Consider the following 57,671-nt stretch of genomic DNA (forward strand, 5'->3'; position numbering starts at 1 on the left):
GTCAGAGTAAATTCTATGTAAGTCTTTGCCATTTGAAATTCCAGTGATACGCAGAATTTATTTTGGCAAATAATAAATTTGAGAAAATATGAAATATCCTTTAACTTTCGTGGTGAATTATGGTATACTAAGTAGGAGTATTATTTTCGCAAGAAAGGAATGCAATATCTATGCGTAGCGATAGAAACAAAAGATCAAAATCAAGACAAACAAAGCAGCAGGTCACTGAGCAGGCAGTTATGCACTCTGAGAGCAATACTGCTGTTCCCACTACTAATAAAAAGAAAAAAAAGCACAGGCTCAACTGGAAACGGTTTATCCTGTTCTTATTCTGTATCTTCCTGCTGGTCTGTATTGCAGTAGGTATTTACGTCGGCCGCGCAATTTCAGCAGCACCGGATATTGATACCAGTGAAATTTATTCTATTCTGTCCGAGAGCACAGTTATCTATGACGATGAAGGCAACGAAATTGATACTGTATTTTCAGAACAGAACAGAACCAATGTAGAATACAAAGATCTTCCGCAGGATTTAATTGACGCAGTTGTCGCTCTGGAGGACAAAACTTTCTGGGATCATCACGGATTTAACTTTATTCGTATATTGGGTGCCATTAAGGAATCTATTTTCGGCGGCGGACAGGTCAGCGGAACCAGTACCATCACCCAGCAACTTGCCAGAAATCTATTTCTGAAAGATAAGCAGTTCGACCACGACATGACTCGTAAGATTCAAGAAGCTTATTACACCATAATACTGGAAAAAGAGCTCTCCAAAGAAGAAATTATCACCGCCTATCTGAATACCATTTATCTGGGATACGGCAGTTACGGCGTTCAGGCGGCTTCTCAGGCATATTTTTCCAAAGATGTACAGGACTTGACTTTAGCGCAGTGTGCAGCCCTTGCTTCCCTTCCACAGTCCCCTGCTGATTCTCAGTTGGTGCTCTTTGTGGGAAGTCAAGATGTTTCTGCCAAGGACAAAAACATCCTAAAGAGCAATTCCAGAGGTACTTATATCGCCAATGACGCCAGCAAAGATCGGCGTGACATCTGCCTTTCCCTCATGCTGGAGCAAGGCTACATCACACAGAAAGAATACGATAAGGCTTCTTCTACTAAATTAAAGAAAATGCTGAATCCTACTTATAACAGTATTTTAGAAAAGTCTGCATACTTTGAGGACTATGTCATTGACCAGGTCATAGAAGCCCTGATGGAAGAAAAGGAATGGGACTACGATACAGCCTGGAACAAAGTATATAACGGCGGTCTGAGGATATATTCCACTTTGGACGCACAAGCACAGCAGGTCATCGAAACTGAGTTTGACAACGATGCAAACTTCCCTGCCTCTTATACTTACAATACACCAAATATGGACTCCTATGACAGTTACTTTGACGCAGAAGGCAACTTTACTCTGCAAAAAGGCGAGTTCTTAAAACGAAAGGACGGCGGTCTGGTCATCAAGACCGGCAAGCGTCTCAATGTATACGAAACTACCGTAAACGGAGAAACCGATTATAGTATTGAGTTTAAAAACATGTACAAATACGAAAATGGAACCCTTTATACCATCAGCGGCGGTTTTATCAATATTCCGCAGAAATATAAAATTATGAACAAAAAGGGTAACATTCAGATTCCGGCAGAATTCTTTGAGGATGAGGACTACGCAAACTTCTTCATCTTTAACGACGACGGAACCATAACCATTCCGTCTACTTCCTATACGCTGAACCAGAAAGTTGTTCAGCCTCAGGCCGCCATGACCATTGTGGAAAATTCCACCGGTTATATCAAGGCCATGGTTGGCGGCAGAAAAACTGCCGGCAGAAGGCTGCACAATAGAGCTATCAGCCCGGAACAGCCTGGATCTTCCATCAAGCCGCTGGCAGTATACTCTGCTGCTATTGCGCAGAGTGCTGAGGAAGCAAAAAACGGAAAAAAACATAATTTTACCAATTTCAAAATTGATAAACAAGGCGATAAGCTCTGGGGCTACTATCTAACACCGGCTTCCATTGTCATTGATGAGAAAACTACCATCAATGGCAAGGTTTGGCCTCAAAATGCTGGCGGTGCCGGCTATTCCGGGCCTATGACCATGCGTACTGCCCTCCAACAGTCCATCAATACCTGTGCTGTTAAGATCTTCCTTCAGGTTGGTGCAGATTATTCCGCAAACCTGGTAGAAAAATTCGGCATCACGACTTTAGAGCGAGAAGGCAGTGTTAACGACATGAATCCTGCCGGTCTTGCCCTCGGTGGTCTGACTAATGGTGTTACTACACTGGATATGGCAAGCGCCTATACGGTATTCCCTAACAACGGAACCCGTCGCGAAACAACCGCATTTACCAAAATTGTAGACAGTCAAGATGAAACTCTGGTTGACCGCACAAAAACAAAGAGCCACCGTGTTTTAGACTCCGGTGTTGCATGGATTATGACAGATATGCTGAAATCCGTTGTATCACAGGGCATCGGCTATCCCGCAGCAATTTCCGGCGTACAGGTTGGCGGAAAAACCGGTACAACTGACCATCAGGTTGATATCTGGTTTGATGGATTTACTCCATCCTACTCCGCTTCCCTTTGGATTGGTGTGGATCAGAACTGCAACGGTACAGAAATGAGTGGACCTGCAGCAAGACTCTGGGGTAAAATCATGAATCAGATTGACGGCGCAAAACAGGGCTCCTACAAGAGCATGCCAAGCAATGTCATCTCCTCCGGCGGAGAATATTACATCGCAGGTACGCAAGGCGGCGTCGGCAGTATCAAGGATTTAGAAAAGAAAGTTGCTATCTGTAAGGAAACCGGTTATCTGGCTACACCTGATTGTCCGGACACCGAAAAGAAAGGCTATTTCGACTTTGGCAATGACGATGATATTCCAAGATTCTACTGCCATAAACACAATGCTAACCCTGAAAAATATCCAATCAATCCGGATGAAAACTATATTCCGTTCGTAAAACCAGAAGAGCCAGAGGACGATGATCCGGATAAACCAAAACCGGATGATTCTGATAATGAGAATGATGATGGTGATGGTGATGGCGAAGAAGACGACGCAGCATAAAATCATGTATGATAAAAGCGGCTAATTGACCTAACTGGCCATAGCCGCTTTTGTTATAAGTTTTTTTATATGGTTTGCGAAAGCCTCGCTATATTTACCTATACTTCTCCCTCCAAAATGTGTCTACAGTACTTCCTTAAATTCTTTTACCCGTTCCGTCAGATTTTCTGCACCAAAGACTGCTGAACCTGCCACAAAGATATCGCAGCTGGCAGCTTTAACCATTTCCACATTGTCGAGAGTGATACCTCCATCTACTTCAATAGTATAGTGATAACCGGCTTCCCTGCGCAAGGTATCCAACTGGCGGATTTTATCCAAAGCTACCGGAATAAATTTCTGTCCTCCAAAACCCGGATTTACAGACATCACCAGAATTAAATCTACATCCTCCAGCACACATTCCAGTGTAGAAATCGGCGTTGCTGGATTAATTGCAACTCCTGCCTTTACGCCGTAAGCTTTGATGTTCTGCAGGCTCCTATGCAGGTGGGGGCAAGCTTCTTGATGAACCACTATGTATTCAGTCCTATCAGTTACAAAATCGCTTACATACTGGTCAGGATTTTCAATCATCAAATGAACATCATAAGGGGCTGTGTCCAGCTTGTTCAGCGCTTTCATGACAGCTGCACCAAAGCTGATGTTGGGCACGAAATGACCGTCCATCACATCTATGTGGACGTAATCAGCGCCCGCCCTGCTGATTTCCTCTACCTGTTTGCCCAATTCGGCAAAATCTGCCGATAAAATTGAAGGTGCAAGTTTTCCCATCGTTTTCTCTCCGTTCTGCTGCAGGTGCAGCTACAAATTTAATACTTCTTTTTTTTCTTTATTTCTTCCATATTTGCAAGGTAGGAATCATACCGAATCCTGCTGACTTTTCCCTCTTCCAATGCCGCTCTAACCGCACAGTTCGGCTCTTTGATATGCCTGCAGTTATCAAATCGGCAGGCATAACTAAGTGCTGCAAACTCTGGATAATATGAAGCCAAATTCTCTTCTGAAGCCTCTAAAATATCAAAGGAGGTAAAGCCCGGCGTGTCAAAGACCAGGCCGCCATTATCAGTCTCAAAGATTTCCACATGTCTAGTGGTGTGCTTTCCCCTCTGCGTCTTCTGACTGACCGTGCCGGTTTCCATGTTCGCGTGAGGAATGAGAAGATTGATAATGGTCGATTTTCCCACACCGGAAGGTCCCGCAAAAGCTGCTCGCTTTCCAGAGAGCTGTGCGGATAATTTCTCAATTCCTTCGCCGGTTTTTCCGCTGACAAAGACCATAGGATATATACTGCCGTAAATATCCCGTATTTCCTCCAGCGCTGTTTCCTTTGCCAAATCACACTTGTTGACGCAAAGAATCACCTCCGTATCCCAATATTCCGCCATAATCAGAAACTTGTCAATGACATGAAAGTTCGGCTTAGGTTTGGTCGCCGCAAAGACCACTATAAAACAGTCCACGTTGGCAATAGGAGGCCTGATAAATTGATTCTTTCTGGGCAGAATCTCATTGATGATTCCATCACCGTCTGGAAGAACCTCCATTTCCACATTATCTCCAACTGCCAAAGTAATCCCTTCTTTTTTGAAAATCCCCCGCCCTTTTGTCTGATATACACCATCAGCGGTTTTTACATAGTAAAAACCGCCGATTCCTTTCATGATAATCCCTTTCATCCTATTCTTCTTCTCCGCCGTCATCATCACTGTTATCTCCAGGTTCGTCGCCTTCATTTCCCTCATCAACAGGCGGCTCAGGCGGCGTTACAACCGGTTCACCCTTGCTGACTGTTATAATAACGGTGGAACCCAATTTCACCTTGGTTCCTTCTCCCGGCGTAGAGCCGATGACGATATTCTTAGCATAAACAGTACTTTCTTCATACTTAGGCTGACCCATATGCAGCCCTGCAGCTTCCAACGTCTCTCTCGCTTCATCCAGAGTAAGACCAGTCAGAGGTGGTACCGCTATCTTGTCAGTACCCTTGCTGATGGTAATATCAATCTTTGAGCCTTTCTTTAATTCCGCACCAGAACCCGGCTCCTGATCGATAATTTCACCAACATTTGCATCGCTTTCCATCTCATGAACCACACCAAGTTCATAGCCCGCACTTTCCAGTATATTTTCCACTAAATCCCTGTTGGTATTATAGTTCATACCGATAACGCTCGGCACCTGTCCATTGGATTTGCCGTTGCTGAGAATGACAGTGATGGTATCGCCCTTGCTGACCTTTTCGCCTTTTCTCGGATCCTGTGCCGCAATCTTACCTTCATCAATATCATCACTGCTAATAGTCTGTTCGTCGACTTCCATCTTCAGACCCATTTCTTCCAGAATTACCTTAGCTTCATCAGGAGTCTTTCCTTCTAAATCCGGTGCTTTTAATCCACCACCGAAGAAACCATTTGCAAAGAGTATTACTGCTGCAAGGGCAATCGCTCCAACTACTACAGCTGCAATAATAATTGGTTTCTTAGACTTCTTTGAAGACCTATCATCTTCCTTTATTGGAGTAGCTTTTATCTTCTTTTCTTTCTTTTTATGAGGCTTCATATCCTCAAAGATTTCATCCTCCAACTCCTGGTTATGCTTCTGCCGGTTTTTCTCCTGAAAATCTTCTACATCAGAAGCAACAAAGACAGAATCACCTACCATCTTTGTCACAAAATCGATGTTTCCCAATTCTTCAATCATTTCCTCCGTACTCTTATATCGGTTGGACTGGAATTTGTCAGTTGCCTTCATCACCAGTTTTTCCAATGCCGGCGGAATGCCTGATACCAGATGGGACGGCGGCGTAATCTCGTCGTTAATGTGCATGAGCGCTACCTGTACCGGATTTTCTCCGTCAAAAGGTACCTGACCTGTGAGCATTTCATAAAGAACGATACCCAGCGAATAAATATCGGACCGTTCATCCACATAAGCGCCTCTTGCCTGCTCCGGTGAAAAATAGTGTACTGAGCCGATGACTCTATTCGTCTCGTTTGCCATAATAGTGGAATTGCTCACCGCTTTGGCAATACCAAAATCAGCCAGCTTTGCAGTGCCGTCTCGGGTAATCATGATATTATGTGGCTTAACATCTCTGTGAATGATATTGTTCCTATGAGCAAGCCCTAGCGCAGAAGCTACCTGTCTGGTAATCTCAATGGCACGCTTGTAGTTCATCGGGGCTTCTTCTTTGATAATATCGCTCAGCGGTCTGCCGTCGATAAGCTCCATGACTATAAAGTTTATATCGCCTTCCTTACCGACATCATATACGCTTACAATATTCGGATGCTGAAGCCCTGCTGCCGCCTGAGACTCACGTTTAAAACTCTCTACAAACTGTATATCCTTGGTAAACTCCGGTCTCAAAATTTTAATTGCTACATATCTGTTTAAGAGTCGACATCTGGCTTTATAAACAACCGCCATGCCGCCCTCTCCGATTTTCTCAATTAGTTCATATCTTCCTGCAAGTAATTTACTCATCTGATATCATCCTCCGTCACTTTCAAGACTACCATCGTAATATTGTCGCTGCCACCATTTCTGTTGGCGGCTTCTACCAGTTCGTTACAGATGTGGGTCATGGATTCTTCCTCGGTTAACCGGCTAATTAATTCGCTCTTTTCAACTTCTCCGTAAAGTCCGTCTGTGCAAATCAGTATCATGTCCCCCGCTTCAATGGAAACCTGAAAAAAATCAGGCTCAATGGTATAATCTGCGCCTACGGCTCTTGTTATCATATTTTTGTTCTCGTGGTTTGCTGCCTCTTCTTCTGAAATAATCCCAGCTTTCAAAAGTGTATTCACATAGGTATGATCCTCAGTAATCTGGTTCAGTTCTCCGTCTCTGAGAACATATGCCCTGCTGTCGCCTACATTAGCTATGTAAAGCTGATTATCCGCTACATAAGCGATGACCACTGTAGTTGCCATACCTTTATTTTTCTCAAAACGCTGTGACATCTCAAGTATCTTAAAGTTTACATCCTTCAGACATTCCTCAAAATATGCGCCAATTTCTTCCGCTGTAGAAAGTGCCTCCATCGAATGAGTTTCGACATATTTTGCAATGCCGTTTACACAGGTCCTGCTGGCAATCTCTCCGGAATTATTCCCCCCAACTCCGTCAGCGACAATAAACACCCTGTCCTTTTTCATGACAAAACAAGCGTCTTCGTTGTTGCTGCGCCTCTGGCCTTTATCTGTCTTAAAGCCTACCTCCATATATAATCTCCTTTCAGCATTTTTGCTTTCTCATTTTACAGATATAAAATCCGTCCGTTTCATCTGTGTCCGGCAGATACTGTCGTTCAAACAGCAGTGTAAACCCTGACCTTTCTTTGAGAAAGCGTTCTACAACTTCTGTATTCTCTATTCGATTCACCGTACAGGTACTGTAAACCAAAATCCCTCCCTCTTTTACATAACAACTGGCAGTTAAAAGAATCCGAAGCTGCTTTTCAGAAAGTTCTCTGCCTTCGTCTGCAAGCTCTTTATATTTGATCTCAGGTTTTCTCCGAATCACTCCAAGACCCGAACATGGACCATCTACCAGAACGCAATCCGAAGAATCCCTCAAATCTTCCCGCAGTACGCATCCGTCACTTTCTTCGGTGATAATGTTGGAAAGCCCAAGCCTCTGCGCCTGCTGCGATATTAATGTGAGTTTGTGTCCGTATATATCAAAGGCTTTTACTACCCCTTTATTTCCCATCATTTCAGCCATCGCCAGACTCTTGCCGCCCGGCGCTGCACAAATATCAAGCACTGTCTGTCCCGGCAAAGGATTCACCGCCTCTGCTGCAAGAACCGATGCCTCGTCCTGTACAGAGAAAAGCCCCTGTTCATAAGCCTTCGTCTCCAAAAGTCCGCTACCGCTTGCAAAGAGCACCCTCTCGCTCAAGGTGGCTTCCTCTATAACAAAGCCTTCTTCAGTCAACTGCTCTGCCAGAGACTGTCTGTCTGTTCTCGTCATGTTCACCCGAATGGAAAGTTTTGGTCGGTCGTTTCCTGCTTTCAAAATCTGCTCTGCCTTCTGCATCCCATACTGAGATAGCAGGAGTTCCACAATCCACTGCGCATAAGAATATCTGACGGAAAGGTAGGAAATTAGGTCCTCTTTCGAATCAGGCAGTTTAATATCTGCGCCCTTTTTCTGATAACCTCTAAGCACACCATTTATAAAACCGTCTCTGCCCGGTGCCAGCTTCTTAGCAAGCTTTACTGTCTCCCCGATAGCTGCATAAGGCGGCACTGATTCCATAAAAATCAGCTGATAAAGCCCCATGCGAAGCAGCGTCAGAACCTGTTTTTTTATGCCGGAAAGTCCCTTGGGAATCAGATGCGCAAGAAGATAGTCAAGGTATATCCGATTCTCCAACACGCCGTATACCAGTTCCCGTACAAAGGCAGGATTATCTGGATTTTGCAGCCCAATCTGTCTGTTCAACTCCAGATTGGAATACGCCTGATTCTTTTCAATTTCAAAAAGCACTGAATAGGTTGTTCTCCGATTGCAGTCCATATCAATCACGCCTTCCCCTGATTGCTAAGATTCTGAGAAGATTGGCAACTGCTACAGCAAGAGCTGCCACATAGGTGAGCGCTGCTGCACTAAGCACTTTCTTTGCGCCTGCTTTTTCTTCCATGGTGACAATTCCCAGTTCCTCCATCTGCACAATCGCTCTATGGCTGGCATCAAGCTCCACCGGAAGCGTAATCAGATGAAATATAACTATCGCAACAAATGCCAGTACACCGATATTAAAAATAGTATTTCCCATGGCATACATCTCATAGCTTTGTCCTGCTAAAAGTCCCAGCCCTACAATAATTAAAATCCATGTAAAGCTGGATGCAAGGTTAACTACAGGCACGATAGCATTTCTGATTTTCAGCGGCGCATAACTTCTGGCATGTTGAATAGCATGACCTGCCTCGTGACAGGCTACACTGATTGCCGCAACCGAAGAAACACCATACACATCCTGAGACAAGCTCAGTGTTCTGTTTCTTGGATCGTAATTATCTGTTAGATTGCCAGGAATCTGGCGAATCTCCACATCTCTAAGTCCATTGCTGTCCAGCACTCTTCTTGCTGCCTCTGCACCAGTCATATTTCTGTGATTGCGCACAGAAGAATATTTCCTAAAAGAACTTTTTACTTTTGCTTGTGCAAACAACGCCAGCAACATAGCTGGCAGCAGAAAAATGAGACTGGATCCTCCATAATAAAAATGAAACATTTCTTTTTCCCCCTTTTATTTATTCGAATAAGCTGTCTATCTCTATTTTGTTGCCCCGGAGATAATCCTTCACAGAAACCCGATTCTTTCCAGGCATTTGAATTTCTGTAATGCGAAGCACCTGCCCATCTCCGCAAGCCGTATCAACGCCGTTATCTGAAACGCAGATAATGGTACCCGGCGCCTTTGATGTTTTTTCTGCCACAGGCTCCGCGCTCCAAATCTTCATCACCACGCCGCCATAATTGCAAAATGCTCCTGGCCACGGATCAAAAGCGCGAATTTGCTGCTGAATTTCTATAGGACTCTTGTGAAAGTCAATTTTTCCATCCTGTTTAGAAATCATGCCGGCATAGCTTGAGAGACTGTCATCCTGCTTTTCCGGGGAAATATTCCCCGCTTCAATGCGCGGCAAAGTCTCCACTAAAAGCTTTGCGCCGAGTTCTGCCAAATCGTCATGAAGTTGCTGACAATTTCTATCTCCGATAACAAGACTTGCTTTGCTGAGCATATCTCCGGTGTCAAGCCCCACGTCCATCTGCATAATGGTTACACCGGTTTCCTCCTCACCCTGCAAAATCGCATGCTGTATAGGCGACGCGCCGCGCAGCTTCGGCAAAAGAGACGCATGAACGTTGACACAGCCGTATTTAGGCAAATCCAGAATCTCTTTTTGAATAATCTGTCCGTATGCCACTACGACGATGATGTCCGGCGCATAGTCTTTAAGGGTTTGTAAAACTTCTGTATCCTGCTTGATTTTTTCAGGCTGCAATACCTTAATTCCATGTTCTACTGCCAGTTCCTTCACCGGCGTAAACTGGATCTTCTTTCCTCTGTTTTTGGCTTTATCAGGCTGAGTTACCACGCAGCCCACCTGATGACCTGCCTCCAAAATTTTCGCAAGCACCGGAACCGAAAAATCCGGTGTGCCCATGAAAACTACTTTCATTAACCTTCTACCTCTTCATCATATTCCGGTTCTCTGACGTTTACCGCTTTATCCGTATAAAGAATACCGTCCAGATGGTCGTTTTCGTGACACATCACGCGAGCGTCCCAGCCTTCAAAGTCATAAATCTTCTCTTCTCCATTAAAATCCAGCGCCTTGATTTTGATTCTTTCAGGTCTGTCCACAGTACCGATCAGTCCCGGCACGCTGAGGCAGCCTTCGTCGCCGGAAACAGAACCTTCCTGCTCCAAAATTTCAGGATTAATCATATAGTAAATCTTGCCGCCTTGCTCAGGTTCCGCTACAAACATTCTGCGCATAATGCCAACCTGCGGTGCTGCAAGTCCGCAGCCCGACTGCTGGTGCATGGTTTCCACCATATCCTCCAAAGTCTGCCGAATGCGGTCTGTCACTTCAGAAACCTCGCGGCAGTGCTTCCTAAGAATTTCATCTCCATCTAACACAACATTTCTAATTGCCATCTCTCATTCTCCTTTTATGCTTTATCTTAAATGGTGCTGTACGGATTGACGTCAATAGTCATCGCACAACTATCCCTATTTTTCTTTAAATTTTCTCCGAAACAGTCAATGCAGTAAATATACTTGTTTCTAAGTCCTTTCGGACATTTAATCAGTATAAAATAGCGAAAACTGTCCTTCCCCTTAAAATGATAGGACGGCTTGGGTTCAAAGATGCTGCTCTCCTCTTCAATCTTACAGCGAATCAGATAGTTCCTGCAGCTTTCTGCCGTCTCAAGGGCATATTCTTCCTTCTCACTTGTAAATTCGACCAGAATTAAATCTGAGAAAGGCGGGTAGTCCATCATCTGCCTGATAGAAGCCTCCATCTGAAAGAAGCCCTCATAATCATGGTTTGCTGCTGTAGTCAGCGCAAAATTGTCCGGCGTATAGGACTGCACGATTACATGCCCTTCCTCTTCACCTCTGCCAGCTCTTCCAGAAACCTGAGTCACTAGCTGAAAAGTTCTCTCCGTCGACCTGTAATCGGGAATATGAAGACTGACGTCGGCAGCAACGACACCGACAAGTCCAACATTTTTAAAGTCCAGACCTTTCGCGACCAGCTGCGTGCCGATAAGAATCTCCGTCTTTCCCTTTGAGAAGTTCCCGATAATCCGGTTAATTTCTCTGCTATTTTTAGCGGTATCAAGGTCCAGCCGCTCCACCTTTCTGTCTGGAAACAGCTCCCTTGTGAATTCTTCCACCTTTTCAGTACCTGAACCAAAATACTTGATATATTTGCTGCCGCATTTTGGACAGCTTGCCGGTACAGAAAATTTTTTTCCGCAGTAATGGCAAACCCCTGCGTTTTCTTTCTTATGATAAGTTAAGGAAATACCACACTCCGGACACTCCATTACCTCACCACACTCCCTGCAGGAAATAAAGGTGGAATAGCCTCTGCGGTTGAGAAACAATATAATCTGCTGTCCTTTTGCAAGGGTTTCCTCCATCTTTCGATAAAGCCTGTCGCTGAAAACAGTTCGATTGCCTTCTCTCAATTCTTCCCGCATATCTACAAGTTCTACCGTAGGAAGAGGTGCGCTGTTATAGCGCTGCTTTAGGGTGATAAGCCGGTAAATCCCTTCCTTCGCCCGCTGGTAAGAAACCACCGACGGCGTTGCGCTGCCCAGAATCAATACCCCCTGATAGTACATGAGTCGTTTCAGAGCAATATCCACTGTATCGTATTTCGGCGTCATATCCGACTTATAGGTCGCTTCGTGCTCCTCGTCCATGATGATAACGCCGATGTTTTCAAGGGGAGCAAAGACGCCCAATCTGGCGCCGATGACGATGTTCGCCTTTCCCGCCCTGATTCTCTGCCATTCATCAAAACGCTCTCGTTTTGTCAGCTTGCTGTGTAAAACTGCGATGGATTTCTTTCCAAACCTGGCAATAAAACGGTCGATAATCTGCTTCGTCAGCGCGATTTCAGGCACGAGCATAATAGCTGTTTTACCCGCAGAAAGAACCTCTGCGATGACCTGCATATAAACTTCCGTCTTGCCACTTCCGGTGACCCCGTGAATGAGAAAACTTTCCTGTCTTTCTCCTCTGACCGCACAGCTGATGGTATCCACCGCTATCTGCTGCTCCTCTGTCAGCCTTCTGATGTCCTGTCTCTCGCCCTCTGCGTCCTTGTAGGGTTCCTTTTCTTTGCCTTCTTTTGCAGGATTTCCGTTTGGCACAAAACATTTAACAGCGTCCAAATATTTGATTCCGTATCGCCGCTTCATCCAAATACAAGTTTTCACCATCTCAGGATTCAGGGAGATATCCGGATTTTTTCCAGTAATCGCTTTGATTTTGGAAACCTCGCAATCGGGGGTAACTCCCTCTTCAAAGACATAAGCGTTCTTTGGCTTATTACCTCTGTTAAAGGACACCTCTACGATGTCCCCAACTGTAATATCATCGGGCGCTGCATATGTATAGTATGTGTCCGTATGCCTGCTGTTATGATTAATAACTACGTTTATATATTTCATCTTATAGTAAGAAAATATTATCTTTTTTGCACTCGGAAATCATATCCTCCGGCCATACAGAAACCTGCACCTCACCAATGTGAGCTTTACGCAGGAAGTACATGCACAGCCTGCTCTGTCCGATGCCGCCGCCAATGGAATACGGCAGCTCATCGCTTAAAATGGCTTGATGGAAAGACTGGCTTCTTCTGTCATCAGCGCCTGCCAGCTTCAACTGGCGATCCATAGCATCGGCATCTACGCGGATGCCCATAGAGGATATCTCAAAGGCTCTGTCCAGCACATCGTTCCATAAGATAATATCCCCATTCAGTTCCCAGTCGTCATAGTCCGGAGATCTTCCGTCGTGCTTTTCGCCTGAGGTCAAGGTTCCACCGATTTTTTCAATAAAGACTGCGCCGTGAGTTTTGCAGATTAAATCTTCTCTTTCCTTTGGTGTCTTATTTGGATACATATCTGCAAGTTCCTGGCTGGTAATAAAATAAATCTCATTAGGAATCTCTGTCTGTAAATCTCTGTAAAGACGATTTACATAATCCCCCAGATTCTTCATTGCGTTGTAAATGGTTGTCACTGTCTCGTGGAGATACTCCGTGTTTCTCTGCTCTTTGGTGATTACCTTTTCCCAGTCCCACTGATCTACGTAGACAGAGTGGAGGTTGTCAAGCTCTTCGTCTCTTCTGATTGCATTCATATCTGTATAAATGCCGTGTCCCGGCTTAATTCCATATTTTCCAAGAGCCATTCGCTTCCATTTTGCGAGAGACTGCACTACTTCAACTTCTTTTTCTTCAAGGTCAAGCAGGCTGAATGAAACTCTACGCTCCACACCGTTCAAGTTGTCGTTCAGTCCGGTCTCCGGAAAAACAAAGAGAGGTGCGGATACTCTTCGCAGGTTTAACCCGTAAGCCAGTTCCTGCTGAAAGTAATCCTTAATTTTTTTGATTGCACGCTGGGTTTCCAGCGGACTGATTACCGGTGAGTAGTCCTTCGGTGTGATTAATTGTGCCATTTTTGTTTCCTCCATATTATATCTCAAAAATATTGAATTATCGTTTTGAATACTCGCAGCCACAGTAGTTCTGTCTGTAAAGACCGTATTCCTTAGATAGCTGAATGCTGCGATGAAATCCCGCCTTTTTCTTAAAGTCGATGTCCAAAAATTCTATGCCATACTGCACTGCAAATTTCTTTCCGATTTCTGAAATGAGCGGATAATTTTTATGAGGACTTACAGTCAGGGTTGTGGCAAAAATGCCATATCCCTTGGCTGCCGCTGTCTGTGCCGTCTTTTCAAGACGCATATCGAAGCAAATCGTGCAGCGCGCCCCGCCTTCCGGTTCATTACTGAAGCCGGATACCCGCGTATAATACGCGTCCGGCTCATATATTCCCTCCATAAAGTGAATCTTCTGCGTACCGCCGAGATTCTGGTTATATTTCTCAATAAAAGCGATTTGGTTCATCTTCCGCTTCTCATATTCCTCTCCGTCAGTGATACACGGATTATAGAAAAAAACGGTGATATCATAATCAGGTGCCAGCCGCTCTATGACCGATGTGCTGCAAGGTCCGCAGCAGCTGTGAAGAAGCAGCGGCGGTTTCATGGCGGTTTCACCTGCGCCCGTAAGACCGCACATGCAGTCAGAGCAGTCAGAAATGCCTCTTTGCAAGCTCCAGGGAGCTGTTTCTTTCTTTGTCATAGTTACTGCTTGCTCCTTCCTGATTTTTCTCTGGTATTTTATGAACTATTGACTCTTTATTATATCCGATTTTACACAGTTTTACAATAAATTCGCCGGAAAAAGTTGACTTTTTCTTTTCCAGCCCTTAAGATTGAAGCAGTACAAAAAGAAACGAGGACTCTGCTATGCAGCCATCAATTAATATGGTTAGTAAATACCTAAAATCATACTTTGGAGAAAAGACCGTCAAGCTCTCCATCGACGGCGGTTTCACCTGTCCAAACAGAGACGGCACAAAAGGAAACGGCGGCTGCATCTTCTGCTCTGCCGACGGCAGCGGCGACTTTGCCTCCACGATTGAAGAGCAAATTGCCCTCCTTTCAAACAAGTGGCCGAACGCCAAATATTTGGCATATTTTCAAAATCATACTAACACCTACGCTCCGGTTGATGTTTTGCGAGATAAATTTTATGAAGCGCTGAACCATCCGCTGATTTCCGGTATCGTCATCGCCACAAGGCCTGACTGTATCGATACGGAAGTACTGGATTTGCTTTCTGAAATCAACGAAAATCACTTTCTCTGGGTAGAACTGGGACTGCAGACCATTCACGAAAAAACAGCCGTTCTCATCAACCGCTGCTATGATTTATCGATCTACGATGAAACAATCAGCAAGCTAAACGCTCGCGGTATCAAAACGGTCGTACACCTGATTTTGGGACTTCCCGGCGAAAGTCAACACGATATGGAACGTTCTGTGCGCTACATATGTCAAAGCGGCATCTGGGGAATCAAACTGCACATGCTAAACGTAGTAAAAGGCTCTGCCATGGCACTTTCTCATCCAGATTACTGTTCCTTTGACTCTATCGAAGAATATGTCAACCTGGTGTGCGATTTAATTGAAATCATTCCGCCGGAAATTACCATTCACAGGCTCAGCGCCGATGCGCCCCGCAAAATTCTCATCAGTCCATCGTGGAGCTATCAAAAGCGTACAATTTTAAACAGTATTCACGCGGAACTTGCAAGACGCGGCAGCACTCAGGGCTGCAAGCTATAGATTTCAACGATTTACGATGTGAAAAAGGGGATATCTCAAAATCAATTTTGAGATATCCCCTTTTGTTTACTTGTAAGTTCTATATGCCTGATTTGACCATTTTGTATAATACTTTGTTCCGTCAAAAGTGCGAACGCCACGAATTTTATAGTAGTAGCGAGTGCCTTTCTTCAGGCTTTTCGTATTTTTATAACTGTTTTTTACACCATCTGTTGTCTTAAAGAACGGTATACTGCTGTATTCTCCCGATTTTGTGCTTCTATAAATCTCGAAATAATCCACTTTATAGCCTGCAGACTTTTTCCAATTAATTTGGATATAACCCGCTCCCAAAACAGAGGACGCCTTAATCGTCGTTGCCTGTACACCGGCAATCTTCGAAGAATAATCCGGTTTGTATACGCAGCTCACCTCGCTGGACCACGGAGTATAGTAGCCGATGCCGTCGACATTACGAACACCTCGCACTTTATAGTAATACGTAGCATTTTCTGTCATGTTGGATTTATCCTCATAAGTGAAGATATCCCCCGACGCCGTGACACCGTGAGGCGCGCTTCCATATTCTTCGTTTTCACCTCTTCTGAAGACCTGATAGTAATCCATGGCATATGCGCCGGATTTAGTCCAGCTAAGCTGAATCGTGCCTGGCACCGATACAGCCGCTGCGTTCAAAGCTGTTGCCTGCACCCCCTCTATAATCTTCTCATTTGAAAGTTCTGGCGCTCGATAAGTTCTGTACGCCTGATTTGACCATTTGGAATAATAGGTTTTTCCGTCTATGACACGAACTCCTCGCACTCTATAATAATATCTGGTGCCGTCTTTTAGATTTTTGGTATTTTTGTAAGTCGTTTTCGTGCCATTAGTCGTTACAAAGTATGGCGTTGTACTATAGCTTCCTGAAGTAGTACTTCTGTAAACCTCATAGTAGTCCATCTTATATCCAGCTGACTTCGTCCAGCTGACCTGTATATTGCCTTCTCCCAGAACAGAAGACGCTTTAATTGTAGTGTTTTCTACACCTTCAATCAGTTTTTCGTTAGGATCCGGCACAGCACTGGAATCCTTAACGACTGTAATATTATAAGTTTTGCTCACCGCACCAGAAGGAGCTGTAACTTTTACTGTAATCTTGTTAATACCTTCGTTTAATGTAGTATTTCCGCTGACGGAAACGGTAGCAGCACTGTCATTCTTTTTAGTGCTGATGGTCAGCTTATCAACAGCACCGATGGTCTGCTTCACCGTATAATCAGTAGTAAAGCGATTAAAATCTGAAATAAAACTCAGCTTCTTCCCATCCAGAGATACCGAAATGTCATCTAAATAACAGTTGTTACTGCCACTTCCCGGTTTTGCTGCCGGCGAAGACGGCATACTTTTAAAAACCGGAATTTCAAAAGAAAATGCTTCTGTCAGAACCTTATAATCATAGTAATTCCCATGAATAATTGCAGACTGCGTTGCCGCTGCAAAAATCGAAGTCGCATACTGATATGTTCCAATGCCAGAAAGCCCATTCAGCACATTATATCTTTCGTAATACGAGGTATATTGATTTCGCTCAAAAAAGGTACCTGCAATATACAACGCACCGCCTGTCACTGCTTTCTTCAGTGTATTCCACGGACGAAGATACGTAGTTCCGCTTCCATCCGAACCGCCTGCTGCATAAACTAATCCCTTCAGCGCTGCAGTACCGTCGGCACTGTCAGTTGCTCCAATATTATAAGCGTTATACAACCCGGAATACTTCTTGCCGCCATAGGTAAAGGAATGTCCGTTTATCATAAAATCGCTGCTGCCCAGTTCTAATCTTGTTTTTGATGCTAAATATACAGGACTGATACTGTATTTCTTTCCGTTATAAGTTTGTTCTGCTGCCTCAATATAATATTTCGCTGCTGTAGATGGAAGTGCAGTGGTAGACAAAATCTTCTTTACCAGATCTTCCGTCTGATAAGAGGCATCATAAAGGTTAGGCTCAAACATGAAAATAGAACTCTCATCCAGCCAGTTTCTCGGATCCATGTAAAATGCAACAGCCTGTCTGGAGGCTGCAACCCAGCTGGCTCCATCTTTTCCGATATAGGTATGGGTGTCAAAATTATATGTACCATTCTGTACTGCCTTGTAACCTGCAGGAAAATTGTTAGAGACCAGATTGGCATTTACATTGGAGCATTGCTTATCCAGTGCATCCGCCCAAGTATAATTCAACTGTTTGGCCTTAAATGTCCAGTTCGGATGAAGCCGATGCAATGCTCTAAGCTTTGTCTTGTAGCTTTCAGGAAAGCCTTCTGAAGTAAGCTGTGCTTCAAACTCCGCATCAGTACTACTGGCAGCAAAAACCTGCATTTGGGGTGCTATAGCCAGCACTGAGACCACAAAAAATATAATTAAAATTATCCTTATCAAATATAATTTAAAATTCATAGGTATTTCTCCTATCTTCTTCTCATGTCTTATTTTGATATTTTTCTATTTCTCTGGACCGATTCGCCCATCATTGTAATGCTTGCGGCAAAGGGATACATACATGTCGTTGCCCCCGATCATAACCTGTTTGCCTTGCTTGACAAATTTGCCGTCAACAATTCTGGCAACCATAGTTGCTTTGCGTCCACACCAGCAGATAGTCTTGATTTCTTCAATCTTGTCTGCATAAATCAGCATATAATAAGATCCCTCAAAGAGCTCGTTTCTAAAGTCGTTCTTAAGTCCGTATGCAAGCACTGGAACTTCAAAACTATCCACAATTTCTACAAGTTCCTGTACATGGTGTTTCTTTAAAAACTGGCACTCATCAATGCAAACACAATCAATCCTGTGTTTTTCATTTTCACGCATGAAAAGTTCTAAAATATTTGTATCCTCACCTACAATCATTGCGTCCCGCTGCACGCCAATTCTGGAGGTAATAACGCCAGTTCCGTATCTGTCATCAATAGCAGGCACCAAAGTCAACACATGTTTGCCTCGTTCCTCGTAATTATATGCCACCTTAATCAGTTCGATAGATTTGCCTGCGTTCATTGTACTGTATCTGTAATATAGCTGTGCCATGTTGTCCTCCCTTTTAACAATTACCATGTATTATTTTAAAGGAAAACACGAATAAAATCAATATTAAGTCGATGGTAAATCACGGCAGAAACATGAAAATTACATCACACGAAAATTTAGATAATAAAAAACAACCCTTCGGACATTACGTCAGCGAAAGGCTGTTGGATGAATGGTGCCCAGACTCGGAATCGAACCAAGGACACGGGGATTTTCAGTCCCCTGCTCTACCTACTGAGCTATCTGGGCATACCACATATTCAATTATTTAACTGGTGGGCCATCAGGGACTTGAACCCGGGACCTGCCGGTTATGAGCCGGATGCTCTGACCAACTGAGCTAATGGCCCACATATTGGATAATGGTCGGGGTGGCAGGATTTGAACCCGCGGCCCACTGGTCCCAAACCAGTTGCGCTACCAAACTGCGCTACACCCCGTTAAGCTTAAGATTGTGTCATTATTGGCAGGGGCAGTAGGAATCGAACCCACGGCACGTGGTTTTGGAGACCACTGCTCTACCAGCTGAGCTATACCCCTGCAAAATGGCGGAGAAGATGGGATTCGAACCCATGCGGCCCTAATCGAACCCTAACGGTTTAGCAAACCGTCCTCTTCAGCCTCTTGAGTACTTCTCCAGGCTAAATAAATCTCACAATCATATACTATTCAATTAAGATGATGGCGGAGAGGGTGGGATTCGAACCCACGGTCCCTTTCGGAATCACTGGTTTTCAAGACCAGCTCCTTAAACCACTCGGACACCTCTCCTCGCTGTGGATTCAACCAACATCTGTATTTAATTTAGATGGTGACCCATCGGAGATTCGAACTCCGGACACCTTGATTAAAAGTCAAGTGCTCTGCCGACTGAGCTAATGGGTCATATTCTTGGCTGGGGTAGCAGGACTCGAACCTACGAATGACGGAGTCAAAGTCCGTTGCCTTACCACTTGGCGATACCCCAAAATCATCAAATAAATGGTGAGCCCACAGGGATTCGAACCCCGGACACACGGCTTAGAAGGCCGTTGCTCTATCCAGCTGAGCTATGAGCCCACACTAAATTTGAAAAAATGGAGCGGATGATGAGAATCGAACTCACGCCATCAGCTTGGAAGGCTGAGGTTCTACCATTGAACTACATCCGCATGATGGAGCGGAAGACGAGATTCGAACTCGCGACCCTCGCCTTGGCAAGGCGATGCTCTACCCCTGAGCCACTTCCGCATGCTTGAAAAAAAAATTGGTCGAGGGAGATGGATTCGAACCATCGAAAGCTCAGCTAACGGATTTACAGTCCGCCCCCTTTGGCCACTCGGGAATCCCTCGACAAAAGTTTCCAAACTTAGTCATGTTATTTGATGAATTGGAGTCAGTCTCCAACCTAATCTGTATTGGAGCTGGTGGAGGGAATCGAACCCCCAACCTGCTGATTACAAATCAGCTGCTCTACCGTTGAGCCACACCAGCGCATTATTATGTTGAAAAATTGGCGACCTGGAACGGGCTCGAACCGTCGACCTCCAGCGTGACAGGCTGGCATTCTAACCAACTGAACTACCAGGCCGCATTGCTTGTGCTTTTGCACCTCATTCGCGAATCTGCGAACTCACTGCGCAGCCGGTATTCCATCTCACCGCCATTGCGCTATCTCGGTCACTGTAGGAAAATGGTGGGCGTTATAGGGCTCGAACCTATGACCCTCTGCTTGTAAGGCAGATGCTCTCCCAGCTGAGCTAAACGCCCGCAGTGTCCGTTGCTTGTTTGCTTGGCACGTTTACATAGTATACTATATCTTGTGTTACTTGTCAAGCACTTTTTTGATTTTTTCTAAGCTTAGTGGAATCACCAGATTCATAAGCCGAAAATTATATTATCACATTTCTTTTTACCTGTCAACATGATTTTCGTAAGTTTTAAAATTAATTTTCTCTTCTTACTTTCTCATATCGAACGCTCTCAGAAAGCTTCTCAGCCCTCCCACCGGAAAGACCTGTGATAACTTCAGAAACCGCCGCAGTGTCCTCCGGATTAGTAACCAGTTCAAAGGTAACCGCGTCAGCATAGACTATATTAGCAAATTTTACCGGATATGTAAAGGGGGAATTTTGTATTTTATTAAATACAGCATAATCCACCCTGTATTCCGTCACCTGCATTTCCTGCACATCGCAGATTCCTGCCGCAGCAAGCCCCTGCTTTGCGCTGCTGGTGTAAGCACGCACCAGTCCACCGGTGCCCAGCTTAATACCGCCGAAATATCTGGTAACGACCACCACTACGTTGGTAATTCCCTCCTGCACCAGCATTTGCACCATAGGCGCTCCGCTGGTTCCCTGAGGTTCTCCGTCATCACTTGCCCACTGCACCTGAAAATGGTCGCCGAGAACCATTGCAGGCACATTGTGGGTCGCGTCCTTATGTTTCTTTCTGATTTCTCCAACAAAAGCATCCGCTTCTTCCTTTGTTTCGACAGGCTTTACATAGGTGATAAATCTGGACTTTTCAATCACCTGCTCTGCCTGGCCCATTCCAAGAACCGTACTATATAACTTCATATTCACTTAACCTCTGATAATCTTCCTGACTGATTTCCACCTCAAACAAGGTTCCTTTTTCTACGTACTCCATGGATTTCACCTGCGCCTTTTCGCAGAGATAGGAGGAAATATCTCCCCTCGTGTACGGAATCAGCAAGCTGACTTTAACATCGGAAAAGATTCTCTCTTTGATCAACTCGATGAGAAGTTCAATATTGCTGCCTGTTTTCGCAGATACGAAGACCTGCGAGTCAGAATTTGCCATAGTCGTAAGCTCTGGCACCAAATCAATCTTGTTGTAGACCATAATCTTGTCCTTTGCGGCAGCACCGATTTCAGCAAGAACCTTGTCCGTCACATCAATATGAAAACTGTGCTCTTCGTAGGCGCTATCCACCACGTGAAGCAAAAGATCCGCATAAAGAACTTCCTCCAAAGTTGCCTTAAACGCTTCTATCAGACTATGGGGCAGCTTGCTGACAAACCCAACTGTATCTACCAGAATGAACTGATGACTGCTGTCTACTTTGACACTGCGGCTTTGGGCATCCAAAGTCGCAAAAAGCATATTTTTTTCAGTGACGCTCTTTTCTTCTTTGTCAGTGATAGAAAGCAGTCTGTTCATCAGTGCAGATTTTCCGGAGTTCGTGTATCCTACGAGCGCAACCACCGGCACGCCGTTTTTCTCTCGCCTCGCCCGCTGTACCGTGCGTGTTTTGCGAAGCTCTGAAAGCTCATCTTTGATATCCTCCATGCGCCGCTCAATATGTCTTCTGTCAGTCTCCAGCTTTTTCTCGCCGGGGCCTCTGGTACCGATTCCGCCGCCCTGTCTGGAAAGAGATTTGCCAAAGCCGGTCAGTCTCGGCATTCTATATTTCAGCTGCGCCAGTTCTACCTGCAGCTTGCCTTCCTTAGAATCTGCGCGGGCTGCGAAAATATCCAAAATCAAAATCGTTCTGTCGATGACACGCACGCCGATGGCGTCTTCCAGATTGCGCAGCTGCATTCCAGTCAGTTCATCATTAAAAATCACCACGTCTGCCTCCATGTTAGCAGCCAGCTTTGCAACCTCTTCTACCTTGCCCTTTCCTATCATGGTTGCAGTATTGGGTCTTTCCAGTACCTGAATGACTTTGCCGAGAACTTCTGCGCCTGCCGCTTCTGAAAGTCCGGCAAGTTCCTCCATGGAATAAGAAATATCTTCCTTTCGCTGCAATCCCACTAAAATTGCGCGATATGTTTCTTCTGTAATAATTTCATTATTTTCATTAAATCTAAGCATGTTCTTAGTATAACACAAAATGCACTGAAAAGTCATCATGTTGCGTCTAAAATATCTTCTTTTGGCACATTTACATAACTGTCAGGCACATCGCCCACGATAACAGCCTCAGAAATCAACACTTTATTAGTTACTTTTACGCTTTCCTTTGAAAAGGGCTGCAAAATCTGCACGCTGCTTTCCAGCACAATATAAATCTTGTATTTAGTCTGATTGATTCCCTGACTTTCAAACTCCGTTTCAAAATCGTATTTCGTCACCGCAAGAGGTAAAAGTTTCACCTCAACTCCAAAGCCGGTCTGTGACAAAACCTTGCTGCCCAGCAGTGTTCCGTAAGAAATCTCCACGATTTTCCGGTCCATAGCCTCGTACTTCTTTTGCAGGCTTTCTGCAAAAGAAGACACCATCTTATTAATCAAACTGGTGTTAGCCTGCACCATCTGCATTTTTCCATCATCGCCGGTTTTGATGAGGAAAAGCTTATCCGCATAATCTTCGTCAGAAAAATTTTCCCTGATTGTTTCGTTAATCAGCTCCGTCACCATGCCCCTAGCTTTCAAATGGCTGATTGCGTCAATATTTGGACCAATCTGCCGTTTTAACCCTTCTGCCAGTATTAAACACCCTAGTGCAAAAATCAGCAGCCCTATGGCCGTTTTTTTCCAAAACCAGCCTGCCGCGGATGACCGTCTTCCCATAAAAAAACCTCCCGCTTCTGTCATAATATGACCGCTTGGAGGTTTTGGTTACTCTAAACTATACAATTATAAGTTTAAACTTCGAAATCTTTAATACCATCGCGAAGGAACTCATTGGTGATTTTTATTCTCGTACCTTTCATCCCCAGAGATCTGGACTCGATAACACCGGCACTTTCCAACTTTCTCAGCGCATTTACAATCACAGAACGGGTGATTCCGGACTTGTCTGCAATCTTGCTGGCAACAAGCAGACCCTCTGAACCTTTCAATTCTGCAAAGATTTTTCCTACTGCATCCATTTCAGAATACGAAAGTGTTGACAGTGCCATTTCTACGGCTTCGCGCATTCTAACGTCTTCTTCCTCTTCCTGGGCGATAGCACGGGAAACCTCAAGGCCTACAACTGTTGCACCATATTCACAGATGGCGATATCTTCATCATCATATGCCTTTTCCGGTCTTGCAAGGAGCAGTGTTGCAATACGCTGACCGCTGAACACAATTGGCACGATGGTGTGATATTTGCTTGCCATAGTGTACTCATCACCATAATACTCCTTAATGCTGTCATAGGTCAAATTAGTTCGGGTTTCTTCCACCTTTAAAAATCTGTCATTATATACCTGCGGCAGAACGACTTTCTCAATTTCTTCATCGTATGTCAAAGGAGCCTCCTCGCCATCTTCGTATTTGGCAGCCAAAAGTTTTCCTTTTCTGTTTAAAATATAGATGTTGGACCCCAGCAATTCGCTCATGACGCCGCAAAGCTCATCAAAAGATATATAGCCCGCTGTACTGTCCGCAAGTACGTTATTCAACTTTCTTACTCTTTTTAACAAATTTTCACTCATAATTTACCTCAATTTCTTCTAAACAATTACTCAACTAATATTAGCTCTAAAATACCGGAATTATAGAATATACCGGTCAACATCATCCTTGTGAATGGTATCCATAAACTTATTCTGCACATACTCCCTGTCAATGACAATCTTTTCTTTATCCATATCCGGAATGTTAAAAGATATGTCCTCCAACAGTTTTTCCAGAATCGTATGCAGTCTTCTTGCTCCGATATTTTCAGTCTGCTCATTCATAAGATACGCCATTCCGGCGATTTCGTCAATAGCTTTTTCAGAAAATTCCACATTTATTCCTTCAGTTTCTAATAAAGCCTTATGCTGTTTCAGAATTGCATTCTCTGGAACTGTAAGAATCTGGATAAAGGATTCCTTTGTTAAGTTCTGCAGTTCTACCCTAATTGGAAAACGCCCCTGCAACTCTGGAATTAAATCAGTGGGTTTTGCAGTATGGAATGCACCAGCGCCGATGAACAGAATATGGTCGGTTTTTACAGGGCCATACTTAGTATTTACCACGCTGCCCTCTACAATAGGCAAAATATCACGCTGCACCCCTTCTCTGGACACGTCAGCACCGCTGCGATAGCTGGAGCCAGATGCAATCTTATCAATTTCATCGATAAAGATAATGCCGTTCTGCTCTGCATTTTCCAAGGCTTCATCGGTCACTTGATCCATATCCAAAAGATTCTGTGCCTCCTGTTCTCTTAAGATCTTTCTTGCCTCTTTGACTCTGACTCTCTTGGTCTTTGTCTTCTGAGGCATCATGTCACCGAAAATATTGCCGATAGCAATGCTCATGCCTTCATTACTCATGTCAAGCTGGTTGCCTTTTGGGGTATCCAGCACTTCAATCTCGATAAACTGTTCTTCCAGAAGTCCGTCACGAAGCTGCTGTCTCACTTGTTCCCTTGCCATTTCCACATCGGTAGGCTCGGATTTCACTTCTGCTTCCTTCGCCTTGCTTTCTTCATAAAGCTGCTTCTGACTTGCATAGCCACCGCTATTCATGATAAAGTCAAACGGGTTTCTTGCCTTTGGTTGTCCGCTTTTTTTCTTACTGCCAGGAATCATCGCTTCGATAATTTTTTCTTCTGCAATTCCCTCTGCCACCTCGTATTTTTCTTTCAATCTGGACTGCTTGGTGATGCGAATAGATGCTTCCACCAAATCACGAACCATGGAATCCACATCTCTTCCTACATATCCAACCTCTGTAAATTTAGTCGCTTCGACCTTTACGAAAGGGGCTTCCATCAATTTGGCAAGACGTCTTGCAATTTCAGTCTTACCGCAACCAGTAGGTCCCATCATCAAGATATTCTTCGGCGTAATTTCTTCGCGCAGCTCGTCAGAAAGCAAACTTCTTCTGTATCTATTTCTGAGGGCGATAGCTACAGACTTTTTCGCCTCATCTTGACCGATAATATATTTGTCCAATTCACCGACAATCTCTTTCGGTGTCATGCTTTGAATTTTCCCTGCCATGTTAAAATCCCCCCTTACAGCTTTTCCACAGAAATATTATCATTGGTGTACACGCAAATAGAAGAGGCAATTTTCAGCGATTCTCTTACAATTTCCTCTGCGCTCATTTCCGTATGGTTAAACAGCGCATTAGCCGCGGAATAAGCAAAATTGCCGCCGGACCCTATTGCAATGAAATCCTGATCCGGTACGATAACTTCTCCATTGCCTGAAACTACCAGCAAATCATCTTTGTCTGCTACAATCATCAAAGCTTCTAAGCTGCGCATACCGTTATCACTTCGCCACATCTGGGCTAAATCCACTGCAGCACGTTTCAGGTTACCGCCGTGTTCTTCCAGTTTTTTCTCAAATTTTTCTGTCAGCGCAAAGGCATCGGAAACTGAGCCTGCAAATCCGGTCAAAACTGTATTCTTAAAAATTTTCTTTACTTTTTTTGCTCCATTTTTCATGATGGCAGTTTCACCCATAGTTACCTGTCCGTCACCGCCAATTGCGACATCGTCTGGTCCTCTTCTCACTGCGCAAATCGTTGTTGCATGGAACTGTACCATTTCTCTACCTCCACTTTTCCTTCTATTCTTTATAATCACACTCACTGTTAGAACATGCAAATTTTCCTGTTTTTGATTTTTTCTCTACCAAAAGTGCGCCGCATTTTGGACAAGATTTATCCACCGGTTTGTCCCAGTAAGACTGGCTGCATTCCGGGTAACCGCTGCAGCCGTAGAACAGCTTGCCGCGCTTGCTTTTTCTTGCCACAATATCCTTACCACAATTTGGACATTTTACACCAATTGTTTTTACAATCGGCTTGGTATTTTTACATTCTGGATACCCACTGCACGCGGCAAATTCTCCAAATCTTCCCATCTTCAGCACCATAGGTTTGCCGCAGAGTTCACAATTCTCTCCCGTAGGCTGATCTTCTATGACAACCTTTTCGATGGCTTCGTCAGCGACTTTCAACTCTTTTTCAAAAGGTCCGTAGAAATCGCGAATGACTTTCTTCCACTCTGTCTTTGACATTTCCACATCGTCCAGATGGTCTTCCATTCCCGCCGTAAAGTTGACGTCGACGATTTCTTTGAAATATTCTTCCATCAAACCGGTTACCAAAAATCCTAGTTCCGTCGGAATCAGTGACTTCTTCTCTCTCGATACATATTTTCGTTCAGATAAAGTCGCCACGATAGGCGCATAGGTACTTGGGCGTCCGATATTCTTCTCTTCCAGTTCTTTAACAAGGCTTGCTTCTGTATATCTTGACGGCGGCTGGGTAAAGTTCTGTTCGCCCAAAACGCCGGTATTCGTCAAAGTTTCTCCCTTTTCCAGTTCAGGAAGGATTCTGTCCTTATCATCGTCTAAACTGTTCTTATATATTCGCTGATAACCGTCAAAGAGCAGCTTGGAACCGGTAGTCTTAAAGGTATAATCACCATTTTGAATTTCCACCTGCAGATTATCGAATCTGGCAGCGGTCATCTGACTAGCCATAAAACGACACCAAATCAAACGATACAGCTTGAACTGATCATTTGTTAAGGAGTCTTTGATATCTTCCGGAACCAGACTGATGTTACTTGGTCTGATTGCCTCATGGGCGTCCTGAATATCCTTTTTCTTATTGGTATATACATTGCGCCCCAAGTATTCACTTCCATAATGCTCTGTGATAAAGGAAGCCGCAGCACCTCTTGCCTCTTCAGAAATTCGCACCGAATCTGTACGCAGATACGTAATCAAACCTACGCTGCCAACACCTTTTACATCTACACCTTCATAAAGCTGCTGTGCAACCATCATAGTCTTTCTTGTATTAAAGTTCAACTTGGTAGACGCTTCCTGCTGCATGCTGCTGGTAGTAAAGGGCGCATAAGGCTTTTTAGTCCGCTCTTTCTGCGTCAGTGCAGTTACGGTATAATTACCTCTTTTCAGTTCAGCGATGATACGGTCATTTTCCGCTTTATTTTCGATGGTGATTTTCTTCTTTTGATATTCAGACAGCTTGGCAGTAAAGAGCTTGCCTTTTTTAAATTCAGCTGTAATAGTCCAGTACTCTTTCGGCTCAAACTTCTGGATTTCCTTTTCTCTATCGCAGAGAATTTTCAGTGCTGCTGACTGCACGCGACCTGCTGACAATCCTTTCCTGATTTTTCTCCACAGAAGCGGACTAATCTGATAACCTACCAGACGATCCAGTACTCTTCTCGCTTGCTGCGCATCCACAAGACTGAGATCAATCTTTCTCGGATGTTTGATTGCTTCTTTAATGGTAGTTTTCGTTATCTCATTGAATACAACTCTACAAACCGCATCAGAATCCATTCCCAGTAAATTGGCAAGATGCCAGGAAATTGCTTCTCCTTCGCGGTCCGGGTCAGTTGCCAGATAAATTTTGGAAGCCTTTTTGGCTTCTTTTCGCATCTCTTTGATAATATCCCCTTTGCCTCTGATAGCAATATACTGCGGCTCGAAATCGTTCTCGATGTCTATCCCCAGTTTGCTCTTTGGCAAATCTCTCACATGACCTACCGACGCAATCACTTTGTAATTGGAACCAAGATATTTTCCTATGGTCTTCGCCTTAGATGGTGACTCTACAATTACCAGTGTCTTCCTTGCAGCCGTCTTTGTCGTTGTCTTTTTCTTTGTAGCTGCCATTTCTCCTCCTGCTATTTTGATTTTAACACTACAATGTTACATTGTAGTAGGGATATCAGAATTTTGCAACAAAAACTTTTCCAAGAGAGGAAAAAATTAGACCCTTCATCTCTAGAATAGTGATTATACCACTAATTTCAGAAAGTTTCATGTTGGTTTTGTGATAAATTTGGTCAATTGTGACTTCTCCATCATTTTTTATTACTTCAAAGACTTTTTTCTCCGCATCACCAAGATTCGCCTCAATTGTTTCGTTTATATTGGGCTTAAGCCCCATATCAATAAAAAGATCATCAATAAAAATCAATGGCATTGCGCCATCACGAATCAGTTGATTGGTGCCAAAACTGAAATGGCTGGTAATATTGCCCGGTACCGCATACACACCGCGCCCTTTCTCCACAGCATCTACCGCTGTAATCAGTGCACCGCTTTGATTTCCCGCTTCCACAACCACTACATGCTCACAAAGGCTGCTGATTATGCGGTTACGCACAGGAAAATCATAGGGCTTTGGCTGATAGCCGTGCTCATGGATAGACAGCAGCAGACCCTTTTCTGCAATTTCCTGCTGCAGCTTTCTGTTTTCGGAAGGATAATAGTACTCCGTGCCCCCGCCAACTACAGCAATCGTGTTTCCACCTGCCTCCAAAGCCCCTTTGTGAGCAGCAGTATCAATGCCTCTCGCCAGCCCACTAACTAAAATAACTCCGTTTTCTGCACATTTAGCACCGATGGACTTTGCTACTGTCCTTCCGTACTGAGTGCAGTTTCTGCTGCCCACTACCGCAATGGCTCTTTCTTCCAGTAATTGCAGATTTCCTGCATAGTACAAAGTCTTCATTGCCGGTTCATGATTTTTCAGTTCTTTCGGAAAGAAACTGTCCGTATTCGTTATTTTTCCCTTTACCATTTTCTCTCCCTATATTGCAGCGCTTCTGCTAAATGACTAACATGAATATCCTCACTTTGTTCCAAATCAGCAATGGTTCTTGCCACCCGCTTTACCCGCATTAAAGTTCGAGGATTCAGCGTCAGACTGCTGTATGCCTGTGCAATCATTGCCTGTTCCGCACTTCCCAGAGGACAATATTTTTCTACCATTTTATTTGTCATCTGCTGATTCAGATAAATTCCAGTGCCGCTGTATCTCTCCCTCTGCATTTTTCTTGCTTTTTCAATCTGACTCCTCATCATTTCGGAGCTAAGAACACTTTCTTCTGTCTCACGGTTCAGCTGGTTGTAAGGTACTGGCTGCAGCAGCAGGTGCATATCAATTCGTTCCAGTATTGGACCGGAAAGTTTGCTCCGATACTGATTTATCTCTGCCGGCGTACAGGTGCAGGGGTGGACAGGATCATCGGCATATCCACATTTGCAAGGGTTTGACGCTGCAACCAACATAAACTCTGCTGGATAAGTATACGTAATACCTCTTCTCGTCAATGCTATACATTTCTTCTCCAGAGGCGTACGCAGCGCATCTATGGCATGTCTGTTAAACTCTCCAGCCTCATCTAAAAACAATACTCCGTTATTTGCCAGAGTAATTTCTCCCGGTTTCGGCACATCATGGCCGCCTCCCAACATTCCCGCCACGGTCGTTCCATGAGAAGGTCTCCTAAAAGGTCTTTGCAAAACGCAGGGCATCCCCTCATGAAGAAGCCCTGCAATAGAATAAATCATCGTAGTGTCTAGTATTTCGTCCGGTGTCATCTTCGGCATAATGGTAGGAATCCGCTCTGCCAGCATAGTTTTTCCCGTAGAGGGACTTCCCGTCATTAGAATGCCGTGGCCGCCGGATACCGCCACCGTCAGCGCTCTCTTTGCAGCTTCCTGCCCTTTTACTTCAAAGAAATCCACTTCATAGGGGCTTTCTGCGATGCTTTCCGGCAAATGACCCCACCTACCTGTTAAATCTTTCTTTAGATTAAAAAAATTTACTACATCTTCCAGATTTTCTGCACCATAAATTTGAATTCCCTGTACCAGCATAGCTTCTTCTTCATTGACCTTCGGCACTATAATGTTTTCGAAGCCCGCTTTCTTGGCTGCCATTGCCATAGGCAGAATGCCGCTGATTTTCTGCAGACTACCATCCAGCGAAAGTTCTCCTACGAAACAAAACTTTTCTAAATTACGCGTAAAAACTTGCCCCGACGCCGCCAAAATACCCATTGCCATTGCCAAATCAAAATGGCTGCCCCGTTTTCTGATTCCCGCCGGAGACAAATTGATGGTAATGCGTCCATTAGGGTTTTCCATATCGGAATTGACAATGGCGGAACGAATCCGCTCTCTCGCCTCTTTCACCGATACATCCGGCTGCCCTACAATATACAAATTGGGCAGTCCTCTGCTGATATCCGTTTCTATGATGACCGGCACTGCCGCCACTCCGTTTATTACTGCTGAATTGATTTTTGATAACATTTTATTCCCCTTTCACTTTCCGTGCTAAAAAGCATAGTCAATTTGATTGCAGAAAACCTCTATCACCTGAAAATCTGCGGTCTGCTGCTGTTTCGGATGGCTCTTTAAGTAAAACTCTGCAGTCCTTCGCATCCTGCGTTGTTTCTCCGCGCCCACAGCTTCTGCAGGCATTCCAAAACGCGCCGACCTTCTTGTCTTGACCTCCACAAAGGAAATCTCCCCGTCCTTCTCCGCAATGAGGTCAATTTCCCCCATTCTACAGCGGAAGTTCCGCTCCAAAATTCTGTATCCCTGTAATTCCAGCAGATTTGCAGCAAAATCTTCTCCGATTTTTCCGAGCTCAGTTGTCTTCATGTTTATTTGTTCACTTCCTTCTCTTTCCACTTGCCATTCCTCCTCTTGATTTTTAATTATTTTTACATAATTGGTAATTACTTCTAATATTGATAATTTACTACATATAACTTCTTTTGTCAAGGATTAATATCGCAAGCAGGGACTTTCTGCCTGCCCTTCGCGCGTTCCCCCTTGCGCTCTGCTGTGCATATTTGGAAAGATTATGTCAAAAATATGCATAATCGTGTGCATATTTTTAGGAAAAATGCCTTTTATATGCACATTTACTCCTGTAGAACGAAAAAAGCCGCTGAAAGAACAGTAAAATTGTCCTTCAGCAGCTTTGAATGTGCATATTTTGAAGATTTTTTTAAAAAATATGCATGGCTCTGTGCATATTTTGAGGCTTTTCCGCAAAAATATGTATTTTAAGATTCCAATGCCCGGAGTCGATGCCTGGATGGCAAGCCAGGCTGCAGCGATGTGGTTTATTTCTTTACCGGAAAGTAAATCTCTGTTTCCCATTCCTCTGGCGGCAGCTTATCAAAAGCTGTCCTTCGATAAATTTCAAAAGGCGCGCCAGCAAGGGCATAGCCTGAAGCCTTCAGCCAGCCGAACACCCTGCCGTAGGCGTCAGGCAGCGCAGCATAAGGTCCTTTGTGCATCGTCGAGGCACAGAGCATAGCAGGCATCACTTTGTCCGCTTTTTCCTCCTCTGCCACAAGTACCGCAAGCTCCGTATCATTGCATGCCGGATCAAAGGTTTCATCATGATAAATTGCCATGGTCAGTCCTGACGCTGTAATTCCCTCTGCAATGACCCGCCCGAAAAGCCGGGCGTAATGATCGCCGAAGGCCGAAACCGGCATCGTCTCCCGCACTGAAATCAGCGCCATCCGCTCTGACTCTTTTAATATTACTTCATATTGATTTTGATAACTCATCAAATCACCTGTCCTTTCAAACTCTGCCAGATGGCTGTCCATTTCATGAATGGTGACAGAAAGCCGCTCCACTTCACGAACCAGACGCAGCCTCTGACCCTTTAGCTGTCTGTGCAGTTCCTTTTCAGAAGAAATCTGCAGTAACTCCTGAATTTTCGCAAGGGAAAAACCGTACCGTTTCAGACGATCGATCAAAAGCATTCTGCCGATCTGCTCCTCGCTGTAATAACGATATCCTGTGTCTCCATCTACTTCCTGCGCCGAAAGCAGACCGATTTTGTCGTAATAGTGCAGGGTTTTTACTGTGACGCCGCAGGCTTTTGACATCTGTCCAATGGTAAGCACGTCTATCCCTCCTAGAAAAAAATTGTCTCGAGACAGCCACCAGCAAGGCGACCTACCTATACTATACCCCATGCCCTAAGAGGAGAGTCAAGGAATTTTTGAAGCCAAAGTTTCTCTGAAGCAACCAGCAAAATATTTGTTATGAAATACAACAAACATACGCAGGACTTGTTGACAGCGTACAAGTTTAAGAGTAAAATATGAGGTAGATTTTTGAAGAATTCTAAACAAAGAGAGGGATAGAAATATGAAATACGATTTTCCAGTAACCAAGAACCCGAACCCGGGCAAAAAGCCAGAATCTAAGGGACTCAGATTCGGCACAGTTTTCACGGATCACATGTTCATCATGGATTACAATCCTGCTGATGGCTGGAACAACGGCCGCATCGTGCCTTACGGTCCGATTGAACTGGACCCTGCTGCTGTCGTGCTCCACTACGGACAGGAAATGTTTGAAGGACTGAAAGCCTATAAAACACCGGAAGGCAGAGTACAGCTGTTCCGTCCTTATATGAACGCAAAGAGAACCAACAATACCAACGACAGACTCTGCATTCCGCAGATTGACGAAGATCTCTTCGTGGAAGCCATTAAGGCTTTAGTAAAAGTCGATCAGGACTGGATTCCGCAGGGTGAAGGCACTGCCCTTTATATCAGACCGTTCATCTTCGCGGACGAACCATTCCTGGGCGTCAGACGTTCCGAAACTTACAAATTCATGATCATCTTAAGCCCTGTAGGTCCTTACTTTGAAAATGGACTTGCGCCGACTAAGATGTACGTAGAGGATGTTTATGTCAGAGCAGTCAAAGGCGGTACCGGCGAAGCCAAGTGCGGCGGAAACTACGGCGCCAGCCTGAAAGCACAGGAAATCGCCCACGAAAAAGGCTATGAACAGATACTCTGGCTGGACGGTATTGAAAAGAAATACATCGAGGAAATTGGCGCTGCCAACGCCTTCTTTGTCATCGGCGACGAAGTGGTAACCAGCGAGCTCAACGGCTCCATCCTGCCGGGCATCACTAGAAACTCCATCATCGCCCTCTGCAAGAAGAAAGGTATCAAGGTTTCTGAACGAAAGATTTCCATCGACGAGTTGGAAGAAGCCTACAGAGCAGGTCAGCTGAAAGAAATGTTCGCTTCCGGTACAGCAGCTATCGTATCCCCAGTTGGAGAACTCCTTTACAAGGGCGAAAAAATGGTCATCAACAACAACGAAATCGGCCCTGTTGCTCAGGAAATGTACGACACCATCTACGGCATCCAGACCGGCAAGCTGGAAGACTTCATGAACTGGACGGTAGCAGTTGAATAATATGAAAGATTATTTACAGCTTTTAAACAGACAGCTAAATGCCCTCTCTGTTTTTCGGAGTATTCTCGATACCCCAGTGGTTTCGGCACTCCAAGAACTAATATATGCCATCAGCGAAGGCTCTGTGGACACGCAAATTTCTGCCTGCGGAGCCTTTTCAAAGGCCCTTTACGAAGAAGGCGGCATCCTGTCTGATTTTGTGCGCCGTTACGTAAGAAACGACGAAAATGTTTATCTACAGGCAAAGCTTTCTGGCCTAGATATATGCCCTGCTATGACAGAAAGTATGCAGGCTGATTTAAAGACTTTGCAAAAGTTGGCTGACCTGCCAGCCTCAAAGGTTGCGAAAGTCATTGACTACGACGGATTTCTGCCTCTTTGGGTCACAGAGCCGATAGATTTAGAATCGGAATATGCTGCAATGCTGACAAGTCTTTCCACAAAGGGCTACGGCATTTTCGCAAACTATCGCTCCTTTAAAGTCAAAGACGGCAGGCTGGTTCCTGTAAAACACGCTGATTCTCAGACTATCGACCAGCTTTACGGCTACAGCAGAGAGCGGAATCAAGTGCTGGAAAATACCAAAGCCCTGGCAGAGGGCTGCGGTGCCAGCAACGTACTCCTTTACGGAGACGCCGGCACTGGAAAATCCTCCACGATTAAAGCCTGCGCCAACGCATGTGCTGCTATGGGCGTTCGTCTCATCGAATTTGACAAAACCCAGCTGTCTGAAATCCCTGCCCTTATGGAGCAGCTAGTAGCTAGCCCGCTGAAGTTCATTTTCTATATCGACGACCTTAGCTTTGTGGAGGGCGACGATGCCTTTTCCTGTCTCAAAGGCATCCTGGAAGGCGGCGTGACAGGCAGCTCTGCCAATATCGCTATTTATGCGACCAGCAACCGCAGACATCTGGTGAAGGAATCCATCGAGGCAAGACAAGGCTCCGGACTTCATTTAAACGATACCCTGCAGGAAACCATGAGCCTTTCCGCTCGCTTTGGACTGACCATTACTTTCTCCAAGCCGGAAAAAGACCTGTATCTGGAAATCGTCGCAAGTCTTGCTAATGAATACGAACTAGAGATGGAAGAAGCCGAACTCTTTAAGAGAGCCGAAGCTTTCGCCATTCGTTCAAACGGCAGAAGCCCAAGAACCGCAAAGCAGTTTGTACAGCTTGCAAAGATTGGGCTGAAATAATGAAAGACAACGAAATAAAGTCGCCAAATGGCGGCTTTATTTCTTGCAGTATGAAATTTCACTTTTGACGATTATCTTTTATTGCGGTGTTTTCTGATTAAATACACAATCAGAGATACTACCGCGCCTACGCCGCATAAAAAAACGACCAGCGTAAATATTTGTTGAATTAAAGTGATTTGAGTCATGTTCATAAGCTATCCTTTCGATCTTATCAATGATTCATTAAATATGATTTTTTGATAAAATTTGAATATCGCCCCCTGTCAAACCGCCAATCGTATTGGTTATAATATACACAATATCTACTACAACCAAATCAGAATATCCATTGACCGTCTCAAAGTATTGCACCAGTTCTATAAGAACCGACACAATTATTGAAAAAATGCCTGCACTTCTCCACTTATCAAACACCTTCATTTGGGCTGCTAATCCCAAAATAGGTACCGGGGCGAAATTAATCAATCCGGCTCTACTGAAAAATGCAGACAGAATTGGCTTTAAACTGAAATTCAAGTTTACGACGGTATCGTTGATACCAGGAAAATCAATTGGCAAAACTGTAAAACATATCATAACTATAAAGTAAAGCCAAAAGATAAATTTTGAAAAATATGCTCTACCAGAAAATCTGTTTCTTTTTATTGCGACATATATTATAAAATGTGCGAAAAAAAATCAGCAATGCATACTTCAATACAAACACCGCATCAAAAGTTTACACAATGCCTTTCCCCTCCAGATTTTCTAGTGCGAGGAATTCAAGCCATTTTAGCAACATTGTATTTTACCTAATTCGCCATCAAGTGAGGGCTTGCTGCAGAGCTATAAGCTCTTGCTACAGGCTATCGTCCGAGGGCGGTCTTTCACTTTTTTCAAGTTCCTTCAGTAGCTGCTCCAATACTTTCTCCTGCTTATCGTAGCTGTAACCTAGAAAGAAGGCAATTGGCCCAACTGCTGCTGACAAAATAATTATCGGATTCAGAGTTATAAAGCATGCTACGAATATGCATCCTATCGAAACCGCAGGTAATATAAATTTCATCTGTTTCATTTTGACTTTTCCTCCTGCCTGCAAAGACTTTCTTTTACAGTAATACCATCAAGTCCGGGCATTTCAATGTCAAGGAGCAGAATATCAGGATTCCATGACCTGATTTTCTCAGCTTCTGTTATAGAGACAACTTCAGCCGCAGTATCCCGTTTCTCAAAAAAGCTACAGCACAGTTTCTCTAACTGAATTGCATAATCTCTATCATTGTCACATATTAAAACTAACAATTCCTTTGCCCCTTTATATTCTGTATCTTTTTTATTTATACTTTAACATATAATATACTATTCGTCAATCAAACTTTGTTTTCCTATCATGACTAATCCATGAAAGAAAAGGAGAGTTGACAAATATCTATGATTTCTTTATTTTTGTCAATGTTTTATAGGATTTTTATCCGAATTTCTATGAAAACTAGCTGCGTTATTGCCAATATTGACAAAAATCAAAAAAAGTGTCAATCCTGTCAAGGTTTTACGATGAAACATTGACAGGATTGACAGATTCTCGTTTTTCTGTCAACATTGGCAATATTTAAGCCATCTTAGACAAGAATTCAGACTGTTCATTGACAAAATATCGCAACTTGACTTGAATTTGTCAATGTGACACAGAAGAATAATCCTCATGCCTTTGTCGTGATTTTCCGATTGCAATATAAAAGGACTCCACCATATTAGATGAAGTCCTTTTTAAAGTAAATATTTTATTGTCCTTCAAAAGCGCCCTTTACAATAGGTTCGCCTTTCTTTACCATAACCTGTCCCATAGCGATAACCGTGTCGATTTCCAAATCCTTTGTCATCAGACACAGATCAGCATCCATGCCTTCTTCGATGCGGCCTTTCTGCGGCAGGCAAAGCACCTTCGCAGGATTGGAAGTGATTGCCTTGATGGCAATTTCAAGAGGAATTCCTTCCTTTTCCACACATTCTCTGACTTCTTTCAGCAAGCAGCTGGACTGTCCCATACCCATTCCCTGAAATACGCCGTCAGCGCTGAACATAGGCAGACTGCCTTGTCCGTCAGAAGAAATGGTAAAGAGATCACTGCTGACACCTTCGTCCAGCAAACGCTTAATCCCTTTGCTGACGCGCACTTCATCGCAGATAGTTTCCCAGTAATCGATATCTTCATTTCCGGTAAAGTCCACTGCACCGCCCAGTTTTGCATATTCTACAGCTTCTTCAAAGAGCGCCGCGTTGCGGTTTACATGGGTCGGCAGAAATTGCGTCGCAGGAATCTCTGTTTCAGCGATAACCTGATTGATTAAGTCCATACACCGAGGGCTGTCTCCAAGGTGAATGTTGATAATGCCCGCTTTTCCGGACAAAATACCGCCCACGCGAGTGTCAGCACACAGCCGCTTAAACTCGTCTGCTGTCGGCTGAGAAGAACGATGATCAGAAATGGCAATTTCCCCTGTTCCGATGATTTCTTCAATCATCATGATATCATCGATGATGCCGCCGGTCAGGGTGCGAACAGGAACCTGATAACTGCCGGTATAAGCATAGGCTGAGATTCCCTGCTCCCGCAACCCTTTAATCTTTGCAACCAGCGACTTGATATCCCTGCCGATGCCATCAGTGCCCAGGCAGCCCACTACCGTAGTAATACCGTATCTGGTCAGCCCTGACAAAGTCGCCTCCGGCGTTCTGTTGGCAAAGCCGCCTTCACCGCCGCCGCCAAGAACATGAACGTGAGAATCGATAAAGCCCGGCAGCAGCAAAAGTCCTGTGCCGTCTATGACTTCCACCTCTAATTCGGTAGGCAATTCAATATTATCTGCAATTTTGCAGATTTTTCCTCCCGCGAGGAATACGTCTTTTACACCCAGATACTCTGGTGTATATAAGTTTACGCCTTTAATTAATTTCATCATAGTACCTTACTTTTAGAATCCCATTACGCTTGCAATAATCATTGTTGCTACTGCCATCAGGAACAGTATACCTAAGAACTTCCACATGAACTTAATCCATTTGGACCAGTCCAATCTTGCGATTGCAAGGGCGCCCATCAGACAACCAGAAGTTGGTACAATCAAGTTAGTCAGTGCATCCCCTAGCTGGAATGCCAAAACGGAAGTCTGACGCGTTACATCCAGCAGGTCCGCAAGCGGCGCCATAATCGGCATAGTCAAAGCCGCCTGACCGGAGCCGGATACCACAAAGAAGTTGAACACAGACTGGAATATATACATCAATACAGCGGCAACTGTACCAGACAGGCCGACAAAAGCGTCCGAAATCCCATGTAAAATGGTATTCAGTACAGTCGGCGCAGTTGGATCTGAACCGCCCAGTACCAACATAATACCCTGTGCCATACCTACAATAATTGCTGCACCTACCAGGTCAGACGCACCCTGTTTAAACGCTGCCGCAATATCGTTTACTTTCATACCGTTCAGTTTGAATACAACGCCAATCACACCTGCAACCAGACCCATAATAAAGAATTGGGATGCAATTTCCGGAATGTAATAGCCGTTTTTCATAACGCCCCATACAACCCAAACCATGCCTGCTACCAGCGTCAGCAGTACCAGAATATGACCGATATTGAACTTTTCTACCGAACCGTTTTCCTGATTGGCTTTAAAATCATCTCTAAAATATGCGTCAGATTCATAAGCGACAGATAAAGTTGGATTCTTTTTAATTTTAGACGCGTAGATCATTGTCATCACAGCGCCTGCACCGGTAAATGCCACCCAGAGAACGATTCTGAATGTTGCGCCGGAGAATACCGGTACCCCTGCAATCCCCTGTGCGATGGCAACAGAGAATGGATTCATCCAGGATGTACCAAAGCCGATCTGGGTCGCAACATAAGTAATCAGCACACCTGTTACGCCGTCGTAACCCATTGCGATGACCATCGGAATCAGAATCATTGCAAACGGAAGTGCTTCTTCACCCATACCGAATACTGCGCCGCCCAAAGAAAACAGGACAAAGAGTACCGGAATCAAAAGTTTTTCTTTTCCGTTGGTTTTCTTGATCATGTTCATGATACCGGATTCAACAGCGCCGGTTTTCAGCACGATACCAAATGCGCCACCGATAACCAGGATAAATGCAATAATGCCTACGGCAGAGCCCCCTTTATCACCACTAACCAGCCCTTCAAACAGATAGTTGAACAGACCTACGCCGCCGCCAGCTTCAAATAAGCTAATTCCATCCTTCAGCGGATTTCCATTTTCATCAAGTGCATACTGGAAACTACCGTCCTTGATAACGGTACGCGTGCTTTCACTGCCATCTACCATGTAGGTGATGTCCTCGGTCTGGTACATCCCCTGTGGAATCAGATAAGTCATCAGTGCCGCCAGACATACGACAAAGAAAATGATAACGTAAGTGTCGGGAACGCGGAATCCTTTGTTTAAGGAGTTGAGCGTTTCACCTTTTTGTTTTTTTGACATTGGTGTTGCCTCCTAATTCAATTTTTCTTAACTCCTATTATATAAGCAAATTTGATGCCAAAAGAAAATCCCCGATTTTTCGAGGATTTTTTGTAGATTTTATGAAAGTTGCGGACAATTTTGGTCGTTGTATGGAATGTTTTGGCTTATTTTGGATGATTTCGTACTAAAAAATCCCACCCTTTCTCTGTCAAATAAACACCATATCGTCCGGTGGCAGACTGCACCAGGTCCATTGATTGAAACTGCTGCAGTTCCTGCCTGATTCGATATTCACTGACGGACTTTCCTTGCGCCTTCAAGTGCTTAAAAATCCCTGTCCGACCCGGAATTCCGTTATTTTCGCTGATTTCCCGAATCGCAACCAAAATGCATCGCTGTGTGCTAGTGCAGATACAGTCGGAAAATGCTTCTGCCTGCGCAGCCGGTGGAGACGACTCTTCATCCGGCGGCAAATCTTTCGGCAAAATCGTGTCGCCATCGCATACCGCAAAGGCATATTTCATCGTATTGAGCAGTTCACGGATATTGCCCTGCCAATCACGTTCCAGTAAAAGCGCTGTCACTTCCGGAGAAATGGTCTTAGCTCCATCAAAGCGGGTCTTTAGCCAGTCTTCCAACAACAGCGGAATATCTTCTTTTCGATCCGCAAGAGCAGGAAGATGCAGATACCCCTCCTTCAAACGGTAATACAGATCCTGACGAAAACGCTTTTCCGCAATCATCTGCTTTAGATTGCGATTGGTGGCTGCAATGATCCGCACATCAATGGGGATGATTTTATTGCCGCCCACCCGCATAATCTCACGTTCCTGAATGACCCGTAGCAGTTTCGCCTGCAGCGCCGGCGAGGCGTCTCCGATTTCATCCAGAAAAATCGTACCGCCATCTGCCTGCTGAAACAAGCCAATCTTACCGCCTTTTTTCGCACCAGTGAAAGCCCCTTCTTCATAACCGAACAATTCGGACTCAACCAGCGTATCAGGCAGCGCCGAAAAGTTAATCGCCACAAAAGGCTCTTTGCTGCGTCCCGACGCCTTATGAATGGCGCTGGCAAACAGTTCTTTGCCCGTACCGTTTTCCCCTTCCAACAGCACCGTTAAATCTGAGGCTGAAATTTTTCTGGCAAGATTCTTTGCATGCAAGATTCTCGGTGAGGCGCCGATGATATCATCAAAATGATACTTGGCAAAATGACCGTTTCCAGCAAGCTGCATTCTTGCAGCTTTTGTCACCCTGCTGGTCTCATAAGCAACATCCGAAATACGTGCCGCCGTATCCAAAAGACTTTGAATAAATGTGTCCGTATAGGCATAGATTTCGGTTTCCAACACGCCGTAATACGCCATAATACGAACGACGGTAGAAGGATCAAAGAGCCGCGTGCCGATATTGTAAACTGCCTTCATTCCTGCAGGAATCTGATCCGGGTCTCCCGGCGTGATAGCAATCCCCACACCTCTCGGCACATCGCAGCCCGGATAAAAAGGAATCAGCTGCAGAAAATCGAATCCGATTCGCTGCAGATTACTAATGCTGTCAACTGCGCTGATCTCGGAATCAGTGACTAACAAAATCTTCTGATCGCGAGGCAGGGTCAGAATCTGATCGATATTGGAGTTGATAACGGTCCGCGTGCCGACAATGTGGCTGCTGATCAACGATTGCCCTCCTTGGTGCAGAAACTGTTCATAAACCTCTTCACTGGAAAACACGGTAAAATAAGTGCCGTCAAGCGGCGGATTTTTCTCCTCGACCATATACGGGACGATGGCAACATCTTCCGGCAGAAAGCCGGAAAGCTGCTTTGCTAAACTCTTTTGGGTAAACCTACTGCCGGTCACAAGCAGCAGCGCACGTGTTCTATCACTTTGTCGATCCATGGTGCCTTCCTTTCTGTACTTTTCACTACAAATCAGTATAGCATAGAAGATACCTTGATACAATGTATGATTTCTTGATTACGTATACATCCGCAGCCGCTCTATAACGCTGTCCCGCACCGTTTTTTTCTGCAGTACCAGCGGAATCACAATGCAAATAGCAAAGAGAAACATCACGCCGCACAAAAGCGCTGCCCACGGATAGGAAAAGGTAAAATACGCAATACGCTGGTTCACCAGCTGCCGCATTCCATAGAGCACGCCGCTGCCGGCTGTCAGCGTCAGACCTGTCACAATCAGACTATAAAAGATCCCTTCTAACACAATACTTTTCCGAAGCTGCTTTCGCGTCATCCCCAAACTCTCCATGACAGCAAACTCTTTCCGCCGCGCCGTAAGCCCTGTCAGCGTCACATTGATATAGTTCAGAAGTCCCATGGACAGAAGCACCAGACATATTCCACCCATAATCACTCTGCTGGAACCGATATAGTCCCTTGCTGCCGTAAGCAAATCCGATTTGGCGGTAATCTCTAAAATTCCCTGCTCATACTGCAAATCTGCAGGGTGCAGCTTCTTTTGCGCCCGGTTATAAGCAGAAACCATACGATCCGCCTGGGCTTTTACAAGAGGTTCCGATGCTGATTCCACGTTAAAGTCCAGCCTGAAAATCCGTTCCGGAAGTCCCATCCGCGCAAACCCCTCTTCACTGACCAGAAAATAGAGGATGCTAGGTCCATTCCAAGTCGTCATCATGTTCGGAAATCCCTTTGCGGTAAAGTCCAGATAACCGCTGCATTCCATCTGGGTCTTCCGATCTTTCGCCAGGCTAAAAAGCTGCGCCGGCTGTCCTACCGCCTCCCTGCTTTTTTCTTCCATCGCCTGCGATAAATTATGGTAATGCAATACGATAAAGCCTTTCCCCGCGCGCACTGCATCCATGTCGACCATCTCCGACAGTTCCTTTTCCTCTACATACCTCGCAAGTTCTTCCAGCACATCATCATGGAGCGTCTGCACCACAAAGGGCAGAAATGTCTCATGTTCAAGTTTCCAGGAGGCAAGACGCATGGATAAAGCGGTTTCACTACTCTTCACCCTGCCAAAACCGCCGTCGACCGTCTCTGCCTCTGTCACACCAGGTAGGTCGAGTAATTCTTGCGCAAAATCAGGATCAAAATGGATCTCATCATCGGTGTAGTCCTCCGCCGTCATGGCAGAAGCTCCGCACATAATACTAAAATCCTGATTATCATATTCAATCTGTGCTGTCTGATCAAGTCCTGTTGAAAGCACGACCGTACTTAAAAAGACTGTCATAGAAAGAGTCAGGGAAATGACCGCAATCACAAATCGTTTTCTATAGCGAAATAAATTTCTGCATGCCAGAAGCGCCAGACTGAAGCGCTGATTTCCTGGCTTCTGTTTCTTTCTGCGCCTTGCAGAAAGTCCTACAAATTTTACCGCCTCAATCGGCTGCATGCTTATGACTTTCATCATGGCAAGGGACGTTGCCGCAAATGTGACAAAGACGCCAAATCCCACTGCAAATACCAAAATCCACGGTTTAAACGCAATCATAGCCGACGCGCTGCCAAACTCATGCAAATACAGATTTTCGAGGAGTTTTGGCACGATAAAAACCATCATTGCCATACCGGCTGCCATTCCCAGCAGGCAGCCTTTGCACACAATCCAGCTTGTTTGTCTGTATACAATCCGTGCCAGTTGTCCTTTGGTCGTCCCCAGCGTCTTTAAAAGACCATACTGCCGCACATGCTCCACCATAGAAATGCTCATGATATTATAAAGAAGCAGCCAGGCGCCTGCAAAGATGACGATGGCCAGAATCACCGCAACGTCAAAACCGCCGGCAAATTCATAGATTGCGCTGTAGGTCAACGCATTTCCGCCGAAAAACTGCTGTGTATCATCGGTCATTTCCACGTCTTGATACAATCTGTCCTCTGCCGTCTCTCCGTCCAAACTGTCCTGCTGCTTGATTAAAAGCGTGGTATGCTGCTGCGACGCCAAATGTTCCTTTTCTAAAAACCGTTCTGAAAAGAACCCATAGGGAGGCGCTTTTGCCGCTTCCACATATTCTGTATAATATCCGGAAAGCCGAAAGGTCTGCTGCAGCCTTTGTCCTCCTGTCGTCTGCATCGTTACATCAATTTCCATGCCGAGGTGAGGCTTTGCAATCCCTAAATCAGAAAGCGCCCGCATTGGCAGCATCACTTCATCTGCTTCTTTCGGATACACACCGTGTATATCACTGTAAGCCGGCGCCTGCATGGTTTCATAAGCCGTTTCATCTAAAACCAGACAGGTAAACGCCTCCGTTTCGCCGATATAGACTTCTTTTCCTACGGCTTTAATATAGTCCAGGTTTTCTATGACCGCAATCTGTTCTTCTGTGGCGCGCTCCAGCGTTGTCGATGCAGTCGTTCCCATCATTCTCGCGTAAAGTAGGCAGTCCGCCTCCAGTTTTCCTGCGGACAGGCTGAATACAGAAAAGATCAGAAGGACGACAAAGGCAACAGCGCAGGTGAGCACTCTGTTTCGGTTCAGATTTGCCCGATACAGTCTTCGTGATAAAAGGCGCAGCACTTCTCCATTATTATTCCGCATCACTGCCTCCTCTTACTTTTCCATCCTCGATTCGAATCATCCGATCTGCCATCTGCGCAATTTCCTCGTTATGGGTCACAATCACCATCGTCTGTCCAAAGCGTGCGGCACTTGCTTTCAGCAGTCCGATGACTTCCAGACCGGTTCTGGAATCCAGATTTCCCGTAGGCTCGTCCGCAAGAATGACCGCAGGTTTGGTCATTAACGCTCTTGCAATGGCCACTCTCTGCTGCTGTCCGCCTGAAAGGGTTTCCGGCATATTGCAGAGTTTATCTTCTATGCCGAGAACTTCTACTACCTGCGCAAAGAACGCTGCGTCCAGTCCTGCGCCGTCCAGCTTTAAAGGCAATGTAATATTTTCTTCCACGCTCAAAATCGGCAGCAGATTATAGTTCTGAAACACGAATCCGATATTTCTTCTGCGAAATACGGTGAGTTCTTCCTGCGTCAACTGTTCCAGACTTCTGTTTCTGATTGTGACGCTGCCCTCTGTCGGCTGATCCAGACCGCCCAGCATATTGAGCAGCGTAGTCTTTCCGCTGCCGGACGAACCGATGATTGCTGCAAACTCCCCTTCCTCTATGGAAATACTTACTCCATCCAGCGCCCGCACCGCGCCGGACGGTACTACGTAAATTTTTTGCAGATTCTCTGTTTTGACAACTTCCATCTAAACACCTTCCTTTCTGCCTTTATCCTACCAAATAGTATTTACAATTTCCTTACAAAAAGAAAAACTGTCCCTGCAAAATTACACCCTGTGTATTTTGCCGCACAGTTTTCTCCTGTCTTATCATCGTGCAGGCAGAAAAATCGATACTTTCAGACCCTGCTTCTGCCTTTTTACTTTCATAAATCCGTCATGCTGGCTGATGATTTCTCTCGCCAAATAAAGTCCGATGCCAAATCCTTCCTCCACCGTCACGCGTTTTCCTCGATAAAACCGCTGAAAAATCAAATTTTCTTCTCCTTCTTCTATGCCAATGCCGTCATCCCCCACGGAAATTTCCGTAAACATGGCATTCTTTTCTGCTTTGATCAGAATCCTTCCGCCATCCTGCGTGTATTTCACACTGTTATCCAAAAGATTTACCACTGCTTCCCCCAGCCAGTTCGCGTCGTGGGGCACAGATAAACGCGGTTCCATGGAAAGCTGCACATCAATGTGCTTTTCCAGCGCCTGCTGACGTATCTGCAAAATGCAGGAAAGCAATGTTTCGTGCAAGCTGCAGGATTCTTTTCGGATTTGTATGACACGGCTTTCCAGCCTCGCCATTTTTATAAAACTCTCTGTTAAAAACCGAATTCTCTGCTCTGCGGCCATGACAGCCTGAAAGTAAGCCGCCTGCTCTTGCGCCGAAAGGTTTTCCGAAGAAAGAAGTTCCAGATAGCTTTCCATATTCGCAAGGGGATTGCGCAGCTGATGGGCAATTTCACTGATCAGCTCCTTCAGTCCATCTCGTTCTCTGCACACTTGCTGCTTGCTCTCCCAGATCTGATCGGAAAGCCTGACTAACTGATGAGAAATCTTCGACGGCAGCGTATCTGAAATACAATCCGCGAGTTCCAGCCTCTTGCCGTGATTTATGGTTTCTAGCGCTTCGGATAGTTCCTCCAGCGCTTTTTTTGTATTTCGCATCGCACTTCCTACTTTCCAAAAGTATAACCTATTCCAAATACATTCCTGATGAAAATCGGTTCCTCCAGATTGGGTTCGATTTTCTTTCTCAGCCTGCTCAGCGTCACATTTACGGTATTTTCCTCTACAAAAGCGCCGTCCGCATCCCAGACCTGTTCCAGCATCATTTCTCTGGTAACGACTCTGCCCCGGTTTTTTACAAGAAGCTCCAGCACTTTATATTCCTTGGCAGTCAAATTGATGGCTTCACCCCGATAGGTTACCGACTTTCTGTCAAAGTCCATTGCAAGTTCCAGATAGGAAAATCGCTGATTCTGACCGCTGCTCCTGCGCAGGATCGCCTCCACATGTTTCAAAAGCACCGCCATGGGAAACGGTTTGACAAGATAATCGTCCGCGCCAAGATCAAAAGCCCGAATCATATCACTTTCATCATCTCTTGCCGTCAAAAACATCACCGGCGTCTGCCCGGATTCTCGAATACGCCTGCAAAGTGTAAAACCATCGCCTGCAGGCAGATTCACATCCACAATGAATAAATCCGGCTGCTTGTCAATCAGCGCCGTTCCTTCCCCGTAGGAATGCGCCCTGTCTACCGCATAATCTGCTTTTTTCAATGTCTGATACAACGCCTCGTTGAACAGCCTGTCATCCTCCACAATGGCAATCCGCTTCATCCTTGACTCCTTTCGTGCCCATTCGTTTCTATTGTAGCAAAGAAATCCGAAAAGGGAAATACTTTTCTTGGGGCATGAAACAGCAAAGACACGAAGCTGGATTTTTGTTCCGAAATTCATACTCTGACCGTTTGGGCAATAAATCGCCGTCATACGGTCAGACTTGAAAATCCTGTTGAGGCATTTCTGACCGTAAAAGGCTAAATTTGAACGAATACAGTCAAAAAAATAAACTCACTGACTTTCAATACTGTGAATTTATATCTTCAATTCCATTATATTATAGTTTCTTCCAAAATGATGAGGAAAAACTTTTGAGAATTCCCTTTGAACAAGGGAATTTATAACCGCAATTGTTCGAAAAAGAGATTTGCGGTCATTTTCGGCCTGTCACACGTTTTAAAGATGACCGCAAGATAGCATTTTTGCTACAATACAGTCAGATTTGTCGTCACGAAAGAAATTCAAATATTTTCACGTGTTTAGACTACCCTTTTATTTACGACGTTTCCGAATGAAATATACGATTAACGACACAGTGACGCCTATTCCACATAAAAAAACTAATAATGTCAGCATCTGCTGAATTAAAGTAAATTAAGTCATGTTCACATGTTCACCTCATATAAGCAGGGATTATATGGAGTTATACTCCTCAATTCGGTAATAAACATCATGACAACCAACACCCCCCGTATATCAAACCCATAATAACCGCAGGAAGTCGTTGTCTTTTAAGTGAATCTAAGTATAGGTTCATTTGTTTTCTCTCCTTTCAAAAGGATAAAGAAAGACTGCAAGCGCAGTCTTCCTTCATGTCATCTTAGTTGCTTCTCCATGTACCTTCTGCCTGCGTGTCTACAAGCGTTGTTACATCATTATGCCACGTAGAACAATAAGTCATATTCATTTTTTTTCCTTTTCAAGTAGTGTGCAATAATCCCAAAATACTGAAGTATTATTTTCTATATCATACTGAGATACACCTTGAAATAGTCGCAATTCTTTATATAATTCTTGAGATGAGCATTCAATATAACCAGTTTTTTTTTCAATTATAATCCTTATAAGTTCCTCTTTTTCTAAAGCTCCAGATAGAATCGCTTTCTTATAATAATTCTCACTTTTTGTATTTCTTATTATATCGAAAATCAATATATCAAGTTCATCATATTTTAAAAACTTATTTTTATTTAATTCACATTTTATAATATTATTTATAATAATATTAAATCTTGAATCACTTAATTTCTCCGGTTCAATCATAGTAACATCAAATTTATTATTTAAAAAACTCGTTATATCTGATAATTTTTTAATCAAATTACACTTCACCCCTTATTTTCATGCGACAAATCTATTTATATTTATTTAATAGGTTTCTGTCCAACAGGATCTCCTGCACTAATCCAACCATAACCCATAATATATGCTTGATAAGTTCCCACATCTACTCTAACTGCTTTGACTGATGTTGCAAGCTTTACTTCTTTCAATCGAACATGAGCCTCTTTAGCTGCCATAAAGTTTCTAGTACCTGGAGAAAATGTCGGTACTAACTGTTTTCGATTCAAAAGATTTGTATTCCAAATTTCAAAGTTCGTAATCTTCACAGCATTTGCAGGATCATCACCTGTATACTGCACATAAACTTCAACCTTTGTTGTATCTCCTGATCTAATAAACACAGGCTCTAGTCTTGCGGAACGAAATATCCCTGCAACATCAATTGAAATATTTGGAGTATATTGGCTATCAAATGCTTCCCGATTGCTTCCATAGACCGGTATTTCTTCAGAAACACTAACTACTTCATTTGCGAATGTAGTAGAAGAACAAATGAACATGCATATAATTAAACTTATAGTTGCTAAAAATAATTTTTTTGATAATGATTTTTTCTTCATTACTCTATCCTTTCCAATCAAAATACAATTTCCATCTTGATTTTCTCCTAATCTTGCGCTAACTTCTTTATTTTCCGCCAAGCAGCTTTTTCAGCCACTCCCACCAATTGGAATCAAGATACTCTGGCATACACTCACCTCCCGCAAACCTATTTGCTAACACCTTCCAAGTTTACTCTATCATAGGTCTGCGCAGGTTCCAATCTGTATGTTGCAGATGGTCGTTTTTTTGATGTAGGTGGTCGTTTACTTTCCTTAAATTTCTATTTTTGTCGTAACCTGTCCTTCTTTGTCGTACTCCCAGGTCAATGTTCCATCATATTTTTCTACAATCTGCTGCATATTCTGTGTGCCAATTCCATGATTTTCCTTGTCCTGTTTACTGGTCAAAAGCTGTCCGTCCTGTACCCTGGGCGCTTCTATCGCTGTGTTTCTAATTTCCAGGAACAACATCTTTTTATAGGATTTGATTAAAGAAAACACTTCCCGTTTTTCTACACATCTTTCAGCCGCTTCACAGGCATCTTTCAGTCCATTGGAAAGGAGCACCGCAAGGTCTGCATCACTGATTCGCATCTGTGCAGGAAATCTTCCCGTTACGAAAAAAGCAACGCCCGCCTCTTCTGCCCATGCTGCCTGGGCATTTACAATGGCGTCTGCCACCAGATTGCCAGTGGCTATGTAATCAAAATCTCTGGCTTTCTGTTCCAAATCTTCTGTATACCTGCGAAGCTGGGACACCCCCCCTCGTCGATCAACGCCCGCAGTGCCAGCAGATAGGCTTTCTGATCATGTCGAAAACGCTGCAGCTTCTTGTTTTTCACTGTGATTTCCTGGTACTGCGCCGCCTGCTGCTCGATACATCGCTGTTTAAATTGATCGTCTTCTTTTAACTTCTTCCTCTGCTCGTAGAGCACGTTGAGCAATACGCCAAAGGCAAGCATACCGATGCCCAGCACACACACGGCAAGCTGCATTGCCACTTTATACCGATAGATCATACCGTTATCTACTGCCACCATGCTGGCAACCCCAATCGCTACACCTGCTGCGAAGATCCATACTGCATAATAGAGCACCTGTTTCCATCCGAACTGCTTCAGATAACGCTGCAGCACCGGTCTTGTATATTTGGATATAGCCGCTGTCACACCCAATATCACGATACAAGTTCCCATTTTACAAATTGCGTCAAGGGCGACCTCTCGCTCACCCTCCAATACCGTTCCCGTATACCAGAACATTGCAATTACGCTCTGCACCAGCGCTTCTATGATCATCATGGTAAAATGCACCAGAAACGTAACCTCTACCAGTACCCGCTTCTTTCCCTCAAAACAAATGATGGAAAACATCATCTGCACAAACAACGACACGAAAATTCGGTTTGTGGGATCCGTCAGCAAAAGCGTCACCAAGGCGCCGGTCAGCACCAGAACCGCACCCAATAACAAAGCGTCCCTGCGCAGGGAAAAAGAGAATCCAAATATGCCGCACAGAACAACTGCCAAACGCAAAAGATCAATGAAATACACCCCTGTATAAAGTACATTCATACCAGCTTTGCCATCCTTTTACAATAGTTTCGATAAGATTCCTTACACGCAGCTTTTCTGCGCCTGCTGATGTGCAGCACACCCAAGCTGTGCTCCAAAATAGCACCCTCCCCGTTTATTTCCTGTATATAGGCGCAATTGACCAGATGCCGGTCACTGACTCTGAGAAAGTCAACCGCCTGCAGCGTTTCCTCCCATGCAGACAAGCTTTTTCTCTGATTAGAAACACGTTCACCCGATACCAGATGCACATCGGTGTAAACGCCAGCTACTGCAATATAGGCGATATCCGCGCTGCTGACAGTATTTCCGCCTTCCAAATCCATCTTGATATCTCCGGGCAGCAATCGGATTGCTGTTTCCAAAGATGCGTCCAGGGCAAACTGCTGCGCCGGCTTGGCAATAAAGCTAATCACATTCCGTCCAAAAGCCTGCGGCATCATTTCCGTGTGACTGGACACAAAGATAATGAGAGGCTTTCCATCTGACTGGCAAAGCATATCCTTTGCTGTAATCCCGGAAATACCGGGCATTTCAATATCCAAAAGTAAAATATCCGGATCATGCTGCATAATTGTTTCTGCAGTATACTCCGTCAGAATTTCTGCTTCTATCCCGGATCGTGTTAAAAAATCTATACACTGCGCTGCAAGTGCCTGCGCGCAATCCCATTCATCCTCACAAATTAAAATCTTCATATCCTGTTCCTAATCAATCCATGCTATTTCTGTTTTATTATATTTTATCATGCTAAATATTAGAATTCAATCTTTTTCAAACAATAGCAAACAAGTCCCCTCATCTTGAAGGAACTTGTTATCATAATGTCCATATATTGCATCACAGCGTACGGATCTGCCGCGGATTTATTGTTGTTCCGCAATCTTTTTCATCACACCTGGGATATCGATTTTCTGCGGACACCGGGAAAGGCACGCGCCGCAGGAAAGGCACGCCGAAGCGCCTTTCGTCTCTGTCAGCATACCGATTTTCCAGGTAGAACCGGTAATATTCTGCTCATTGTATCCTTTGATCAGCAGCGGAATCTCAAGTCCTGCCGGGCAGATGCCGCAGCAATACCGGCAGCCGGAACACGGCACACCCATGGTTTCCAGAAATGCGTCCGCTGCCCTTTGTAACGTCTTTCTCTCCGCGGCGCTCAATGGCTTCGGCGCATCAAACAGCGCTGCATTTTCGATGACCTGAGATACATCCGACATGCCGGAAAACACGGTCTGCACGCCCGAAAGTCCCTGCAGAAAACGAAATCCCCATGAATACAGAGATGCCTCCGGCGCCGCTTCTCTCAGGATTTTGGCAGCTCTTTTATTCAGAGTTGACAGACTGCCTCCTTTCATCGGCTCCATGACCCATACCGGAATGTCGTGCTCTGTCAGAAGTTCATATTGCCGCTTTCCATCCAGCAAATTCCAGTCCAGATAATTGAGCTGAATCAGCGCCATATCGAAATCATCATACCAGTTCAAAAACCGCTCCAAGGTCTCCGGCGCGGCATGAGAAGAAAATCCCAGGCGGCCGATACGCCCCGCCTCTTTCTGCCGCAGCAGATAACCTAAATAATCCTTGTTTGGATCCATATAATCTGAAATCGTGCTCTCGTCCAAACAGTGGAGCATGTAAAAATCAAAATAGTCCACACCGCACCGTTTCAGCTGCGTCTCAAATACCATCTCGATATCGCTGCTGTACGCCACATAAAATTTTGTGCCCAACAGAAAACTTTCCCGCGGATACTTAGCAAGAGCCTCCCCCAGAAACCTTTCTGAATCACCGTCCTGATAAGACCAGGCAGTGTCAAAGATATTGATGCCCTGCTGCATCGCCGCGTCTACCACCTTCTGTCCCGCTGCCCTGTCAATCCTGTTTGGATCGCCGTCAACCGTCGGAAATCTGAGGCCTCCAAGTCCAAGGCATGAAATCTTTTTTCCATAAAAATCCTGATACTGCATCTGCCACTTCACCTTTCTTTGTTCTCTTACCTATTGTATGCCTTGCAGGCTGCAATAGCAAATACACATCAAGCATAGTTTCTATGCCTTTTAAGCATAATCCATTCTTAAGAAAAAATTAAGAGGATTCTCTCGTTTTTCTTTCGTCTATTCTGCTATGATGCTTTTAACAAAGAAAACACGAGGTGAACTGAAATGAAAAAGAATTTGTTATCCATAACCGCACTGATATTAATGCTGACAATTGCCTGTACCGGCTGCAGCAAAGCCTCCTCCGGCAGTACAGACGACAAAAGCCCTGCAGAAAACACCAAGAGCAGCGATGTCCTGCATCAACAAAGCCAGTTAAAAGATTCCAAAGAACTCCCTCTTTCCGAAGACGGAACCCTGACAGTGGAAATCGATACACTGGCAAAACCTGACGGCGCTCTGCCAGAAGATAAACCGGTTTTTCTTGCCGTCAAAGTAAAGGAAGATACCGATATCGCCCTGCGCTACACCTATGATACCTACGGAAAAGAGGGCGTGATGCTCTGCTGTGACGTCAACGATAGCGATGAAGAAGAAACCCTGCTGAAACCTATCTATACCATGCGCCTGGCGCAGTCTTCCGAAGAAAATTACGGAGAAATCTGGCTCAGCGGCGGCACATTTTTGAAGAAAGGTGTCAATCTGTTTTATTTAGGCGCAGGCAATCAGACCCTGCCCTGCCGCATAATTCTAAAACTTACCTTTTTTGATCCAGACAAGGTAGAAAGCATCACGCTGTATCCTGCCGAGAGTTAAAACTTTTCCACTGCAAAACCGCCGCGGTCACCCGCGGCGGTTTTGGTCTACTTAGAAGGTATTGCTTTATCTCACTCATACAGTATAGGACCATTCATCAAAGATCCTTTTCTCTACATCCTCATTTCCATGTGACATCAGCCACAGCAAAACTGCAACCTCTTTGTCTCGCCCCTCCAGGGGCTTATCCCTCTTACTATCCTGTCGTTTCTTATGTTTTCTCTTGTTTACCATGTTCTCCTCCTGATAAAATTTCTAATTCTAATTCCCTTTTGCACTTTCATTATACAGTCTGACTTTGTAGAAAACGATAAAATTATGTGTGCATTTTGTGAGTAAAATCTTGCGAAATTATTACAAATAGTGGTATCATACTATCAGTGACTTTAATATACCAGAAGCATTTGGAGGAAATACATGATTAGAAAGTTTGCAAAATACTATAAACCGCATTTACGTCTGTTCACATTGGACATGGTATGTGCTTTTATCGTGGCGTGCTGCGACCTGTTTTACCCAGTCATCGCCAAGAATATTATCAACGACTATGTGCCAAATCAGAACATCCACCTCTTCGTCGTTTGGGCGATTGTTCTGCTCTGCATTTACGTGCTGAAAGCATTTCTCAACTACATCATTCAGTACTGGGGTCATATCGTCGGCGTCAGAATTCAAGGAGATATGCGCCGTGAACTGTTTCGTCACCTGCAAAAGCTTCCATTCTCATTCTTCGATGAAAACAAAACTGGCGTCATCATGAGCCGGATGATTAACGACTTATTCGAGGTATCTGAACTTGCCCACCACGGTCCGGAGAACCTATTTCTATCGCTGATTATCTTAATCGGCGCTTTTATCATGCTGGCACAGATCAGTTTGCCGCTGACACTGATTACCTTTGCAGTGCTGCCATTTATGATTTTCTTCGCCTTTAAAACCAGAACCATGATGAATAAGGCTTTCAGCGAAACCCGCGTTAAAACTGCAGAAATCAACGCTAATGTGGAAACCGCCATCGCTGGCATCCGTGTTTCCAAAGCTTACACTGCAGACGAACATGAAAATCAGAAATTCAATGTCGCCAACGAAAATCTTAAACGCTCCCGTTCCGGCGCTTACAAAGCTATGGGCATTTTCCACTCTGGCATGACACTGTTTATGGACCTTCTTTATCTAGTGGTGCTTTCCTCAGGCGGACTCTTTTTCTTCTATGGAAAAATCAATGCCGGCGAGTTTGCCGCATTCCTGCTTTACATTTCTATGTTCCTGAATCCTGTCAATAAACTGGTTTCTTTCTATGAACAACTACAGGAAGGAATGACGGGCTTCCGCAGGTTTTGTGAAATCATGGCGATTGATGAAGAAGAAAGTGACAGCACAGATTTACTTCACCCTGACCATCTGGACGGTAATATCTGTTTCGAAAATGTTACCTTTAGCTACGAAAACAGCGACAAGGAAGGCGAAGCACCGCCTGTTATCAAAAATCTCACCATGGATATCAAAAAAGGATGCACCCTTGCCCTGGTTGGTCCATCCGGCAGCGGTAAAACTACCATGTGCCATCTGATTCCAAGATTTTACGATGTAGATTCAGGTCGAATCACTATAGACGGCATTGATATCACAAAAATTTCCCGTTACGATCTTAGAAAAAATATCGGTATGGTTGCACAAGACGTCTTCCTGTTCAACGGTACGATACGTGAAAATATCGCCTACGGCAACTTAGATGCCACCGATGAAGAAATCATCGAAGCTGCAAAAAAAGCCAACATTCACGACTACATCCTAACCATGGAAGATGGCTATGATACCCAGGTTGGCGAGCGTGGCATCAAATTATCCGGCGGTCAAAAGCAGAGAATTTCCATCGCCCGCGTATTCCTGAAAAATCCACCGATTCTGATTCTTGATGAAGCGACTTCCGCCCTGGATAACGCTACAGAAATGCTGATTCAAAAGTCTCTGGAAGAACTCGGCCGCGGCAGAACCTCTGTCATCGTCGCCCACCGCCTGTCTACCATAAAAAGTGCAGATGAAATCATCGTTCTCACAGCTAACGGTATTACTGAGCGCGGCAGTCACGACGAGCTGGTAGCTGCTGGCGGCATGTATGCAGAACTTTATCAGTATCAGTTTAGGGAATAGCTCTTCCCATTATTGCAATCATCGAAAGTTGTGTAAATGTATCTGTTTATACAAACATTTACACAACTTTTTTCTATTTCTATGAACAATGTTGTGCAGACTGTTCTTTTTTAGCCAATATGCACAACTTTATCTCGCTTACATCTTTAAGAGTTGTGCATAGGTTAATAGACCTCACTATTTTACACAACAGCTGCACGAATTTACTATGTAAAGATTATTTCCGGGCTAAAAAGTTGTGCTAATTTAGTGTATTATTAACTGTCTACAAAACTCTTCTCTGATTAAACTCACAAAAGTTGTGTATCATCTCTACATATCTCTTTACCTGCAAAACTCTTCAATAATCTTGTCTATGAGCTGCGTATTAATATTCCCGTATATATCTTCAAAAGTAAAAATAATATCTTCCCACGGCTTGAATCCGTTCTCTAAGTAAAACTTAACTTTCCACATGACATCTTCCATATATTCAGCGTTTCCTATCATTCCAAAATGCTCAAGAATCTTAATACGATTTTCACTTTTTACTAAAATCCTAAAGTCAGGAACAATTATTTTTCCATTAATTTTTATGACTTCTTCATACCTATATTCGATTTTCTTTGTAAAGAAAATATTTGAAATAATGGCTTCAGATTTTGATCTGACAAAATCACCTTTTAAAGTCTGATGAACCAAATGTTCTGAGTATTTCTGACTTCTTTCATATTTACTACTACCCCAGCTAGAAGAATTTTGTTTGCTTAAATTAAAATAATCGATTGGCATTTCTCTATAAGCTTTCGGTGACTGTGTCATCATCTCTTCTAAGTTTATCGATATGTACTCCTGTCCTATTTTCTGAAGAAGCTTCTGATTTGAATCAATTCTCTTCAGTGCTTCTTCTAAATAGTATCGTTTCTGTAAATCTTTTACTACTTCATTTTCTCCACTGCCCAAATACTTCCGCTCTCCATTTGACAGGTGAAAATAGTAAGGCTTTCCTTTTACAGTATTAACCGAAAGTTTTCCTTCCGGTAAACGCTTCAACTCTTTCCGATAACGCTTTGCAAGCTCGCTTTGATATTCTAGTTCTTTTTCTGCATATAATTTACTATTATACAATATATTACCATCTCCTTTCTGTTATAATTTTCACTATACTGCTGTTGTATGGGGAAATCAATGGTAATTTTCAATCTGCCTACAAGTTTTATTCATAAAAAAACTGCGCACTTGCTTTTGAAACAAATGCGCAATCCTTCTTTTTCACGTTTTTACATCATTACGCTTATGACTTTTGGATTATATCCGCCAGCAGCCAGCGCTTCAATGATTTTTTTCTTATGGTCAGGACCGAATGCCTCAATGGTAATTTTCAGTTCCACTGCCGCATTTCTATTGGTGCTGACAAACTGATTATGATCCAGTCTGATAACATTGCCCTGCTCTTTGGCGATAATACTTGCTACATTAACGAGCTCACCTGGCTTGTCCGGCAAAAGCGTAGATACGGAAAAGATTCGCTCTCTATGAATCAGTCCGTGCTGTACTACCGAAGACATGGTTATAATGTCCATATTGCCACCGCTGAGAATGGAAACAATTTTCTTTCCTTTTACCTTCAGGTGCTTCAGTGCAGCCACCGTCAAAAGTCCGGAGTTTTCTACAACCATCTTGTGATTTTCTACCATATCCAGGAAAGCTACCACCAATTCATCGTCCTCTACTGTAATGATATCATCGATGTTTTCTTTAAGGTAAGGAAAAATACTGACACCCGGCGTTTTCACAGCTGTACCGTCAGCAATTGTACTGATTGTAGGCAGAGTTACTGGCTCACCAGCTTTCAGCGAAGCCTGCAGGCAGTTTGCACCTGCCGGTTCAACGGCAATAACTTTAATCTTTGGATTCAGCATTTTAGCCAGCGTTGATACGCCAGTCGCAAGACCGCCGCCGCCAACAGGAACCAGGATATAATCCACTATAGGCAATTCTTTAATGATTTCCATAGCGATGGTTCCTTGACCTGTTGCTACTGCTGGATCATCAAAGGGATGAATAAAAGTATATCCTTTCTCCTCCGCCAGCTGCTTTGCATGGGCTGCAGCCTCGTCATAAACATCACCGTAGAGAACCACTTCCGCACCATAGCTCTTTGTACGGTTCACTTTCATCAAAGGCGTAGTAGTCGGCATAACGATAACCGCTTTACAGCCATAAGCCTTTGCCGCATAAGCAACCCCCTGGGCATGATTGCCAGCAGAAGCTGTAATCAACCCCTTTGCACGTTCTTCGTCTGTTAATGTACTAATTTTATAATACGCGCCTCGAATTTTGTATGCACCGGTCACCTGCATATTTTCCGGCTTCAAATAGACTTTATTTCCGGTCTGTTCACTGAAATAGTCACTGTAAAGCAAATTAGTCGCTACCGCAACTTTCTTTACGACCTCCGTCGCCTGCTCAAATTTATCTAATGTTAACATCTTCTGTTTTCCTTTCCAAAAAATCTCTAGGAATTATTATACTCCTTGTGTGTATGCACTGCAAGGAAAAACTGTATTCCGTCACGGCAAGCCTGTGAAAAATGGTCATCGTGATTTCTGCTCGAATTCATATGTAAAGCAGCCACTTTATTGCCAATATTGACAGAAATCAAAAAAAGTGTCAATCCTGTCAATGTTTTTACGGTGAAACATTGACAAAATTGACAGATTCTCGTTTTTTTGTCAACATTGGCAATATTTAAGCCATCCTAGGTAAGAATTCAGCCTGTTTATTGACAAAATCTCGTAAATTAACGAAATTTGTCAATGTAAAATAGAAAAAAGCGTTCATGCCTTCCCGTGTTCCATACCACAGATACCAATCCCACCTTTCCATAAAGTAAAACTTTGGGATGGGTGTCCAGAAACCTTGTTGCCCCGGACAATCACAACAGGGTCATTGCTTCTGCAACAACCCCGTTATTATCAATCAGGTTAGTCTTCCAGCATGACTGCACCTTTGTTGGACGGTGCAACCATCTTAGAATATCTGTAAAGCCAGCCGCTCTTTACATTCGGTTCGCGCGGCACATAAGTTTCACGCCGTTTTGCAAATTCTTCCTCTGAAACTTTCGCATTAACACTGGAGTTTGGAATATCGATTTCGATGATATCGCCTTCCTTAAGCAGTCCGATTTCGCCGTCGCTGGCAGCTTCCGGACAAACGTGACCGATAGAAGCACCACGGCTTGCACCGCTGAA

50 protein-coding genes and 15 tRNA genes (1 of these 65 running past the window's edge) are annotated in these 57,671 nt (G+C 44.3%); 6 read left to right on the plus strand and 59 right to left on the minus strand.

Annotation, left to right across the window (positions count from 1 at the left end; translation table 11 throughout):
- The first annotated feature begins 170 nt into the window (after positions 1–170).
- The gene (locus D1151_RS02570; RefSeq protein ID WP_161907838.1) at positions 171–3,092 is read left to right on the plus strand and encodes a transglycosylase domain-containing protein; all 2,922 of its coding nucleotides are present in this window, start codon (positions 171–173) and stop codon (positions 3,090–3,092) included.
- 123 nt (positions 3,093–3,215) lie between these two features.
- Here D1151_RS02570 and rpe read toward each other — a convergent pair whose 3' ends face one another.
- Genes rpe through D1151_RS02625 form a run of 11 tightly spaced genes read right to left on the minus strand, consistent with a single transcriptional unit; the run spans position 3,216 to position 14,512 of the window.
- Positions 3,216–3,866: a ribulose-phosphate 3-epimerase gene (rpe, locus tag D1151_RS02575; RefSeq protein WP_161907839.1), complete on the minus strand. Its 651-nt coding sequence runs from the start codon at positions 3,864–3,866 to the stop codon at positions 3,216–3,218.
- Between the two features lie 38 nt (positions 3,867–3,904).
- On the minus strand, positions 3,905–4,798 hold the full coding sequence (gene rsgA / locus D1151_RS02580; protein WP_243151147.1) for a ribosome small subunit-dependent GTPase A: 894 nt from the start codon (positions 4,796–4,798) through the stop codon (positions 3,905–3,907).
- On the minus strand, positions 4,773–6,581 hold the full coding sequence (gene pknB / locus D1151_RS02585; protein WP_161907840.1) for a Stk1 family PASTA domain-containing Ser/Thr kinase: 1,809 nt from the start codon (positions 6,579–6,581) through the stop codon (positions 4,773–4,775). The genes rsgA and pknB overlap by 26 nt, the downstream gene beginning before the upstream one ends.
- Positions 6,578–7,321 carry a Stp1/IreP family PP2C-type Ser/Thr phosphatase gene (locus tag D1151_RS02590; protein ID WP_160202402.1) on the minus strand — a complete coding sequence of 248 codons (744 nt, stop codon included), beginning with the start codon at positions 7,319–7,321 and terminating at the stop codon, positions 6,578–6,580. Before D1151_RS02590 ends, pknB begins: the two co-directional genes overlap by 4 nt.
- 13 nt (positions 7,322–7,334) lie before the next feature.
- Complete coding sequence (gene rsmB / locus D1151_RS02595; RefSeq protein WP_243151153.1) at positions 7,335–8,621, minus strand: 16S rRNA (cytosine(967)-C(5))-methyltransferase RsmB; 1,287 nt, start codon at positions 8,619–8,621, stop codon at positions 7,335–7,337.
- 1 nt (position 8,622) lies between these two features.
- Positions 8,623–9,342, minus strand: a complete 720-nt coding sequence (locus tag D1151_RS02600) for a zinc metallopeptidase (protein WP_161907842.1) — start codon at positions 9,340–9,342, stop codon at positions 8,623–8,625.
- Positions 9,343–9,361: 19 nt separating this feature from the next.
- Complete coding sequence (gene fmt, locus D1151_RS02605) at positions 9,362–10,294, minus strand: methionyl-tRNA formyltransferase (RefSeq protein ID WP_161907843.1); 933 nt, start codon at positions 10,292–10,294, stop codon at positions 9,362–9,364.
- Positions 10,294–10,776 carry a peptide deformylase gene (def, locus tag D1151_RS02610; protein WP_160202406.1) on the minus strand — a complete coding sequence of 161 codons (483 nt, stop codon included), beginning with the start codon at positions 10,774–10,776 and terminating at the stop codon, positions 10,294–10,296. The genes fmt and def overlap by 1 nt, the downstream gene beginning before the upstream one ends.
- Positions 10,777–10,802: 26 nt before the next feature.
- On the minus strand, positions 10,803–12,809 hold the full coding sequence (gene priA / locus D1151_RS02615; protein ID WP_161907844.1) for a primosomal protein N': 2,007 nt from the start codon (positions 12,807–12,809) through the stop codon (positions 10,803–10,805).
- 1 nt (position 12,810) lies between these two features.
- Entirely contained in the window at positions 12,811–13,821 is a 1,011-nt protein-coding gene (gene asnA, locus D1151_RS02620; RefSeq protein ID WP_330588258.1) for an aspartate--ammonia ligase, read from the minus strand.
- A 37-nt stretch (positions 13,822–13,858) separates the two neighbouring features.
- On the minus strand, positions 13,859–14,512 hold the full coding sequence (locus tag D1151_RS02625; protein ID WP_161907846.1) for an epoxyqueuosine reductase QueH: 654 nt from the start codon (positions 14,510–14,512) through the stop codon (positions 13,859–13,861).
- Between the two features lie 167 nt (positions 14,513–14,679).
- Between D1151_RS02625 and D1151_RS02630 the strand changes: the two genes are divergently transcribed.
- A complete protein-coding gene (locus D1151_RS02630) occupies positions 14,680–15,561 on the plus strand; it encodes a TIGR01212 family radical SAM protein (protein ID WP_161907847.1) in 882 nt (293 codons plus the stop codon).
- A 66-nt stretch (positions 15,562–15,627) separates the two neighbouring features.
- Here D1151_RS02630 and D1151_RS02635 read toward each other — a convergent pair whose 3' ends face one another.
- The 28 genes from D1151_RS02635 to D1151_RS02770 form a co-directional block, all read right to left on the minus strand.
- The gene (locus D1151_RS02635; RefSeq protein ID WP_161907848.1) at positions 15,628–18,000 is read right to left on the minus strand and encodes a cadherin-like beta sandwich domain-containing protein; all 2,373 of its coding nucleotides are present in this window, start codon (positions 17,998–18,000) and stop codon (positions 15,628–15,630) included.
- A gap of 45 nt (positions 18,001–18,045) precedes the next feature.
- The gene (locus D1151_RS02640; protein ID WP_160201085.1) at positions 18,046–18,630 is read right to left on the minus strand and encodes a thymidine kinase; all 585 of its coding nucleotides are present in this window, start codon (positions 18,628–18,630) and stop codon (positions 18,046–18,048) included.
- 173 nt (positions 18,631–18,803) lie between these two features.
- Positions 18,804–18,879 (minus strand) — tRNA-Phe (locus tag D1151_RS02645).
- 24 nt (positions 18,880–18,903) lie between these two features.
- Positions 18,904–18,980 (minus strand) — tRNA-Ile (locus D1151_RS02650).
- 13 nt (positions 18,981–18,993) lie between these two features.
- Positions 18,994–19,070: transfer RNA gene (locus tag D1151_RS02655), tRNA-Pro, on the minus strand.
- Between the two features lie 24 nt (positions 19,071–19,094).
- Positions 19,095–19,170 (minus strand) — tRNA-Trp (locus D1151_RS02660).
- A 6-nt stretch (positions 19,171–19,176) separates the two neighbouring features.
- Positions 19,177–19,268: transfer RNA gene (locus tag D1151_RS02665), tRNA-Ser, on the minus strand.
- Positions 19,269–19,312: 44 nt separating this feature from the next.
- Positions 19,313–19,401, minus strand: a tRNA-Ser gene (locus D1151_RS02670).
- Positions 19,402–19,439: 38 nt separating this feature from the next.
- Positions 19,440–19,515, minus strand: a tRNA-Lys gene (locus D1151_RS02675).
- A gap of 7 nt (positions 19,516–19,522) precedes the next feature.
- A tRNA-Gln gene (locus tag D1151_RS02680) sits at positions 19,523–19,597 on the minus strand.
- Positions 19,598–19,612: 15 nt separating this feature from the next.
- A tRNA-Arg gene (locus D1151_RS02685) sits at positions 19,613–19,689 on the minus strand.
- 18 nt (positions 19,690–19,707) lie between these two features.
- Positions 19,708–19,781, minus strand: a tRNA-Gly gene (locus tag D1151_RS02690).
- Positions 19,782–19,785: 4 nt separating this feature from the next.
- A tRNA-Gly gene (locus tag D1151_RS02695) sits at positions 19,786–19,860 on the minus strand.
- A 17-nt stretch (positions 19,861–19,877) separates the two neighbouring features.
- A tRNA-Tyr gene (locus tag D1151_RS02700) sits at positions 19,878–19,962 on the minus strand.
- A gap of 66 nt (positions 19,963–20,028) precedes the next feature.
- A tRNA-Thr gene (locus tag D1151_RS02705) sits at positions 20,029–20,103 on the minus strand.
- A 20-nt stretch (positions 20,104–20,123) separates the two neighbouring features.
- A tRNA-Asp gene (locus D1151_RS02710) sits at positions 20,124–20,200 on the minus strand.
- Between the two features lie 103 nt (positions 20,201–20,303).
- Positions 20,304–20,379 (minus strand) — tRNA-Val (locus D1151_RS02715).
- Between the two features lie 176 nt (positions 20,380–20,555).
- Positions 20,556–21,191: a YigZ family protein gene (locus tag D1151_RS02720; protein WP_160201086.1), complete on the minus strand. Its 636-nt coding sequence runs from the start codon at positions 21,189–21,191 to the stop codon at positions 20,556–20,558.
- Complete coding sequence (hflX, locus tag D1151_RS02725) at positions 21,178–22,494, minus strand: GTPase HflX (protein WP_243151148.1); 1,317 nt, start codon at positions 22,492–22,494, stop codon at positions 21,178–21,180. Before hflX ends, D1151_RS02720 begins: the two co-directional genes overlap by 14 nt.
- Entirely contained in the window at positions 22,491–23,153 is a 663-nt protein-coding gene (yunB, locus tag D1151_RS02730; RefSeq protein ID WP_161907849.1) for a sporulation protein YunB, read from the minus strand. Before yunB ends, hflX begins: the two co-directional genes overlap by 4 nt.
- A 74-nt stretch (positions 23,154–23,227) precedes the next feature.
- Entirely contained in the window at positions 23,228–24,007 is a 780-nt protein-coding gene (codY, locus tag D1151_RS02735) for a GTP-sensing pleiotropic transcriptional regulator CodY (RefSeq protein ID WP_161907850.1), read from the minus strand.
- Positions 24,008–24,067: 60 nt separating this feature from the next.
- Positions 24,068–25,507: an ATP-dependent protease ATPase subunit HslU gene (gene hslU, locus D1151_RS02740; RefSeq protein WP_202620369.1), complete on the minus strand. Its 1,440-nt coding sequence runs from the start codon at positions 25,505–25,507 to the stop codon at positions 24,068–24,070.
- A gap of 14 nt (positions 25,508–25,521) precedes the next feature.
- Entirely contained in the window at positions 25,522–26,061 is a 540-nt protein-coding gene (gene hslV, locus D1151_RS02745; RefSeq protein WP_160201090.1) for an ATP-dependent protease subunit HslV, read from the minus strand.
- 22 nt (positions 26,062–26,083) lie between these two features.
- The gene (gene topA, locus D1151_RS02750; RefSeq protein WP_160201091.1) at positions 26,084–28,171 is read right to left on the minus strand and encodes a type I DNA topoisomerase; all 2,088 of its coding nucleotides are present in this window, start codon (positions 28,169–28,171) and stop codon (positions 26,084–26,086) included.
- 55 nt (positions 28,172–28,226) lie between these two features.
- A complete protein-coding gene (gene dprA / locus D1151_RS02755) occupies positions 28,227–29,084 on the minus strand; it encodes a DNA-processing protein DprA (RefSeq protein ID WP_160201092.1) in 858 nt (285 codons plus the stop codon).
- Positions 29,078–30,604 (minus strand): YifB family Mg chelatase-like AAA ATPase, encoded by a 1,527-nt coding sequence (locus tag D1151_RS02760; protein ID WP_161907851.1) that lies wholly within the window; start codon positions 30,602–30,604, stop codon positions 29,078–29,080. Before D1151_RS02760 ends, dprA begins: the two co-directional genes overlap by 7 nt.
- A 24-nt stretch (positions 30,605–30,628) precedes the next feature.
- Positions 30,629–30,988 carry a YraN family protein gene (locus D1151_RS02765; protein ID WP_251615740.1) on the minus strand — a complete coding sequence of 120 codons (360 nt, stop codon included), beginning with the start codon at positions 30,986–30,988 and terminating at the stop codon, positions 30,629–30,631.
- A 440-nt stretch (positions 30,989–31,428) separates the two neighbouring features.
- Positions 31,429–32,229, minus strand: coding sequence for a MerR family transcriptional regulator (locus D1151_RS02770; RefSeq protein WP_161907852.1), 801 nt, complete (start codon positions 32,227–32,229; stop codon positions 31,429–31,431).
- A gap of 247 nt (positions 32,230–32,476) precedes the next feature.
- Between D1151_RS02770 and D1151_RS02775 the strand changes: the two genes are divergently transcribed.
- Both D1151_RS02775 and D1151_RS02780 read left to right on the plus strand, forming a co-directional pair.
- Positions 32,477–33,547 carry a branched-chain amino acid aminotransferase gene (locus D1151_RS02775; protein ID WP_161907853.1) on the plus strand — a complete coding sequence of 357 codons (1,071 nt, stop codon included), beginning with the start codon at positions 32,477–32,479 and terminating at the stop codon, positions 33,545–33,547.
- Position 33,548: 1 nt separating this feature from the next.
- The gene (locus D1151_RS02780) at positions 33,549–34,745 is read left to right on the plus strand and encodes an ATP-binding protein (protein WP_161907854.1); all 1,197 of its coding nucleotides are present in this window, start codon (positions 33,549–33,551) and stop codon (positions 34,743–34,745) included.
- A 225-nt stretch (positions 34,746–34,970) separates the two neighbouring features.
- On the opposite strand, the gene D1151_RS02785 is transcribed toward D1151_RS02780, so the two are convergent.
- The 16 genes from D1151_RS02785 to D1151_RS02860 form a co-directional block, all read right to left on the minus strand.
- On the minus strand, positions 34,971–35,213 hold the full coding sequence (locus tag D1151_RS02785) for a hypothetical protein (RefSeq protein WP_207708615.1): 243 nt from the start codon (positions 35,211–35,213) through the stop codon (positions 34,971–34,973).
- Positions 35,214–35,586: 373 nt separating this feature from the next.
- The gene (locus D1151_RS02790; RefSeq protein ID WP_160201098.1) at positions 35,587–35,802 is read right to left on the minus strand and encodes a hypothetical protein; all 216 of its coding nucleotides are present in this window, start codon (positions 35,800–35,802) and stop codon (positions 35,587–35,589) included.
- A complete protein-coding gene (locus tag D1151_RS02795) occupies positions 35,799–36,029 on the minus strand; it encodes a response regulator (protein WP_160201099.1) in 231 nt (76 codons plus the stop codon). Before D1151_RS02795 ends, D1151_RS02790 begins: the two co-directional genes overlap by 4 nt.
- 479 nt (positions 36,030–36,508) lie before the next feature.
- Positions 36,509–37,687: a beta-aspartyl-peptidase gene (iadA, locus tag D1151_RS02800; RefSeq protein ID WP_330588261.1), complete on the minus strand. Its 1,179-nt coding sequence runs from the start codon at positions 37,685–37,687 to the stop codon at positions 36,509–36,511.
- A 12-nt stretch (positions 37,688–37,699) separates the two neighbouring features.
- A complete protein-coding gene (gene yfcC / locus D1151_RS02805; protein WP_161907856.1) occupies positions 37,700–39,238 on the minus strand; it encodes a putative basic amino acid antiporter YfcC in 1,539 nt (512 codons plus the stop codon).
- A 146-nt stretch (positions 39,239–39,384) separates the two neighbouring features.
- The gene (locus tag D1151_RS02810; protein ID WP_161907857.1) at positions 39,385–41,121 is read right to left on the minus strand and encodes a sigma-54-dependent Fis family transcriptional regulator; all 1,737 of its coding nucleotides are present in this window, start codon (positions 41,119–41,121) and stop codon (positions 39,385–39,387) included.
- Between the two features lie 78 nt (positions 41,122–41,199).
- Positions 41,200–43,752 carry an ABC transporter permease gene (locus D1151_RS02815; RefSeq protein WP_161907858.1) on the minus strand — a complete coding sequence of 851 codons (2,553 nt, stop codon included), beginning with the start codon at positions 43,750–43,752 and terminating at the stop codon, positions 41,200–41,202.
- A complete protein-coding gene (locus D1151_RS02820; RefSeq protein WP_161907859.1) occupies positions 43,742–44,422 on the minus strand; it encodes an ABC transporter ATP-binding protein in 681 nt (226 codons plus the stop codon). Before D1151_RS02820 ends, D1151_RS02815 begins: the two co-directional genes overlap by 11 nt.
- Positions 44,423–44,545: 123 nt before the next feature.
- A complete protein-coding gene (locus D1151_RS02825) occupies positions 44,546–45,391 on the minus strand; it encodes a sensor histidine kinase KdpD (protein WP_161907860.1) in 846 nt (281 codons plus the stop codon).
- 8 nt (positions 45,392–45,399) lie between these two features.
- Positions 45,400–46,068 (minus strand): response regulator transcription factor, encoded by a 669-nt coding sequence (locus tag D1151_RS02830; RefSeq protein WP_161907861.1) that lies wholly within the window; start codon positions 46,066–46,068, stop codon positions 45,400–45,402.
- Between the two features lie 906 nt (positions 46,069–46,974).
- Positions 46,975–47,391 carry a hypothetical protein gene (locus D1151_RS02835; protein WP_160201106.1) on the minus strand — a complete coding sequence of 139 codons (417 nt, stop codon included), beginning with the start codon at positions 47,389–47,391 and terminating at the stop codon, positions 46,975–46,977.
- A 44-nt stretch (positions 47,392–47,435) separates the two neighbouring features.
- On the minus strand, positions 47,436–48,056 hold the full coding sequence (locus D1151_RS02840; protein WP_161907862.1) for a hypothetical protein: 621 nt from the start codon (positions 48,054–48,056) through the stop codon (positions 47,436–47,438).
- A gap of 174 nt (positions 48,057–48,230) precedes the next feature.
- The gene (locus D1151_RS02845) at positions 48,231–48,686 is read right to left on the minus strand and encodes a GHKL domain-containing protein (RefSeq protein WP_161907863.1); all 456 of its coding nucleotides are present in this window, start codon (positions 48,684–48,686) and stop codon (positions 48,231–48,233) included.
- Positions 48,653–49,531 carry a hypothetical protein gene (locus D1151_RS02850; protein WP_161907864.1) on the minus strand — a complete coding sequence of 293 codons (879 nt, stop codon included), beginning with the start codon at positions 49,529–49,531 and terminating at the stop codon, positions 48,653–48,655. Before D1151_RS02850 ends, D1151_RS02845 begins: the two co-directional genes overlap by 34 nt.
- A complete protein-coding gene (locus D1151_RS02855) occupies positions 49,528–50,229 on the minus strand; it encodes a LytTR family DNA-binding domain-containing protein (protein WP_161907865.1) in 702 nt (233 codons plus the stop codon). The genes D1151_RS02850 and D1151_RS02855 overlap by 4 nt, the downstream gene beginning before the upstream one ends.
- Before the next feature lie 168 nt (positions 50,230–50,397).
- Entirely contained in the window at positions 50,398–51,513 is a 1,116-nt protein-coding gene (locus D1151_RS02860; protein ID WP_161907866.1) for an aldo/keto reductase, read from the minus strand.
- Positions 51,514–51,696: 183 nt separating this feature from the next.
- Here D1151_RS02860 and D1151_RS02865 point away from each other — a divergent pair, with 183 nt between their 5' ends.
- Complete coding sequence (locus D1151_RS02865) at positions 51,697–52,287, plus strand: hypothetical protein (RefSeq protein WP_161907867.1); 591 nt, start codon at positions 51,697–51,699, stop codon at positions 52,285–52,287.
- A 75-nt stretch (positions 52,288–52,362) separates the two neighbouring features.
- Here D1151_RS02865 and D1151_RS02870 read toward each other — a convergent pair whose 3' ends face one another.
- Complete coding sequence (locus D1151_RS02870) at positions 52,363–52,521, minus strand: hypothetical protein (protein ID WP_160201112.1); 159 nt, start codon at positions 52,519–52,521, stop codon at positions 52,363–52,365.
- Positions 52,522–52,704: 183 nt separating this feature from the next.
- Here D1151_RS02870 and D1151_RS02875 point away from each other — a divergent pair, with 183 nt between their 5' ends.
- Entirely contained in the window at positions 52,705–54,438 is a 1,734-nt protein-coding gene (locus D1151_RS02875; protein ID WP_161907868.1) for an ABC transporter ATP-binding protein, read from the plus strand.
- 324 nt (positions 54,439–54,762) lie between these two features.
- On the opposite strand, the gene D1151_RS02880 is transcribed toward D1151_RS02875, so the two are convergent.
- From D1151_RS02880 to ilvD, 3 genes are all read right to left on the minus strand, one after another.
- Positions 54,763–55,545: a hypothetical protein gene (locus D1151_RS02880; RefSeq protein WP_161907869.1), complete on the minus strand. Its 783-nt coding sequence runs from the start codon at positions 55,543–55,545 to the stop codon at positions 54,763–54,765.
- Positions 55,546–55,697: 152 nt separating this feature from the next.
- Positions 55,698–56,909: a threonine ammonia-lyase gene (gene ilvA / locus D1151_RS02885; protein ID WP_161907870.1), complete on the minus strand. Its 1,212-nt coding sequence runs from the start codon at positions 56,907–56,909 to the stop codon at positions 55,698–55,700.
- A 495-nt stretch (positions 56,910–57,404) separates the two neighbouring features.
- A protein-coding gene (gene ilvD / locus D1151_RS02890; protein ID WP_161907871.1) for a dihydroxy-acid dehydratase crosses the window boundary here: on the minus strand, positions 57,405–57,671 show its 3' portion. Its footprint extends 1,404 nt past the window's final position; 267 of the gene's 1,671 nt are visible here — the last part of the coding sequence; its start codon lies off the right edge, out of view — the gene reads right to left on this strand; its stop codon occupies positions 57,405–57,407.

Origin of the sequence: Emergencia sp. 1XD21-10 (assembly GCF_009936045.1) — a bacterium.
Taxonomy (GTDB): domain Bacteria; phylum Bacillota; class Clostridia; order Peptostreptococcales; family Anaerovoracaceae; genus Senimuribacter; species Senimuribacter intestinalis.

What these genes read in the sequence shown, in the direction of transcription:
- D1151_RS02570 (WP_161907838.1), top strand. Translation starts at nt 171, where the DNA reads ATGCGTAGCGATAGAAACAAAAGATCAAAATCAAGACAAACAAAGCAG.
- rpe (WP_161907839.1), bottom strand. Translation starts at nt 3,866, where the DNA reads ATGGGAAAACTTGCACCTTCAATTTTATCGGCAGATTTTGCCGAATTG.
- rsgA (WP_243151147.1), bottom strand. Translation starts at nt 4,798, where the DNA reads ATGATGACGGCGGAGAAGAAGAATAGGATGAAAGGGATTATCATGAAA.
- pknB (WP_161907840.1), bottom strand. Translation starts at nt 6,581, where the DNA reads ATGAGTAAATTACTTGCAGGAAGATATGAACTAATTGAGAAAATCGGA.
- D1151_RS02590 (WP_160202402.1), bottom strand. Translation starts at nt 7,321, where the DNA reads ATGGAGGTAGGCTTTAAGACAGATAAAGGCCAGAGGCGCAGCAACAAC.
- rsmB (WP_243151153.1), bottom strand. Translation starts at nt 8,621, where the DNA reads ATGGACTGCAATCGGAGAACAACCTATTCAGTGCTTTTTGAAATTGAA.
- D1151_RS02600 (WP_161907842.1), bottom strand. Translation starts at nt 9,342, where the DNA reads ATGTTTCATTTTTATTATGGAGGATCCAGTCTCATTTTTCTGCTGCCA.
- fmt (WP_161907843.1), bottom strand. Translation starts at nt 10,294, where the DNA reads ATGAAAGTAGTTTTCATGGGCACACCGGATTTTTCGGTTCCGGTGCTT.
- def (WP_160202406.1), bottom strand. Translation starts at nt 10,776, where the DNA reads ATGGCAATTAGAAATGTTGTGTTAGATGGAGATGAAATTCTTAGGAAG.
- priA (WP_161907844.1), bottom strand. Translation starts at nt 12,809, where the DNA reads ATGAAATATATAAACGTAGTTATTAATCATAACAGCAGGCATACGGAC.
- asnA (WP_330588258.1), bottom strand. Translation starts at nt 13,821, where the DNA reads ATGGCACAATTAATCACACCGAAGGACTACTCACCGGTAATCAGTCCG.
- D1151_RS02625 (WP_161907846.1), bottom strand. Translation starts at nt 14,512, where the DNA reads ATGACAAAGAAAGAAACAGCTCCCTGGAGCTTGCAAAGAGGCATTTCT.
- D1151_RS02630 (WP_161907847.1), top strand. Translation starts at nt 14,680, where the DNA reads ATGCAGCCATCAATTAATATGGTTAGTAAATACCTAAAATCATACTTT.
- D1151_RS02635 (WP_161907848.1), bottom strand. Translation starts at nt 18,000, where the DNA reads ATGAATTTTAAATTATATTTGATAAGGATAATTTTAATTATATTTTTT.
- D1151_RS02640 (WP_160201085.1), bottom strand. Translation starts at nt 18,630, where the DNA reads ATGGCACAGCTATATTACAGATACAGTACAATGAACGCAGGCAAATCT.
- D1151_RS02720 (WP_160201086.1), bottom strand. Translation starts at nt 21,191, where the DNA reads ATGAAGTTATATAGTACGGTTCTTGGAATGGGCCAGGCAGAGCAGGTG.
- hflX (WP_243151148.1), bottom strand. Translation starts at nt 22,494, where the DNA reads ATGATGACTTTTCAGTGCATTTTGTGTTATACTAAGAACATGCTTAGA.
- yunB (WP_161907849.1), bottom strand. Translation starts at nt 23,153, where the DNA reads ATGGGAAGACGGTCATCCGCGGCAGGCTGGTTTTGGAAAAAAACGGCC.
- codY (WP_161907850.1), bottom strand. Translation starts at nt 24,007, where the DNA reads ATGAGTGAAAATTTGTTAAAAAGAGTAAGAAAGTTGAATAACGTACTT.
- hslU (WP_202620369.1), bottom strand. Translation starts at nt 25,507, where the DNA reads ATGGCAGGGAAAATTCAAAGCATGACACCGAAAGAGATTGTCGGTGAA.
- hslV (WP_160201090.1), bottom strand. Translation starts at nt 26,061, where the DNA reads ATGGTACAGTTCCATGCAACAACGATTTGCGCAGTGAGAAGAGGACCA.
- topA (WP_160201091.1), bottom strand. Translation starts at nt 28,171, where the DNA reads ATGGCAGCTACAAAGAAAAAGACAACGACAAAGACGGCTGCAAGGAAG.
- dprA (WP_160201092.1), bottom strand. Translation starts at nt 29,084, where the DNA reads ATGGTAAAGGGAAAAATAACGAATACGGACAGTTTCTTTCCGAAAGAA.
- D1151_RS02760 (WP_161907851.1), bottom strand. Translation starts at nt 30,604, where the DNA reads ATGTTATCAAAAATCAATTCAGCAGTAATAAACGGAGTGGCGGCAGTG.
- D1151_RS02775 (WP_161907853.1), top strand. Translation starts at nt 32,477, where the DNA reads ATGAAATACGATTTTCCAGTAACCAAGAACCCGAACCCGGGCAAAAAG.
- D1151_RS02780 (WP_161907854.1), top strand. Translation starts at nt 33,549, where the DNA reads ATGAAAGATTATTTACAGCTTTTAAACAGACAGCTAAATGCCCTCTCT.
- D1151_RS02790 (WP_160201098.1), bottom strand. Translation starts at nt 35,802, where the DNA reads ATGAAACAGATGAAATTTATATTACCTGCGGTTTCGATAGGATGCATA.
- iadA (WP_330588261.1), bottom strand. Translation starts at nt 37,687, where the DNA reads ATGATGAAATTAATTAAAGGCGTAAACTTATATACACCAGAGTATCTG.
- yfcC (WP_161907856.1), bottom strand. Translation starts at nt 39,238, where the DNA reads ATGTCAAAAAAACAAAAAGGTGAAACGCTCAACTCCTTAAACAAAGGA.
- D1151_RS02810 (WP_161907857.1), bottom strand. Translation starts at nt 41,121, where the DNA reads ATGGATCGACAAAGTGATAGAACACGTGCGCTGCTGCTTGTGACCGGC.
- D1151_RS02815 (WP_161907858.1), bottom strand. Translation starts at nt 43,752, where the DNA reads ATGCGGAATAATAATGGAGAAGTGCTGCGCCTTTTATCACGAAGACTG.
- D1151_RS02820 (WP_161907859.1), bottom strand. Translation starts at nt 44,422, where the DNA reads ATGGAAGTTGTCAAAACAGAGAATCTGCAAAAAATTTACGTAGTACCG.
- D1151_RS02825 (WP_161907860.1), bottom strand. Translation starts at nt 45,391, where the DNA reads ATGCGAAATACAAAAAAAGCGCTGGAGGAACTATCCGAAGCGCTAGAA.
- D1151_RS02830 (WP_161907861.1), bottom strand. Translation starts at nt 46,068, where the DNA reads ATGAAGCGGATTGCCATTGTGGAGGATGACAGGCTGTTCAACGAGGCG.
- D1151_RS02850 (WP_161907864.1), bottom strand. Translation starts at nt 49,531, where the DNA reads ATGAATGTACTTTATACAGGGGTGTATTTCATTGATCTTTTGCGTTTG.
- D1151_RS02855 (WP_161907865.1), bottom strand. Translation starts at nt 50,229, where the DNA reads ATGAAGATTTTAATTTGTGAGGATGAATGGGATTGCGCGCAGGCACTT.
- D1151_RS02865 (WP_161907867.1), top strand. Translation starts at nt 51,697, where the DNA reads ATGAAAAAGAATTTGTTATCCATAACCGCACTGATATTAATGCTGACA.
- D1151_RS02870 (WP_160201112.1), bottom strand. Translation starts at nt 52,521, where the DNA reads ATGGTAAACAAGAGAAAACATAAGAAACGACAGGATAGTAAGAGGGAT.
- D1151_RS02875 (WP_161907868.1), top strand. Translation starts at nt 52,705, where the DNA reads ATGATTAGAAAGTTTGCAAAATACTATAAACCGCATTTACGTCTGTTC.
- ilvA (WP_161907870.1), bottom strand. Translation starts at nt 56,909, where the DNA reads ATGTTAACATTAGATAAATTTGAGCAGGCGACGGAGGTCGTAAAGAAA.